Annotated in this window: 54 protein-coding genes; 32 read left to right on the plus strand and 22 right to left on the minus strand. The window is 73.4% G+C overall.

All coding sequences use genetic code 11. The annotated features are described in order from the left end of the window. Positions 1-39 precede the first annotated feature (39 nt). On the minus strand, positions 40-771 hold the full coding sequence (locus tag ACWDCZ_RS22795; RefSeq protein ID WP_449816827.1) for an alpha/beta hydrolase: 732 nt from the start codon (positions 769-771) through the stop codon (positions 40-42). Between the two features lie 360 nt (positions 772-1,131). On the opposite strand from ACWDCZ_RS22795, the gene ACWDCZ_RS22800 reads away from it, so the two are divergent. From ACWDCZ_RS22800 to ACWDCZ_RS22810, 3 genes are all read left to right on the plus strand, one after another. After that, positions 1,132-1,740 carry a peptidase inhibitor family I36 protein gene (locus ACWDCZ_RS22800; RefSeq protein WP_380781373.1) on the plus strand — a complete coding sequence of 203 codons (609 nt, stop codon included), beginning with the start codon at positions 1,132-1,134 and terminating at the stop codon, positions 1,738-1,740. A gap of 126 nt (positions 1,741-1,866) precedes the next feature. Then, a complete protein-coding gene (locus tag ACWDCZ_RS22805) occupies positions 1,867-2,253 on the plus strand; it encodes a nuclear transport factor 2 family protein (protein ID WP_449816828.1) in 387 nt (128 codons plus the stop codon). A 17-nt stretch (positions 2,254-2,270) separates the two neighbouring features. After that, positions 2,271-2,711 (plus strand): GNAT family N-acetyltransferase, encoded by a 441-nt coding sequence (locus ACWDCZ_RS22810; RefSeq protein WP_449816829.1) that lies wholly within the window; start codon positions 2,271-2,273, stop codon positions 2,709-2,711. A 246-nt stretch (positions 2,712-2,957) separates the two neighbouring features. Here the strand turns inward: ACWDCZ_RS22810 and ACWDCZ_RS22815 are convergent, their stop codons facing one another. The 6 genes from ACWDCZ_RS22815 to ACWDCZ_RS22840 form a co-directional block, all read right to left on the minus strand. Next, complete coding sequence (locus ACWDCZ_RS22815) at positions 2,958-3,212, minus strand: hypothetical protein (RefSeq protein WP_049650890.1); 255 nt, start codon at positions 3,210-3,212, stop codon at positions 2,958-2,960. A gap of 188 nt (positions 3,213-3,400) precedes the next feature. After that, positions 3,401-4,510 carry a hypothetical protein gene (locus ACWDCZ_RS22820; protein WP_449816830.1) on the minus strand — a complete coding sequence of 370 codons (1,110 nt, stop codon included), beginning with the start codon at positions 4,508-4,510 and terminating at the stop codon, positions 3,401-3,403. Positions 4,511-4,734: 224 nt separating this feature from the next. Further along, on the minus strand, positions 4,735-5,223 hold the full coding sequence (locus tag ACWDCZ_RS22825) for a hypothetical protein (protein WP_049650892.1): 489 nt from the start codon (positions 5,221-5,223) through the stop codon (positions 4,735-4,737). 271 nt (positions 5,224-5,494) lie between these two features. Beyond that, entirely contained in the window at positions 5,495-5,929 is a 435-nt protein-coding gene (locus ACWDCZ_RS22830) for a hypothetical protein (RefSeq protein WP_449816831.1), read from the minus strand. A 162-nt stretch (positions 5,930-6,091) separates the two neighbouring features. Further along, complete coding sequence (locus tag ACWDCZ_RS22835) at positions 6,092-6,769, minus strand: GNAT family N-acetyltransferase (RefSeq protein ID WP_049650894.1); 678 nt, start codon at positions 6,767-6,769, stop codon at positions 6,092-6,094. A gap of 154 nt (positions 6,770-6,923) precedes the next feature. Then, positions 6,924-7,424: a peptidylprolyl isomerase gene (locus ACWDCZ_RS22840; protein WP_049650895.1), complete on the minus strand. Its 501-nt coding sequence runs from the start codon at positions 7,422-7,424 to the stop codon at positions 6,924-6,926. A 438-nt stretch (positions 7,425-7,862) separates the two neighbouring features. On the opposite strand from ACWDCZ_RS22840, the gene ACWDCZ_RS22845 reads away from it, so the two are divergent. Continuing rightward, entirely contained in the window at positions 7,863-8,069 is a 207-nt protein-coding gene (locus ACWDCZ_RS22845; RefSeq protein WP_049650901.1) for a cold-shock protein, read from the plus strand. Positions 8,070-8,102: 33 nt separating this feature from the next. Here ACWDCZ_RS22845 and ACWDCZ_RS22850 read toward each other — a convergent pair whose 3' ends face one another. Beyond that, positions 8,103-9,209, minus strand: a complete 1,107-nt coding sequence (locus ACWDCZ_RS22850) for an RCC1 domain-containing protein (RefSeq protein WP_449816832.1) — start codon at positions 9,207-9,209, stop codon at positions 8,103-8,105. Positions 9,210-9,502: 293 nt separating this feature from the next. Between ACWDCZ_RS22850 and ACWDCZ_RS22855 the strand changes: the two genes are divergently transcribed. Continuing rightward, a complete protein-coding gene (locus tag ACWDCZ_RS22855) occupies positions 9,503-11,146 on the plus strand; it encodes a hypothetical protein (RefSeq protein ID WP_449816833.1) in 1,644 nt (547 codons plus the stop codon). An 88-nt stretch (positions 11,147-11,234) separates the two neighbouring features. On the opposite strand, the gene ACWDCZ_RS22860 is transcribed toward ACWDCZ_RS22855, so the two are convergent. Next, a complete protein-coding gene (locus ACWDCZ_RS22860) occupies positions 11,235-11,447 on the minus strand; it encodes a hypothetical protein (RefSeq protein ID WP_380779898.1) in 213 nt (70 codons plus the stop codon). 86 nt (positions 11,448-11,533) lie between these two features. Then, complete coding sequence (locus ACWDCZ_RS22865) at positions 11,534-11,788, minus strand: acyl carrier protein (RefSeq protein ID WP_049661285.1); 255 nt, start codon at positions 11,786-11,788, stop codon at positions 11,534-11,536. 124 nt (positions 11,789-11,912) lie between these two features. Here ACWDCZ_RS22865 and ACWDCZ_RS22870 point away from each other — a divergent pair, with 124 nt between their 5' ends. Beyond that, entirely contained in the window at positions 11,913-12,257 is a 345-nt protein-coding gene (locus ACWDCZ_RS22870) for a hypothetical protein (protein WP_449816834.1), read from the plus strand. Then, on the plus strand, positions 12,254-13,006 hold the full coding sequence (locus ACWDCZ_RS22875) for an SDR family NAD(P)-dependent oxidoreductase (protein ID WP_387820891.1): 753 nt from the start codon (positions 12,254-12,256) through the stop codon (positions 13,004-13,006). Before ACWDCZ_RS22870 ends, ACWDCZ_RS22875 begins: the two co-directional genes overlap by 4 nt. 59 nt (positions 13,007-13,065) lie before the next feature. On the opposite strand, the gene ACWDCZ_RS22880 is transcribed toward ACWDCZ_RS22875, so the two are convergent. Then, a complete protein-coding gene (locus tag ACWDCZ_RS22880; RefSeq protein WP_449816835.1) occupies positions 13,066-13,695 on the minus strand; it encodes a putative glycolipid-binding domain-containing protein in 630 nt (209 codons plus the stop codon). 162 nt (positions 13,696-13,857) lie between these two features. Between ACWDCZ_RS22880 and ACWDCZ_RS22885 the strand changes: the two genes are divergently transcribed. The 10 genes from ACWDCZ_RS22885 to ACWDCZ_RS22930 all read left to right on the plus strand — a co-directional run bounded on the left by ACWDCZ_RS22885 (position 13,858) and on the right by ACWDCZ_RS22930 (position 25,378). Then, entirely contained in the window at positions 13,858-15,345 is a 1,488-nt protein-coding gene (locus ACWDCZ_RS22885; protein WP_449816836.1) for an ATP-grasp domain-containing protein, read from the plus strand. After that, entirely contained in the window at positions 15,342-15,914 is a 573-nt protein-coding gene (locus ACWDCZ_RS22890) for a GNAT family N-acetyltransferase (RefSeq protein ID WP_158077667.1), read from the plus strand. The genes ACWDCZ_RS22885 and ACWDCZ_RS22890 overlap by 4 nt, the downstream gene beginning before the upstream one ends. A gap of 162 nt (positions 15,915-16,076) precedes the next feature. Continuing rightward, positions 16,077-17,336, plus strand: a complete 1,260-nt coding sequence (locus ACWDCZ_RS22895; RefSeq protein ID WP_449816837.1) for a cytochrome P450 family protein — start codon at positions 16,077-16,079, stop codon at positions 17,334-17,336. A 529-nt stretch (positions 17,337-17,865) separates the two neighbouring features. Beyond that, entirely contained in the window at positions 17,866-18,819 is a 954-nt protein-coding gene (locus ACWDCZ_RS22900; protein ID WP_388048893.1) for a DUF4331 family protein, read from the plus strand. Positions 18,820-18,893: 74 nt separating this feature from the next. Next, the gene (locus ACWDCZ_RS22905; RefSeq protein ID WP_049653676.1) at positions 18,894-19,571 is read left to right on the plus strand and encodes an HAD family hydrolase; all 678 of its coding nucleotides are present in this window, start codon (positions 18,894-18,896) and stop codon (positions 19,569-19,571) included. A 191-nt stretch (positions 19,572-19,762) separates the two neighbouring features. Next, on the plus strand, positions 19,763-20,128 hold the full coding sequence (locus ACWDCZ_RS22910; protein ID WP_049653674.1) for a hypothetical protein: 366 nt from the start codon (positions 19,763-19,765) through the stop codon (positions 20,126-20,128). A gap of 219 nt (positions 20,129-20,347) precedes the next feature. Next, positions 20,348-21,448: a substrate-binding domain-containing protein gene (locus ACWDCZ_RS22915; RefSeq protein WP_049653672.1), complete on the plus strand. Its 1,101-nt coding sequence runs from the start codon at positions 20,348-20,350 to the stop codon at positions 21,446-21,448. A 107-nt stretch (positions 21,449-21,555) separates the two neighbouring features. Beyond that, a complete protein-coding gene (locus ACWDCZ_RS22920; protein WP_049653670.1) occupies positions 21,556-22,365 on the plus strand; it encodes an ATP-binding cassette domain-containing protein in 810 nt (269 codons plus the stop codon). Further along, the gene (locus ACWDCZ_RS22925; RefSeq protein WP_449816838.1) at positions 22,362-23,612 is read left to right on the plus strand and encodes a sugar ABC transporter permease; all 1,251 of its coding nucleotides are present in this window, start codon (positions 22,362-22,364) and stop codon (positions 23,610-23,612) included. The genes ACWDCZ_RS22920 and ACWDCZ_RS22925 overlap by 4 nt, the downstream gene beginning before the upstream one ends. Positions 23,613-24,118: 506 nt before the next feature. Beyond that, a complete protein-coding gene (locus tag ACWDCZ_RS22930; protein ID WP_449816839.1) occupies positions 24,119-25,378 on the plus strand; it encodes an RICIN domain-containing protein in 1,260 nt (419 codons plus the stop codon). A gap of 171 nt (positions 25,379-25,549) precedes the next feature. Here the strand turns inward: ACWDCZ_RS22930 and ACWDCZ_RS22935 are convergent, their stop codons facing one another. Further along, positions 25,550-26,101, minus strand: a complete 552-nt coding sequence (locus ACWDCZ_RS22935; RefSeq protein ID WP_449816840.1) for a hypothetical protein — start codon at positions 26,099-26,101, stop codon at positions 25,550-25,552. A gap of 14 nt (positions 26,102-26,115) precedes the next feature. Then, positions 26,116-26,550 (minus strand): ATP-binding protein, encoded by a 435-nt coding sequence (locus tag ACWDCZ_RS22940; protein WP_079271803.1) that lies wholly within the window; start codon positions 26,548-26,550, stop codon positions 26,116-26,118. A gap of 343 nt (positions 26,551-26,893) precedes the next feature. Here ACWDCZ_RS22940 and ACWDCZ_RS22945 point away from each other — a divergent pair, with 343 nt between their 5' ends. Then, on the plus strand, positions 26,894-28,348 hold the full coding sequence (locus tag ACWDCZ_RS22945) for a helix-turn-helix transcriptional regulator (RefSeq protein ID WP_234348460.1): 1,455 nt from the start codon (positions 26,894-26,896) through the stop codon (positions 28,346-28,348). Between the two features lie 17 nt (positions 28,349-28,365). Beyond that, a complete protein-coding gene (locus tag ACWDCZ_RS22950; RefSeq protein ID WP_449816841.1) occupies positions 28,366-28,707 on the plus strand; it encodes an ASCH domain-containing protein in 342 nt (113 codons plus the stop codon). Positions 28,708-28,966: 259 nt separating this feature from the next. On the opposite strand, the gene ACWDCZ_RS22955 is transcribed toward ACWDCZ_RS22950, so the two are convergent. The 3 genes from ACWDCZ_RS22955 to ACWDCZ_RS22965 all read right to left on the minus strand — a co-directional run bounded on the left by ACWDCZ_RS22955 (position 28,967) and on the right by ACWDCZ_RS22965 (position 31,605). Next, positions 28,967-30,199, minus strand: coding sequence for a helix-turn-helix domain-containing protein (locus ACWDCZ_RS22955; RefSeq protein WP_449816842.1), 1,233 nt, complete (start codon positions 30,197-30,199; stop codon positions 28,967-28,969). Between the two features lie 184 nt (positions 30,200-30,383). Then, positions 30,384-30,917, minus strand: a complete 534-nt coding sequence (locus ACWDCZ_RS22960; RefSeq protein ID WP_074001131.1) for an NUDIX hydrolase — start codon at positions 30,915-30,917, stop codon at positions 30,384-30,386. A gap of 28 nt (positions 30,918-30,945) precedes the next feature. Next, positions 30,946-31,605 (minus strand): HAD family hydrolase, encoded by a 660-nt coding sequence (locus tag ACWDCZ_RS22965; protein ID WP_449816856.1) that lies wholly within the window; start codon positions 31,603-31,605, stop codon positions 30,946-30,948. 117 nt (positions 31,606-31,722) lie between these two features. Here ACWDCZ_RS22965 and ACWDCZ_RS22970 point away from each other — a divergent pair, with 117 nt between their 5' ends. From ACWDCZ_RS22970 to ACWDCZ_RS22990, 5 genes are all read left to right on the plus strand, one after another. Beyond that, on the plus strand, positions 31,723-32,253 hold the full coding sequence (locus ACWDCZ_RS22970) for a GNAT family N-acetyltransferase (RefSeq protein WP_449816843.1): 531 nt from the start codon (positions 31,723-31,725) through the stop codon (positions 32,251-32,253). Positions 32,254-32,446: 193 nt separating this feature from the next. Continuing rightward, positions 32,447-33,010 (plus strand): class IV adenylate cyclase, encoded by a 564-nt coding sequence (gene cyaB, locus ACWDCZ_RS22975; protein WP_449816844.1) that lies wholly within the window; start codon positions 32,447-32,449, stop codon positions 33,008-33,010. Between the two features lie 66 nt (positions 33,011-33,076). After that, on the plus strand, positions 33,077-33,544 hold the full coding sequence (locus tag ACWDCZ_RS22980; protein ID WP_049653651.1) for an NUDIX hydrolase: 468 nt from the start codon (positions 33,077-33,079) through the stop codon (positions 33,542-33,544). A gap of 47 nt (positions 33,545-33,591) precedes the next feature. Then, positions 33,592-33,933 (plus strand): ASCH domain-containing protein, encoded by a 342-nt coding sequence (locus ACWDCZ_RS22985; RefSeq protein ID WP_449816845.1) that lies wholly within the window; start codon positions 33,592-33,594, stop codon positions 33,931-33,933. 239 nt (positions 33,934-34,172) lie between these two features. Beyond that, a complete protein-coding gene (locus ACWDCZ_RS22990; protein ID WP_449816846.1) occupies positions 34,173-34,286 on the plus strand; it encodes a DUF397 domain-containing protein in 114 nt (37 codons plus the stop codon). 185 nt (positions 34,287-34,471) lie between these two features. On the opposite strand, the gene ACWDCZ_RS22995 is transcribed toward ACWDCZ_RS22990, so the two are convergent. Beyond that, positions 34,472-35,176, minus strand: a complete 705-nt coding sequence (locus ACWDCZ_RS22995) for a response regulator transcription factor (RefSeq protein WP_449816847.1) — start codon at positions 35,174-35,176, stop codon at positions 34,472-34,474. Further along, a complete protein-coding gene (locus ACWDCZ_RS23000; RefSeq protein ID WP_449816848.1) occupies positions 35,173-36,339 on the minus strand; it encodes a histidine kinase in 1,167 nt (388 codons plus the stop codon). The genes ACWDCZ_RS22995 and ACWDCZ_RS23000 overlap by 4 nt, the downstream gene beginning before the upstream one ends. A 150-nt stretch (positions 36,340-36,489) precedes the next feature. Here ACWDCZ_RS23000 and ACWDCZ_RS23005 point away from each other — a divergent pair, with 150 nt between their 5' ends. From ACWDCZ_RS23005 to dacB, 4 genes are all read left to right on the plus strand, one after another. Beyond that, on the plus strand, positions 36,490-37,230 hold the full coding sequence (locus ACWDCZ_RS23005) for an ABC transporter ATP-binding protein (RefSeq protein ID WP_181970363.1): 741 nt from the start codon (positions 36,490-36,492) through the stop codon (positions 37,228-37,230). Further along, complete coding sequence (locus tag ACWDCZ_RS23010; protein WP_375874271.1) at positions 37,227-38,567, plus strand: FtsX-like permease family protein; 1,341 nt, start codon at positions 37,227-37,229, stop codon at positions 38,565-38,567. Before ACWDCZ_RS23005 ends, ACWDCZ_RS23010 begins: the two co-directional genes overlap by 4 nt. 103 nt (positions 38,568-38,670) lie before the next feature. Next, positions 38,671-39,438: a DUF4097 family beta strand repeat-containing protein gene (locus tag ACWDCZ_RS23015; protein WP_449816849.1), complete on the plus strand. Its 768-nt coding sequence runs from the start codon at positions 38,671-38,673 to the stop codon at positions 39,436-39,438. A 77-nt stretch (positions 39,439-39,515) separates the two neighbouring features. Further along, positions 39,516-41,162, plus strand: a complete 1,647-nt coding sequence (gene dacB / locus ACWDCZ_RS23020; RefSeq protein WP_449816850.1) for a D-alanyl-D-alanine carboxypeptidase/D-alanyl-D-alanine endopeptidase — start codon at positions 39,516-39,518, stop codon at positions 41,160-41,162. Between the two features lie 290 nt (positions 41,163-41,452). Here the strand turns inward: dacB and ACWDCZ_RS23025 are convergent, their stop codons facing one another. Then, the gene (locus ACWDCZ_RS23025; RefSeq protein ID WP_074006322.1) at positions 41,453-41,980 is read right to left on the minus strand and encodes a ferredoxin; all 528 of its coding nucleotides are present in this window, start codon (positions 41,978-41,980) and stop codon (positions 41,453-41,455) included. 206 nt (positions 41,981-42,186) lie between these two features. Between ACWDCZ_RS23025 and ACWDCZ_RS23030 the strand changes: the two genes are divergently transcribed. After that, a complete protein-coding gene (locus ACWDCZ_RS23030; protein WP_375874268.1) occupies positions 42,187-42,585 on the plus strand; it encodes a hypothetical protein in 399 nt (132 codons plus the stop codon). A gap of 112 nt (positions 42,586-42,697) precedes the next feature. Here ACWDCZ_RS23030 and ACWDCZ_RS23035 read toward each other — a convergent pair whose 3' ends face one another. Further along, entirely contained in the window at positions 42,698-43,360 is a 663-nt protein-coding gene (locus tag ACWDCZ_RS23035; protein ID WP_449816851.1) for a response regulator, read from the minus strand. After that, positions 43,357-44,700, minus strand: coding sequence for a sensor histidine kinase (locus ACWDCZ_RS23040; protein ID WP_449816852.1), 1,344 nt, complete (start codon positions 44,698-44,700; stop codon positions 43,357-43,359). The genes ACWDCZ_RS23035 and ACWDCZ_RS23040 overlap by 4 nt, the downstream gene beginning before the upstream one ends. Positions 44,701-45,074: 374 nt before the next feature. On the opposite strand from ACWDCZ_RS23040, the gene ACWDCZ_RS23045 reads away from it, so the two are divergent. From ACWDCZ_RS23045 to ACWDCZ_RS23055, 3 genes are all read left to right on the plus strand, one after another. Next, positions 45,075-46,574, plus strand: coding sequence for an alpha/beta hydrolase family protein (locus ACWDCZ_RS23045; RefSeq protein WP_449816853.1), 1,500 nt, complete (start codon positions 45,075-45,077; stop codon positions 46,572-46,574). Positions 46,575-46,728: 154 nt separating this feature from the next. Further along, entirely contained in the window at positions 46,729-47,640 is a 912-nt protein-coding gene (locus tag ACWDCZ_RS23050) for a hypothetical protein (RefSeq protein ID WP_449816854.1), read from the plus strand. 348 nt (positions 47,641-47,988) lie between these two features. Continuing rightward, on the plus strand, positions 47,989-48,366 hold the full coding sequence (locus tag ACWDCZ_RS23055; RefSeq protein ID WP_049660939.1) for a nuclear transport factor 2 family protein: 378 nt from the start codon (positions 47,989-47,991) through the stop codon (positions 48,364-48,366). 31 nt (positions 48,367-48,397) lie between these two features. On the opposite strand, the gene ACWDCZ_RS23060 is transcribed toward ACWDCZ_RS23055, so the two are convergent. Beyond that, complete coding sequence (locus ACWDCZ_RS23060; RefSeq protein WP_449816855.1) at positions 48,398-48,670, minus strand: hypothetical protein; 273 nt, start codon at positions 48,668-48,670, stop codon at positions 48,398-48,400. Between the last annotated feature and the right edge of the window lie 169 nt (positions 48,671-48,839).

The following is a 48,839-nucleotide window of genomic DNA, read 5'->3' on the forward strand; positions in this document are numbered from 1 at the left end:
GGCGCCCGGCCGGCACGCCGGGCGCCGCGACCGCACACCTCACGCCGGCGAGGTGGCCGTCCGGGCGAGGTGCCGGGTGAGGAAGCGGGCCGCGCTGTCGGCCTCGGACCTGGGGAAGTCGAAGTGCTTGCCCGCGTTGGCGTGCAGTGTCTTCTCCGTCGAGGCGAAGGCGTCGAAGAGTGCGAGGGCGGCCTCGCGTGGGATGCGCTCGTCGTCCCACTGCATGGCGAACTCGACCGGGACGGTGATCCGCCGCGCCTTCTCGACCAGGGCGTCGGGCCACATCAGCCCGAAGACCCCGGCCGTGATCCTGGGCTCGGCCGCCACCAGCGGCACGCCGAGCGCGGTGCCCATGGCGATGCCGAAGTAGCCCACCGGCCCGTCGGCGCCGATCTCCGGCAGCTCCTGGAGGGCGTCCAGCGCCGCCTGCCACTCGGGTACGGCGAGCTCGGCCAGGCGGGCGTTGTAGCGGACGACGACCGGGCCCTCCGGCTCGCCCGCCGCCTGCGCCGCGCGCAGTTCGGCGATGTCCGCCTCGTCCTGCGCGCTGCGCGGCCGGCCGCCGTGACCGGGTGCGTCGAGGACGGCGACGTGGAAGCCGCAGCCGGCCGCCAGGAGCCGCGCCCGGCCCGCCATGGAGGGGTGCTTCTTGTGGGCGCCGCCGCCGTGGCCCATCAGGACCAGGGGTGCGCGACCGCTGCCGGTGGCAGGGGAGGCGGGTGACCAGAGCACGCCGGGGACGCCGCCCACGGTGAAGTCGCGTTCGGTCATGCCGTCCGCCGTGGACTCTGCGGTGAAGTGAAGGGGCTGGGAAGTAGGCATCGGTGTGGCCTTTCGGGAGTTGCCTGCTCATCGCGGCGCTCCCGGCGACACCCTGCGTCAGTCGCCGGCCGTGAACCCCAAGGGGAGCACCCATATCGGTACTGCGGTCATGGGTCTCACCTCCTCGGGCGGTGTCACGGTCGACTGCAAGCTACAAGCCCGGGCCTCGTCCCGTCCAACCCTTTTTCCCGGCCACGTGATCACGGCTCCACGCGTCCCGGTGCCAAGCGGCCGTACGCATTCCTACAAGACCGCCGCTTCCGCGCCCGGACAGGATGGGCTTCCGAAGGACCCCTACAAGGAGGTTTCATGCTGAAACGCCTGAAAGCGGGAACCATGAAGAAGCGTCTGCTCGCGGTGCCCTTCGCCGTCGCGGCCGCCCTGGCGGTGTGCGTCGCCCCGGCCGCGTCCGCCGCCACCGGCGCGGGCGGCACGGGCGCCGGCCAGGCGGGCTTCTCGGCGCAGGCCCGGGACCTGGGGCTGAGCGGTGCCCAGGCCAGGAGCCTGCAGGACCGGGTCGACGACTACCTCGCCAAGACCCCCGGGGCGAGCCAGGTGGCCGTCAACAAGATCGCCCTGCCCGGCGGCGAACTGCTGCTCCCCCTGCCCGGGGAGGAGCGGGCCCGCGACCTCGCCGCCAAGGGCGACTCCCCCGCCCTGTCCTCGGGCTGCCCGTACACCTACGTGTGCGCGTACAGCGGCACGAACTTCACGGGCGAGGAACTGCGCCTGTTCACCTGCAACTACCCGGTCCGCATCTACTGGACCGGGACCGGATCGTGGATCAACAACCAGCGGTCCACGCTGTACGCCAGGTTCTACGGCGCCGACGGCAACGTCGGCTGGACCTCGCCCGGCGGCTACAGCGAGGACCGCGCGGCCCCCTGGGGCTGGGTCTACTGGCTCAGCCCCTGCTAGAACGGCCGCGCCGGAGTGGGAAGTCGGCCAGGCCGACTTCCCACTCGCTACCACACCGGCGACCGGAGCACGCCGATTACTGTGCAATTCGAGTGCCGACGGCGATCGGATCGCTACGTTCCACTCATGGATTTCAACAGCATTGCGAACTCGTTCGTCGGGCACTACTACACGACCTTCGACGGCGGCATCGCCACTCGCAACAACCTGGCGAGCCTCTACCGCCCCGAGTCGATGCTCACCTGGGAGGGCAAGCAGGTCCAGGGGCAGGCGGGCATCATCGAGACGATCAGCAGGCCCGAACTCGCCGTCGTCAAGCACAGCGTCACCTCCTCCGACGCCCAGCCCGCCCCGGGCGGCGGCGTCCTGGTCACGGTGACCGGCAACCTCGCCATCGACAACGCCTTCGACAAGCCGATGCTCTTCACCGAGACCTTCAACCTGCAGCCGATCCCCGGCCAGCCGGGCGGCTTCTTCGTCTACAACCAGGTCTTCCGCCTCGTCTTCGCCTGATACGGCGGCCCGCTCCGGTGCTGCGACTGCGTGAACTGGCCGACGGCGACGCCGAGTCGGTTCGCCGCATCCATGCCGACGGGTCCGCCACGGATGTGTGGTTCGGCGCGATGACCGGCGTCCAGGCCCTCGCCTACGTCCGCGAGGCCGCCACGGACCCCGGGCTCCTCGTTCGCGGCATCGAGGTGGGCGGGGACCTGCTCGGCGTCGTCCGGCTCCGGCTCGACCCCGGCCGCGGCACCGGCCGGCTCAGCTACGTCGTGCGCGAGGACGCCCGGGGCCGCGGCCACGCCACCGCCGCCGTACGGCAGTTCCTCACCGGCGACGGGCTGCCCGCCCGGGTGCTCGCCGTCCACCGGGAGGCCAACCCCGCCTCCGGCCGGGTCCTCGCCAAGGCCGGATTCACCCCCACCTGCACGAGCGCCGGCCTCGTCCACCACGAACGCGCGCGCCGCTGAACGGCGCTCTGGAGTAGGAAGTCGGCCGGGCCGACTTCCTACTCCTCCCCCGCCCCGCCGGGACGGCGGCGTCGGCCCCGACCCGCCTCCGGCCTTGGCCACCAGGGGGATCGGAGCGCGGAGCAGCGGGCGGGACGCCGTGGCAGCGCCTCGTCGCGGGACCGGAGCGGGACGGAACCGGATGACGGACCCTCGCGCTCACCGGCGCGAGGGTCCGTCCGGGCCAGGGGCCTACGCGGTCGCCGGTCAGTCGGCCAGGGAGCCCCGGTACTCGACGGGACCCTCGCCCGGGAACTGGGCCGTGCCCCGGAAGCTGTTGCCGTCGTCGAAGAAGGTGACGTTGCCCGCCCCCGCGTCGGGGCTGGTCCAGGTGACCGTGGTCCCCGTCGAGGGAGTGCCGTCACCGACGGCCTGCCCACGGTTGGCGATATTGAGGGTGAGGGGCTCGTCCGCCTGCCAGCCCCCGCCGCCCGTGTAGATCTCCGTGTTGTACGTGGCCATGCTCGTCTCCTTCCCGGTCGCCGCACCGGCCGGTCGGCCGGTCGCGGCAACGGCTGTCGGAAAGGGCGCCCCCATGACGCCCGCCCGTTCAACGCCCGTGGTGGGGAAAGGACACCGGCCGGCCTCCCGATCCGGACCCGGTGCGGCCCGCGTCATCCGGGTTCGGAACGTGACGGCCCGGACGGCGGTCAGAAGAGGCCCGCGCGCATGTGCCGGTCGAGGTTCTCCAGGATCTCCCGCAGCCACGGGCTGCGGACGGCAGGCAGCCGGGCCAGGGTGTGCCGGAACACGCCCGCGTCGGCCCGGAAGGGGTAACGGGCGCGCGGAGCGGGCGGGTCGTCGCGCAGGACGCCGTCGGGCATGCCGCCCGACGCGGGGACGGGCAGGTGCGGCTCGGGGAAGGCCAGCCACCGCCACACCCCGACCGGCAGCGGCACCGGGTACGCGTGGGAGGCCTGAGCGGGCGGGGCCCAGACTTCTCCCGTCCGGGGGTGGGTCGGCACGAGGAGGATGTCGGCCCCGCTGGCGGGGGCGGGCAGTCCCGGTCCGGCCAGGACGGCGCGGCGCGGCGACGGGCCCGCCGGCAGCAGGGCGTCGAGGGCGCGTTGGAACACCTCCGCGGCCGGGCCGTGCGGGACGGTCACCGGACGGCGTTCCGAGGCCGCCAGCAGGTGGGCGAGGGCCCGGCCTGCCGCGGCCTCCCACTGCGGGCTCCACGACCAGAAGTGGCCCGACCCCAGCCGCGGGCCGCCCCACGTGGCGATCGGCTCGAACGGGGGCGTGCCCTTCCCCTCCGCCACCGCCTCCGTCCAGGACAGCGGCGCGACGGGCTCTCCGTCGACGGGGAGGCGACGCACGGCGTCCGGCGCGAGCCACACCGCCTGCCAGAGCGAGCAGTCGTCGACCCGGCTCGCCACCGGCCGACCGCAGGCCGCACAGGCCGTGTTGGGGCCGTCGGCACCGTCGAGGCCGCAGCAGGAGCCGCCGCGCCCCTCCGGGATCAGCAGGGTGTTGCGCGCGTCCCCCGGGGCGATGACGACCGCGCCGGGCGGGCCGTCGGACAGGGCGGGGACCGGCGCGTGGATGCCGCGGGCGGCCGCCTCGTCGGGACGGACCTCCTCCCACCGCCGCCAAGGCGGCCCCCAGGGCTCCGGGTCCACGGCGAACGTGCCGGGTTCCATCAGCACGGGGAGTTGGAGCCCGTTTCCGTACTTCTGGTGGGCGTGGACGGGCAGGGCGACTCGGAACAGTGCGGTGGTCAGCTCGGCCCCGCACCCCGCGCACACAAAAACGAACAACTCTCCTCCGTCTGGGAAACGGAGGCATCCTCGCAGCTCAGGGGCGGCCGACCAAGCGGGTTTCCGGACCGGCCCCGTTCGTCACCGGGAGCGGCCCGGCCGCTCCGGGTGCCGAACGGCCCGGGCTGTCCGGGCCGTTCGGCATCGAGCCACGGGGCACCGTTCATCCGGCACGTGCGCAAGGCGGTCGGGTCCTGAGCCGCCCGGCGGTGCCCGGGACCGGGTCAGGCCTTCCAGGCGCCCCAGTAGACATTGGCGTTGTCGCCGGCGCCGGTGTCGTGGGTGGTGCGGAAGAAGCCCCGGGTGGTGCCGTCGTCGTCGTAGCCGTTGCTGCCGACGTAGGGGTTGTTCCAGTGCAGCCTGACGGCCGCGCCGTTGCGCCAGCCCTCCTCGCAGTTGGACGCCTGGAACGTCACCGAGCCCTCGGTGCCGGTCATGAAGCCGTTGCTCTCCGACTGGAAGACGGCGTCCCCGGTGTTGCCCAGCGACTGCGGCGGCTCCTGGCCCTGGGTCCAGATGCCGTGGGACAGCGAGTAGTCGGTCCGGTTGAGCGTGCAGCCGGTGCCGTTGTGCAGGTGGACCGTGGTGCTGCGGGCGGCCGAGAGGGCGGCCTGGGCGGGGGCCGGGGCGGCCTGGGCGGTGCCGGTGGCGATGGTGCCGAGCCCGATGGCGGTCACCGCGGCCAGCGCGGCGGTACGTGCGGAGATACGCATGGTCTCCCTCGATTCCGTGGGTCGTGGGTGGGGTGCGCGGGCTGTGTTCCGCGCCGTGGTGAACGATCCGGCCGGCCGGTCAACGAACGGTGGACGACGCGGTGAACGCCGTGACATGTGCGGTTCATCGTTTGTCGACGCGCATGGTGTTCGCGCACCCGGGATGCCGCGCGCCCGCCTTGCCGCAGCACGCGGGGCGGGGCGGCCCGGCCCGGCCCGGTAGTTGACGACGGCGCTCGCGTGCGGCCAGGAACTCGCAGCGGTCGTCGGCTCAGGAGGGCACGGCGTCGCCCCGTTCGTGGGCCTCGGCCAGTTCCCAGGTCCGTAGGAAGGGCCACCGCGCGAGGAGTTCGGCGAGCCGGGCCCCCGCCTGCCAGGTGGCCACCGCCCCGGCGGCCTCGGCGAGGTCGCCGGTGCTGCCGGTGGCCAGGTGGACTCCGCCCGCCCAGCAGCTGACGTCGAAGCCGCGCTCCCTCGCCGTCATCCCGACCCGTGTCAACCGGTCCCCGGTGGTCACCCGCGCCGCCGTCCGGCACCGGCCCGGCTCGGCGGCCGGCTCGCCCCCGAGCCGGAGCCCCGCCCGATCGGCGTGTGCCCGAAGGGCGTTCAGCAGCGACCCGGCCCGCGCCATGTCGGGGTAGTGGGCCGCGTAGGGGCGCAGGGCGTCGCCCTCGTCCGCTGCCGGGACGGGGGTCTGTTCGGGCATGCGGTCGAGTCTGCCAGGCCTCGGCGCCGCTTTCCGGTGCTCACGGACGAGTGAACGGACAGCCGCGGGTGATCGTGCGGTTCGGCGGCAGCGTGTACGTCCCCTGACCGCGCCGCCCCGGGGATGACGCGCAGTGGGAAGTCGGCCGGGCCGGCTTCCCACTCACGCGGGGTCTGAAATGCCCTCGCCGCGGTCGCCCGGCAGGCCGAACAGCGGCAGGCAGGGCGCCAGTCCGTCGACGGTGACGGGGACCTCGCGCCGCGCCTGCCAGCGCTCCCGGGTGAGCCTCAGCCGCCGCTCCGTCACGCCGCGCCCGCGGACCAGGTGGCGGTCGACGCCGTCGGGTTCGTAGCCGTGCTTGCGCGACACGGCGTACGAGGAGGGGTTGTCCTCGAAGGCGCCCGACACCGCCTCCGTCGCGCCCAGGCCCGCGAAGGCCAGGTGCAGGACGGCGGCGCGCATCTCGGTGCCGATGCCCTGCCGCTGGTGCCGCGCGCCGAGCCAGGAGCCGGTGGAGGCCTGCCGCAGGACGGCGAAGTCGCGGGCGGCGACGGTCTGCAGGCCGACGACCCGGCCGTTCTCGAAGACGGCCAGGTTCAGCGCCCAGTCGTCCGGGGACCAGTTGCCCCGGCGCAGCCAGTGGTGCTGGACCACCGAGCGGGCGCGCTGGGCCGGGGGGAGGTCGGTCCACGGGACGATGAAGGGCATCCGGTCCGGTTCGTGGACGCCTTGGGCGGCGAGGTCGGCCAGGGCGGCGAGTTCGTCGTCGGCGGGCAGGCGCAGTTCGAGGCGAGGGGTGCGCAGGCGCAGGCCCAGCAGCGGCCAGTGGTCGGTCAGCATGCGCCATTGTCGGGGGCGGTGGCGGCCGCGGTCATCCGGATTTCCGCGTTCCGACCTCCGGGCTCTCCCGGCCCTGCCCCGGCGCGCCGCGCGCAGTGGGAAGTCGGCCGGGCCGACTTCCCACTCCCGACCGCTCCCCGCCCGCTCGTCCGCCCTACTCGACGACCTCGGCCTTCACCAGGACCACGTCCTCCTTGGGGACGTCCTGGTGGCCGGCCCTGGAGCCCGTGGCGACGGCCCTGATGGCGTCCACGACCTCCTGGCCCTCGACCACCTCGCCGAAGACGGCGTAGCCCCAGCCCTGGGGGTTCTTGCCGCTGTGGTTGAGGAAGTCGTTGTCGGCGACGTTGATGAAGAACTGGGCGGTGGCCGAGTGCGGGTCCCCCGTGCGGGCCATCGCCACCGAGTACTTGACGTTCTTCAGGCCGTTGTCGGCCTCGTTCTCGATGGGCGCGCGGGTCTCCTTCCGCTTCAGTCCGGGCTCCATCCCGCCGCCCTGGACCATGAAGTTGTCGATGACCCGGTGGAAGACCGTCCCGTCGTAGAAGCCGTCCGTGACGTACCGGAGGAAGTTCTCCACCGTCGCCGGGGCCTTCTCCGCGTCGAGGCGCAGGACGATGTCGCCGTGGTTGGTACTCAGTTTGACCTTCGACATGATGACCTCACTGTCTGCATGGTGGCGGCTACGAGAACGCTCACCGCGCATTGTGGCAGGAGGGGCGGCCGGGGCTGCTGAGGTTCCCGTCGTGGCGCCGGGACGCGGGAAGTCGGCCGGGCCGACTTCCCGCTCCGGGCACTTGCGGGAGAACGACCCCCGCCCGCACTGTGAGTGGGCGATCGACTACGTCCCGTCAGGAAGTGTGCGATGTCCCCTCTCTCCCTTGTCCGCGGCCGCGTGACGGCCGTGGTGTGCGTGCCGCTCCTCGCCCTCGCGGCCCTGATCGCGCTCTGCGCCCCGGCACAGGCAGCCCCGGCACAGGCGACCCCGACGCGGGCGACCCCGACGCAGGCGACCCCCGCGCAGGCGACCCCCGCGCAGGCGAGCGCGAACCGGGCGGCGTCCGGCCCGGTGGCGGCGGAGGGCCGCCGGGCCCTGGTCAACTTCGGCACCGTGAAGTGGTTCAACGCCGAGAAGGGGTTCGGCTTCATCACGCCGGACATCCCCGGCCCGGACGTCTTCGTCCACTACTCGAGCATCATCGGGGGCGGGTTCCGGACCCTGACGGAGGGCGAGCGGGTGGAGTTCCAGATCGAACAGGGACCCAAGGGGCCGCAGGCCGTGAACGTCATCCCGCTCTGAGCGCACAACCCGCCACGCCGCCCGCCCGGGGCCTCAGTTGGCGAGGCTGAAGTCGCCGCCCACCGGTGCGGCGATCTTGTCGATGCCGGTGAGCGCGGTGAGGGTGGGCACCGGGGTGCAGCTGTCGGTGGTGGTGCCGTCGCCGAGCTGGCCGGAGCCGTTGCTGCCCCAGGAGTGCACGGTGCTGGTGCCGGACAGCGCCACGGTGTGCTCCCGGCCGGCGGCCACCAGGCGGACGTCCGTCAGGCCGGGGACGGTGACGGGCAGGACGCGGAAGACGGTGGTGCCGTCGCCGAGTTGGCCGGCGGTGTTCTGGCCCCAGGCCTTGAGGCGGCTGTCGTCGTCGACCACGGCCATGCTGTGGTTGCAGCCGGCCGCGATCTGCGAGACGCCGCCCGACCAGGTCGGCCGGGTGGCGACCGGGGTGAAGCGGTTGATGGTGGTGTTGTCGCCGAGCTGGCCGGTGGCGTTGTAGCCCCAGGCCTTCACCGAGGCGCCGGCGCCCGGCTTGCCGACCAGGACGAGGTTGTGGCCGGCCCCGGCGGCGATCCGGCTCACGCCGGTCAGGCCGCTGACCGGTGCCGGGAGGCCGCGGCTCGACGAAGTCCCGTCGCCCAGCTGGCCGTTGCCGTTGTATCCCCAGGCCCACACGGTGCCGTCCTCGCGCAGCGCCAGGCTGTGGTGGAGGCCGGCGGCGATGGCGACGACCTTGTGCAGGCCCTCGACCCGGACCGGGACGCCGCTGTCGGAGTTCGTCCCGTTGCCGAGCTGGCCGTGGGTGTTCTGCCCCCAGGCCACCACGGTGCCGTCGGCGAGCAGGGCGAGGCTGTGCGCGCCGCCGGCCGCGATGTCGGTGGCGTCGGAGACGTCGACCACCTGGCCGGGGGCGTTGTGGCTGAACACGGTGCCGTCGCCGAGCTGGCCCGAGCCGTTGACGCCCCAGGACTGCACCGTACGGTCCGTCAGCAGGGCCAGCCCGTACCCGAGGCTCGCACCGGCGCCGCCGGCGGCGATCTTCACCACCTCGGCGCTGGTGAGCCCGAGGACGGTGGTGGCCGTGGTGCGGAGGTCGGCCCAGGTGCCGTCCCCGAGCTGGCCGGAGCGGTTGTTGCCCCAGGACTTCAGGCGCTTCTCTGCCATGCGACGATGCCTCTTAACTGATGTGACAATAAGTCAAATCGTCGACACGTCAGGACGGTTGACGAGTCCGCGATCATGGCCCGACGCTACCCACGCGCCCGCCGCCCGCACCGGAAGCCGCCACGCGGCCACCCGAACGGGTGATGGACCCCCGCAGCCGGGCACCGGCCGCGACCCCGCACGCATTCCACACACCCCTGCCGTTGTGTATACGGCCCGTCACCCCTAGTGTCGGCGGTCTCCGCGCGCGGGGCAGCGCGCGGAGACCGTCACGCCTTGAGGAGGGCAAGCCCGTGGCCGACACCTTCGTGCCCATGGAGCCGACCGCGTACGTCACGCGACGGAACCTGGCCGGCGCCAAGGAACTCCCCGACGCCCCGGCCGACTTCGAGAACGCCCAGCGCGGCCTGCTCGCCGCCCCGCCCTACCGGGCCCTGCCGTCCCTGGACGGCGAGGAGGCGGTCTGGCACTTCCACGCCTTCGACTTCCACACCTCCGACACCCCCGCCGACGCCGGCTCCCCGGTGGCGGCGGCGCTGCGCCGCCAGGGCCGGCTCGCCGTCCCCTCGGGCCTGTTCCGGGTCGCCGACGGCCTCTACCAGGTGCGCGGCTTCGACCTCGCCAACCTGACCGTCGTCACCGGCCCCCGCGCCCTGCTGGTGATCGACCCGCTCGGCTCGTACGAGACGGCCCGCGCCGCTCTGGCCCTGTACCGCTCCACCACCGGGGACACCCGTCCGGTGCGGGCCGTGGTCCACACCCAGAGCGGGGTGGACCACTTCGGCGGCGTGCGCGGGCTGTTCACCGGATCCCGCGCCGGCCTGCCCGCCGGACCGCCCGCCGACCTCGCGGTGTACGCGCCCGACGGGTTCCTCGCCGACGCGGTGCTGCGCCAGGTCACCGAGGGCGCCCGGCAGGCCCGCCTGGTCGACTACGCCTACGGCACCCGGCTCGGCATCGGCCCGCTCGCCCTGGCCGGCTCCGACCTCGGCCGCACCGTCTCCACCGGCCGGCCGGACTTCCTCGCCCCCACCGACACCGTCGGCGGCCCGCTGTCCGCCCCGACGCCCCGGGCCCACTGGCCCGCCTGGACCGGGATCCCCTGGCAGGAGGGCCTGTACGCGGTCGAGGCCGCCGGGGTGCGGATGGTCCTGCGGCCCGCGGGCGGGCACGCCTCCCCCGCCGAACTGAACCTCTACCTGCCCGCGCACCGCGCCGTGTACCTGGCCGGCGCCGGACTGCTCGGCGCCCCCGGCCCGGCCCGCGCCGAACTGCTGGACGCCACCGCCGCCGCCTTCGGCACCCCGGCCGAGGTCGGACTCGGCGCGTACGGGCACCCGGTGTGGGGCGCCCCGTACGTGTCCGCGTGGCTGGCCGCCCACCGCGCCGCCGCCGGCGCCCTGCCCGACGCGGGCGCCGTCGCCCCGCTGCTCGCCGCCCCCGGCCATCTGGACACCCCCTCCCGCACCGTGCGCGAGGTGTGGGCGCGCCTGACCTGCACCGCCCTGGGCGCCGCCCGGCCGGCCGTCACCGCCCGGGCACAGCTCGCGGCCGCGGACGGCGCGCACCGGGACGGCACGGAACGGTACGGCTCCGAACAGGACGGCGCGCGGCGGGCGGTGGACGCGGCGCAGCGCGCGTACGACGGCGGGGGCGGCGGGGGCGCGGTGCCGGACTACGCGCGGGCGGTGCTGCTGCTGGACCCGGTGGTCGGCGCCTGCGCGATCCCGTCGGCCGTCCCGGCGCCGGTGGAGCGGCGGGCGCGGGCGCTGCAGTCGGCGGCGCTCACCCAGCTCGGCTACCTCGCCGCGCACGGGCGGCTGCGCAACGCGCTGCTGACGGCGGCCCGTGACGTCCTCGGCCCCGGCACGGTGGCGCCCCGCTTCGCGGCGACGGTCCACGACCTGGCGGTGTGCGCGGACCCGCTCGCGATCTGAGGCACGCGCGCGGGGCCGGACGCGCCCGTCCGCCCGCCCTCCGGTGTTCGGGCCGGAGGGCGGGCGGACGGACGGGGGTGGCGCGAGGTCAGTCCAGGGCCAGGAAGCTGCCGACGTTCTCGTCCGGCCGGAACTCGCCCGGCCCCAGGGGGTTGAGGATTCTCGTCTGACAGTTGCCGTCGGGGAAGAGCAGGATGGTGCCGCCGGTCCGGTTGGCGATGGCGGTGTCGGCGCCGAGGCCGGGGTAGCACTGGCCGCCCTGCGGGTCCCGGACCTGCTGGAAGTTGCTGCCGTTCTCCATGATCACGACGCCGGGCCGCCGCCGAGGCGGCCGAGTCGTACGGGCCGGCACCCGGACGGCCGGGCCGGCTCCCAGCTCCGGATCGTTCAGGAGCCGGACGCCACCTGGGCGTTGACGTCCTTGAGGAACTCGGCGACGGGACGCCCGAGCAGCTCCGCGCTGTCGACGGAGACGCCGTAACGGTTCTCCACGTCGGCGAGGACGCCCAGCACGCCGAGCGAGTCGACGCCGAGGTCGAGGAACATGCGGCCCGGTTCGGCGAGTTCCTCGGCGGTGACCTGGACGCCGGCGCGGGTCCTGACCAGGGTGGCGAGTTCCTCGTAGGTGATCTCGGCGGCCATCGGGCCCTCCTCGGGGTGCGTGGGGCGGCAGGGCCGGAGGGTGGCGGATCGCTCAACGGGAGGCCCTGTGGGCGCAGTTGTACGTGGTCGAAAGGCGTCCGGTCCAGCTCGTTCACTCGTACGCGTGAGGCCTTCACGGGGATGGTCGGAACGGCCCGCCCCGGCCCGCCCCCGCGGCCCCGACCGCGCCGCCGGGCACCTCCTCGCCCCGCTGACCGGGCCGCTGGAGCACCGGCCGGACGCGGACGTGCGGGAGGTCGTCGCCGAGGCGGTGGACGTCTTCCCGCACGCCTACGGCACCCGAGCCCCGGGGCCGGGGCACCCGGGCGGCGGGCGCGTCCGCCCGTGCCGCGCCGCCTGGACGACGGGGCGCCGCGCGGCCGGGCGTGGTTCGCTGGAGGGGCGGGCGCCGAGCGCGCGCCCGCCCCCGCTGCGAAGCACCTCGTTCTCCGAAGGGCCGTGGTCATGATCTCCTCCTCCCTCGCGGGCAGGGTCGCGCTGGTGACCGGCGCGACGAGCGGCATCGGCGCGGCCACCGCGACCGCGCTGGCCGAGCAGGGCGCGCACGTGCTGGTCGCGGGCCGGGACGCGGCGCGCGGCGAGGCGGTGGTGGCCGCGATCCGGGCGGGCGGCGGCAGGGCCGACTTCGTCGCCGCCGAGCTGCGCGACGTCGCCGCGGTGCGGCGCCTCGCCCGTACGGCCACCGCGCTGGGCGGCGGCCGGGTGGACATCCTGGTCAACAACGCCGGCGTCTACCCGTTCGGGCCGACCGAGGAGACGACCGAGGAGGAGTTCGACGCCGTCTACGCGCTCAACGTGCGGGCGCCCTACTTCCTGGTGGCCGAGCTGGCCCCGGCGATGGCCGCGCGCGGCGCCGGGGCGATCGTCAACATCAGCACCCAGGCCGCCTCGCACGGCGCGCCGGGCATGTCCCTGTACGGCTCCAGCAAGGCGGCGGTCAACCTGCTGACCCGCACCTGGGCGGCCGAGTACGGGCCGCGCGGCGTGCGGGTCAACGCCGTCGGCGCGGGGCCCACCCGTACCGAGGGCACGGCGGTCATGGGCGAGGGCCTCAGCGACATGGCGGCCGAGGCGCCGGCGGGCCGGCCCGCCGAGGCCGAGGAGATCGCCGCCGCGGTCGTCTTCCTGGCCGGCGACGCGGCGGGCTTCGTCCACGGCGCCCTCCTGCCGGTGGACGGCGGGCGCACCGCGGTCTGAACACCCCCCGGCCTCAGGCCCGCGCCGGGCCTGAGGCCCCGGGTCCTGGCCCTGGCCCGTCAGGCGATGCGGTGGGCCAGGCCCGGGTACTCGGCGACCAGGCCGTCCGCGTCCAGCAGCAGGTCCGCCCGGTAGTCGCCGGAGGCGTAGCGGACGGTGGCGCGGCCGTCCTCGTGGCGGCGCAGGTGGGTGTAGGTCTGGCGGGAGGGCACGACGACCAGCTCGGGCACGCGGATCCAGGCCATCAGGAAGTGGTGCTCGCCGGGGCCCAGGTGGAGGGCGTGGCGCAGCACGGGCGGGGTGTTGGTGAGCGGGGACAGGCCGAGGTCGCAGTCGAGGGCGCCGTCGAGGTCGGGCCGGGGGGTGCCGTCGACGGTCCAGTGGCCGGTGGTCTCGTCGCGGCGCAGGTCGAGGGTGCGGGTGGTGTCGGGGGTGCGGGCGGTGACGTGCATGCGGCGGGTGGTGAAGCCGTCGCCGGTGTCGAGCCGGTAGTCGAGCCAGTACGGGGCGGGCTCGGCGGCGGCGGCGCGGCCGTGGGCGGTCAGGGAGGTGGGGCCGAGGTCGATCCAGGAGGTCTCCAGGCCGGCGGTCTCGGTGACCCGCCAGGTGGGTGCGGCGGTGCGGGTGGCGGCGTGTTCGGCGGGGCGTTCGGCGGGGCGGTTCGGGTCGGGGGCGGTGCTGCTGTTCATTCGTGCACGGTACTGCCGGGTGCCGACAGCGGGCCCGACGGGCCGTCAACACGGGGGGCTCCTTCGTTCGGGTGAGGGTGGGGGCGGGGCGTGCCTCGTGCGGGGCGGGGCGGGGCGTGCGGTGGCGGCGAGCGCCGTCCCGGGCTCTCCATAATCGCGTGGGTGATCACATCCTGTGACGAAGCGGTGGCCCGGCTGCGGGCCCTGCCCGGACTGTCGTGCTGTGCCCGGCCCCTGAACGTGCTGCCGCTGCTGCGCACCGGCTGCCTGTCCGCGGTGGTGAGCGTGGAGGGCCCGGACACGGGCTGGGCGGGCGAGTTCGGGGCCTCCTTCCACGCGCTGGAACCGGAGCGGGGGGTGCGCGACCACACCCCGGCGGGGGCCGGGGTCCACACGGTGCTCCGCGCGCTCGCCGGCACCCTGGACGAGGACGGGGGCGCGGACGGGGGCGCGGGCGCGGCGGGTGGCGGCTGGCGGGGCCGGGAGCTGGCGCTGCTGCCCTACTCGGCGATGAAACCCGAGTGGCGCACGGCACTCGGCGCGCTCGGCACCCGCCTGCTGGAGCCGCCCTCGCTCGTGGCCCTGCCGATGCTGAGCGACAAGCGGGCGCAGCGCGCGTGGCTGCGGTCGGTGGGGGCCGCGACCCCGGCGGACGCGGTGGTCCCGGCGCTCGACCACCGGGAGCTGCGCCGCCGCTTCGGCTCCCCCTACGTGGTGCAGACGCCGGTGGGCTCCAGCGGCAAGGGCACCCACCTGGTCGTCGACGAGGCGGACCTGCAGCCGATCCGCCAAGTCGGCGGCGGGCCCTGGCTGGTGAGCGGCTACGTCGAGGGCGTCGCGCTCAACGTGCACGTGCTGGTGTCGGCGGACAGCACGGTGCGGGTGCTGCGCCCGTCCGTCCAGCTGACCCGTATCGAGGGTGTCGGCGCGCCCTTCGGCGCCTACTCCGGCTGCGACTTCGCGGCCCCCGCCCTGCTGGCGCCGCTCGCCCTGGCCCGGGCCGCCGCCGCGGCGCGGCGCGTCGGCGAGGCGCTGGCCGCGCTCGGCTACCGGGGCCTGTTCGGCGCCGACTTCGTCCTGGACGGCGAGCGCCCGCTGCTGCTGGAGCTCAACTGCCGTATGCAGGGCTCGACCTGGCTGCTGGGCGAGCTGGAGCTGGCGGAGCGCGCGCTGCCGTCCGCGCTGCGGCACGTGCTGGAGCTCTACGGCCACGCCACCGGCGGCGAGCCGCGTACGGACGCGGCGGGCGCCGTGCAGCTGGTGGTGCGGCACACCGGCGCCCCGGTGCGGGTGGCGGCGGCGCCCGCCGGCGGCCTGCACCGGCTCAAGGACGGGCGGCTGCGGTACTGCGGTGCCGGGTTCGGCCTGCTGGAGTGCGGGCCCGACGACTGCGTGCTGCTGCAACTCCCCTCCCCCGGCATGGTGTTGCACCCGGGTGTGCCGCTCGCCCGGATCGTCGCCCGGCATCCGCTGACCACCCCCGACGGCACCGCGCTCACCGCGCCGGGACGCAAGCTGCTGGACGCGCTGCGCGCGGGCTTCGTCCTCGAACCCCTCGAACCGTACGGCCTGCCCGGGCCTTCCGGCCCCGCCGCCGTCCCCTCCGCCTCCGCGGGTCCCTCCGCCTCCGCCCCGCGAGCGCCGTGGTGAACCCGCGCCCCGACCCGCGGTCCGACCCGCTGTACGTCCGCACCGCGGTGCCCGCCGACCTGCCCCGGCTGGCCGCCCTGCGCGCGGAGGCCGCCGCGTGGATCGCCCTGGAGCACGGCTCGGCCCAGTGGTCGGACCCGTACGACGCCCAGCGCGGCCTGGCGCTGATCGCCCTCGGCCTGACCGTGGTCGCCGCGCTGTCGCCGCACGGCGAGGCCGTCGCCACCCTCACGCTGCGCCCCACCGGCAGCCCCCGGCTGTGGACCGGCGAGGAACTCGCCCGCCCGGCCCGCTACGTGAGCTCCTTCACGGTGGACCGCCGGTACGCCGGGCACGGCATCGGCACCCGCCTGGGCGACTGGGCCTCCTGGCGCGCCGCGCGGGCGGGCGCCGCCCTGCTGCGGGCGAACGTGTGGAGCGACAACGCCGCCCTGCACGCCTACTACCGCGCACGGGGCTGGCGTTGGGTGCGCACCGCGGCCGGCAGCCGCAGCGGCGCCCTGTTCGAGCGCGCCGCGGACGCGGTGGCGCCGCCGCTGGTCCACGAGGCGGGCCGCCTGCGGGCGTGACCCCCCGACGTCCGGACGGCGCGGGCCCTCTCGACGGGGCCCGCGCCCCGGGCGCATCCTCGTGTCCCGGTGCGCGTCGGCGCGGCGTGCGGCCACGCGCCGACGCCGCACCCGGCCCGACGCCGAAGCCGCACCGTTGCCGCACCGAGTGGAGGAACTACCGTGGAACGTCTCGTACTTGACCCGACCGGCCGCGCCCGCGACACCGAGACCGCCGAGCTGTTCGCGAGCGGCCCGGCCGTGCCCGTCGACATCCTGGGCGTACGGGCCTGGTCGGTGTCCGACCCGGTGCTGCTGGAGGAACTGCTCACGGACCCCCGGGTCTCCAAGGACGGCCTGCTGCACTGGCCGGACTTCGACCGGGCGGTGCGGACCTGGCCGCTGGCGCTGTGGATCAGCGTGCGCAACATGTTCAACGCGCACGGCGCCGACCACCGGCGGCTGCGCCGGCTGGTGAGCAGCGCGTTCACGCCCCGCCGGGTCGCCACCATGACCGCCCGCGTCGAGGAGCTGACCGACGCCCTGCTGGACGACCTGGCCCGCACCGCGCCGGGCGAGGTGGTGGACCTGCGCGCGCGCCTGGCCTACCCGCTGCCGATCCGGGTCATCTCCCAGCTGCTGGGCCTGCCGGAGGAGGTGACGGACGGCTTCCGCGGCATCGTCGACAAGGTCTTCTCCACCGCCCTCACCCCCGAGGAGTCCGCCGCCAACGGGGCGGCGTTCCAGGCCCTGCTGGAGGAGCTGATCGCCGCCAAGCGCCGCGAGCCGGGCGAGGACATGACCTCGGCGCTGATCGCCGCCCGCGACGACGACGCCGACGGGGCTGACGGAGAGAGCGGCGGAGGCGGTCCGGCCGCGCTGAGCGAGGAGGAGCTGCGCGACACCCTGCTGCTGATCGTCTCGGCCGGCTACGAGACCACCGTCAACCTGATCGACAACGGCATCGCGGACCTGCTCACCCACCCCGACCAGCTCGCCCTGGTGCGCGCGGGCAAGGCCGACTGGGACGACGTGGTCGAGGAGGCGCTGCGCCGCGACGCGCCGCTCGCGCACCTGCCGCTGCGCTTCGCGGTGGAGGACATCACCCTGCCCGGCGGGGTGACGGTGCGCCGCGGCGAGGCGATCCTGCCCGCCTACGCGGCCGCCGGGCGCCACCCGGTGCGCTACGGGGACAGCGGCGCCGTCTTCGACGTCACCCGGCCGGTCAAGTCCCACCTCGCCTTCGGCCACGGCGTGCACTTCTGCCTGGGCGCGCCGCTGGCCCGCCTGGAGGGGCGCACCGCGCTCAGCCGGCTGTTCGAGCGCTTCCCCGACCTCGCGTTCGCCCCGGGCGCGCGGCTGGAGCCGGTCGACTCGCTGATCTCCAACGGGCACCGCGCGCTGCCGGTGTTGCTCGGCGAGCCGGCGCCGAAGGCCCCCTGAGGCTCCTCCCCGCCCCGGGCCGGTCAGTCGGTCAGTCGGTCAGCACGGTGTCAGCGCGCCCGGACAGCACGGCCGACGTGTGGGCCGTGGGCGACAGCGGGCCGGCCGTCCACTGGGGCGGGCAGGGCCGGACCCGCAGCACGGTGCCCGGCACCGCCGGCGGCGCGTTCTCCGGCTACGCCGTGGCCGGGGCCGGGGCCGGGAACGCCGTCTGGGCGGTGGGCCGGGTCCTCCTGGGCGGTGGCCCCCGCCCCGTTCGCCTTCACCCAACCGGGCGTGTTCACCACCGGCCCGGACGGCACCACCTGGCTCTTCGGCTACGGCGCCCCGGACGCCAGGACCGGGGCGGACCCCTTCACCGCGCGGCTGCCCGCGAGCTGACGCCCCGCACGCCGCCACCGGGCCGCGCCCGCGCCCGCGCCCGCCCGGGTGGCGCAGCGGGGCGGGCCGGGGGCGGGCGGGCGTGCTAGCAATGGCCGAGGGGGTCGGGGGGTGTCCCCGCGCAGCCCGCCCGACCCCGGAGGCCGTCTTGTCGCACCACCTCAGCGGACCGAACCTGCGCTCACCCGAGGGTGACGCGCGCCTGGACCTGACCGACCTGTTCGCCTTCGCCGCGCCGGAGCCGGGCCGGACGGTGCTGATCATGAACGTCAACCCGGTCGCGCCGTCCGACGGACAGGCCTTCCACCCGCAGGCGGTGTACCGGATCGACATCGACACCGACGGGGACCGGCGGGCCGACCTCGCGTACAGCTTCACCTTCTCCGAGCCGCGGGACGGGGCGCAGACCATGACGGTGCGGCGGGCCGCCGGCGAGGGGGCGCGCGGGCTGGAGGCGGTCGGCGAGGTGCTGGTGGCGGACGCGCCGGTGAGCTTCACGGGCACGCCCGCGGTGGTGGAGGCGGGGGCGCACCGGGTCAGCGCGGGGCTGCGCAGCGACCCGTTCTTCGCGGACCTGGACGGGATCGTGAAGGACTTCCAGTGGACGGGGGTGGACTGGGGCGCGGACAAGAACGTGTTCGGGATCGTGCTGGAGGCGCCGGACGCACAGTTCGGGCCGGCGCCGGAGATCGGGGTGTGGGCGCGGGTGAGCGTGCGCAAGGACGGGCACCTGGTGTCGGTGGACCGCGGTGCGCACCCGTCGCTGACGGCGTACTTCAACGAGGAGGACGCCAAGGAGGCGTACAACGCCGGGGATCCGGTGGACGACTGGGAGAACTACCGGGAGCCGTGGACGGCGAAGCTGCAGCACTTCGGCGGGTACACCACGGACGCGGCCGAGGCCCAGCTGCGGATCGTCCTGCCGGACATCCTGCGCTACGACCGCGCCCGCCCGGCCGGCTACCCGAACGGTCGCACGCTGAGCGACGACGTCACCTCGGCGCGGCTGACAATGCTCACCGACGGCAAGGTGCCCGGCGACCACATCGGCCCGCACACCGACCTGCTGCCCGCCTTCCCGTACCTGGGCCACCCGCACTGAGCCCGCCGGGCCCCCGGCGACCCCGCTGCGGACGCGCCCGCCGCCCCGCCGCGGGCGCCCCGTAGGGTGGCGGCATGTCCCTTCCCGTGGAGCTGGTGGTCTTCGACTGCGACGGTGTGCTGCTCGACAGTGAGCGGCTGGCCGTGCGGGTGGACGAGCGGGTGGTCGCGGAGGTGGGGTGGCCGCTGTCGCAGGAGGAGATCGTCGAGCGGTTCCTGGGCCGTTCGCACGCGTTCATGACCGCCGAGATCGAGGCGCACGCGAGCGTGCCGCTGGAGCCGGGCTGGGACAAGCGCTTCCAGCACCTGTACGACGAGGTGTTCGCCGCCGAACTCGCCCCCGTGGAGGGGGTGGTGGCGGCGCTGGCGGCCCTGGAGCGGGCCGGGGTGGCGGACTGCGTGGCGTCCTCCAGCAGCCATGCGCGGCTGCGCTCCACGCTCGGGCGGACCGGGCTGCTGCCGCGTTTCGCCGGGCGGGTCTTCAGCTCCGAGGACGTGGAGCGCGGCAAGCCCGCCCCGGACCTGTTCCTGCACGCGGCCGCCACGATGGGCGTCGAGCCGGCGGCGTGCCTGGTGGTCGAGGACAGCAAGTACGGGGTGGCGGCGGCGCGGGCGGCGGGGATGCGGTCGCTCGGCTTCCACGGCGGCCTGACGCCCGAGGCGTGGCTGGCGGGGCCCGGCACCCGGACCTTCGCGGACATGCGGGAGCTGCCGGCGCTGGTCGCCGGGGCGGCCTCGCTCCCGCTGCCGTAGCTCCGTGGCGGGCCCCGGTTCCTGCTCCGAGTCCGACTGCGGCTGCGGCTGCGGCTGCGGCTGCGGCTGCGGGGGCAAGGAGGCGCGCCCCTGTCAGATGTCAGGGACCGCCGCGGGCACCGGATTCCTAGGCTGACGGGCACCGGACGCAACGGTCGTCCGTCCTCGTACCAGCCAAGGGAGAACCACCCATGCGCAGGATCACCCGTACCGTCGCCGCCCTGGCCCTGGCCGCCGCCGCCCTGACCACCGTGGAGGCCGGCGGCGCCGGCGCCGCGGACGGGGCGTGGGCGGGCTGCCCGTCGGGCGCGGTCTGCGTCTACCCGCAGGACCAGGACCCGGCGGTCAGCCCCAGCGACGTCTACTGGAGCTACGGCGCGCACAACCTGAGCGGCCAGTACGGCATGCACTGGGTGCTCAACAACCAGACCGGCGGCGCGCACGCCCGCCTGTGCCGCGGTTCGGGCGGCGCCGACTGCGTCTACGACCTCTCCTCGCCGAAGGGCGTCTACTACGACCTGGGGCCGATCAACTCGATCACCCTCGACCGTCCCTGACGGTCACTCAGTTCCCATCAGGCAGTGCCCGCCGCGCGAGGGGAGCGGCGGGCACTGCCGCGTCGCGCGCCCCCGCCCCCCGAGGCGTGTTCACGAACATAACGAGTAGTGGTGGATTCCCGGCAGTCTGGTTTTACTTATTGACGTCATGTACGCGCCCAGGTTTAACTCCCCCCACCCCGCCGCGAAGCCGCGGCGACCCCCAGGGAGAGGTATCCGATGAACGCCGCACTGCGCCGCGCCCTCGTCTCCGCCGTGGGCCTCGTCCTGACCCTGTCCATGACCGCCGCCTGCGGCAAGGCCGCCGGCGCCAAGAGCGACTCCTCCTCCGCCGCCGGCGACCCGAACGCCATCGGCCTGCTGCTGCCCGAGAACGCCTCCTCCGTGCGCTACGAATCCTTCGACCGCCCGTACATCGAGGCCAAGGTCAAGGCCCTGTGCGCGCAGTGCAAGGTGCTGTACAACAACGCCGAGGGCAGCGCCGCCAAGCAGAAGCAGCAGTTCGACACCCTGCTCGCCCAGGGCGTCAAGGTGATCGTCCTGGACCCGTACAACGCCAAGTCCACCCAGGACTGGGTCCAGGAGGCCGCCGCCAAGGGCGTCAAGGTCATCGCCTACGACCGCCTGGCCGCCGGCCCGATCGCCGCGTACACCTCCTTCGACAACGAGAAGGTCGGCGAACTCCAGGGCCGGGCCCTGCTGGACGCGCTCGGCGCGCAGGCCGCCGACGCCGACATCGTCATGATCGACGGCGACGAGGCCGACCCGAACGCCGCGGACTTCAAGACCGGCGCGCACAAGGTCCTCGACGGCAAGGTCAAGAAGGTCGTCTACGAGCAGTCCGGGCAGTGGGACCCCGTCGTCGCCGGACAGAAGATCTCCGCCGCCGTCACCGAGTTCGGCAAGAACGGCTTCCAGGCCGTCTACTCCGCCAACGACGGCATGGCCGCCGCCATCATCACCCAGCTCAAGGGCGCCGGCATCAAGGTCCCCGTCGGCGGCCAGGACGCCTCCCTGGACGCCATCCAGCGCATCGTGGCCGGCGACCAGGCGTACACCATCTACAAGGCCTACCGCCCGCAGGCCGAGGCCGCCGCCGAACTGGCCGTCGCCCTGCTGCAGGGCAAGGACGTGAAGACCATCGCCACCGCGAGCGTCGACAGCGCCACCGCCAAGAACATCCCGACCAAACTGCTGGACGCCAAGATCGTCACCAAGGACACCATCGCCTCCACCGTCCTGGCCGACGGCACCTACAAGGCCTCCGACATCTGCACCGCCGACTACGCCGCCGCGTGCGCCGCCGCCGGGCTCAAGTAGCCCGGCCCCCGGCGGCCGGGACCAAAGCGGCCAGCCTCAAATAGCCCGCCCCGCACCAGCATCCTTCGACCAGGTCTTCAAGTAGCCCCTCCCCCAAGGTGGTTCCCGTGACAGGCGCACCCGTCCTGCAGCTGCGCTCGGTCTCCAAGCGCTTCGGTGCCGTCCAGGCCCTCACCGACGTCGACCTCGACGTCCACGCCGGCGAGGTGCTCGCCCTCGTCGGCGACAACGGCGCCGGCAAGTCCACCCTCGTCAAGACCATCGCCGGCGTCCACCCCGTGGACGAGGGCACCCTCACCTGGCAGGGCGAGCCGGTCCGCCTGGCCCGCCCCCAGGACGCCGCCGCCCTCGGCATCGCGACCGTCTACCAGGACCTCGCGCTCTGCGACAACCTCGACGTCATCGCCAACCTCTTCCTCGGCCGCGAGAAGCGCCGCCGCGCCCTGCTCGGCCCCGCCCTGCTCGACGAGGTCGCCATGGAGCAGCACGCCCGCCGCCTCCTGGACACCCTCGCCATCCGCATCCCCGACGTGCGCGCCCCGGTGGCCGCGCTGTCCGGCGGGCAGCGCCAGGTGGTGGCCATCGCCCGCGCCCTGGTCGGCGAGCCGGCCCTGGTGGTGCTGGACGAGCCCACCGCGGCCCTCGGCGTCGAGCAGACCGCCCAGGTCCTGGACCTGGTGGAGCGGCTGCGCGAGCGCGGCCTGGCGGTCGTGCTGGTCAGCCACAACATGGCCGACGTACGGGCGGTGGCCGACACCGTCGCCGTGCTGCGCCTGGGCCGCAACAACGGGGTCTTCCCGGTGGCCGGCACCACCCAGGAGCAGATCGTCGCCGCGATCACCGGCGCCACCGACAACGCCCACGCCCGCCGCCGGGCCCGCCGCACCGAGCAGGCCGAGGAGGCCGAGGCCGTATGAGCACCCCCGACGCACCCGCCACCCCCTCGCCCGCCGATCCGCGGCTGCACCCGCCCGCGCAGGGCTGGGCGGGACTCGCGCAGGCCGCCCGGCGCCGTCTGGGCTCCGGCGAGCTCGGCTCGCTGCCGGTCGTCGTCGGCCTGGTCGTCATCGCGATCGTCTTCCAGTCCGTCACCCACCACTTCCTGCAGGCCGACAACCTCACCAACATCACCCGCTTCATCGCCGGGCCCGGCCTGATCGCGGTCGGCGTCGTGTTCGTGCTGATCCTCGGCGAGATCGACCTCTCCCTCGGCTCGGTGGCCGGCGCGAGCGCCGCGATCGCGGCGGTGCTCGCCGTGCGCCAGGGCTGGAACGAGTGGCTCGCCATCGCCGCCGCCCTCGGCGCGGCCTGCGTCATGGGACTGCTGCACGGCCTGTTCTTCGCCCGCGTCGGGGTGCCCGCCTTCGTGGTCACCCTCGCCGGGATGCTGGCCTGGAGCGGCCTGCAGGAGTACGTGCTCGGCGACGCCGGCACCGTCAACAACCGCCACGACGGCGTCGTCGCGAGCCTGGACACCACCTTCCTCGGCGACGGCGACATCGCCTACGCCTGGGGCCTGGCACTCCTCGCCCCCGTCCTCTACCTGGCCGCCCGCCTGCACACCGCCCGCCGCCGCCGCGTCGCCGGCCTCACCGCCCCGCCGGCCTCCGACAGCGCGATCCGGGCCGGCGCCCTGGCCGTCCTCACCCTGGCCACCGCCTACGCCCTCAACCAGGACCGCGGCCTGCCGCTGTCCCTGGTCGTGCTGCTCGGCGCCGTCCTCGCCACCGACTTCGTGCTGCGCCGCACCCGCTACGGGCGGCAGGTCTTCGCGGTCGGCGGCGGCGTCGAGGCGGCCCGGCGCGCGGGCGTCAACGTCGCCCGGGTCCGGATCTCCGTGTTCGTCCTCTCCGCGTTCCTGGCCGGCCTCGGCGGCCTCTTCTACGCCTCCCAGCAGGGCTCCGCCGACAAGCAACTCGGCGGCGGCAACGTCCTGATGAGCGCGATCGCGGCGGCCGTCATCGGCGGCACCAGCTTGTTCGGCGGCCGCGGCAAGACCTGGTCGGCGCTACTGGGCATCCTGGTCATCCAGTCCATCACCACCGGGCTGGACATGGTCCACGCCGCCCAGGCCATCCAGTACATGATCACCGGCGCCGTGCTGCTGGCCGCCGTCGTCCTCGACTCCCTCACCCGCCGCACCCGCAGCAGCGGCCGGGGGTAGCGCCGGGCGTCCGGCGTCCCCTCGGCCCGGCACCCCGCCGCAGCGCGGGGTGCCGGGCCGTCGTGGTGCGCGGAGGGGAGGACATCGGCCAGGCCGGGGTGACCGGATATCCCTCCGGCCCGGTGCGCCGGCGCGCAGGCGGGGACGGCCCGACCCCGGATCGGAGGCAAGTGCACCTTCGGCGGGCGAATGTGCCACTGCGTCGGATCAGGGCTGGCCGCACAACCCCCCGGGCCGCCCCGGCGCCCGGCCGCCGCGTCCGTCCCGTGCTCCCGCGTCCCGCGCCGCACGACCGCGGTGGTGGCGGTCGGGCGCCGCCCGCGCGATCGGGGAACCGGCCATTCCGACCCGTCCCGGATCGGCGGCCCGTTGACCTGTTCTGGCATGGTCCCGTCAATAATCCCGCAGCTATGTTCGTTTGCGACCGGCACCACCACACCGACCACACCACCACCCGGGCTCCCGCCTGTCCTGACGCGGAGTCCGGACGCCAGGGGGGAACAACGATGCGTCACTCACGCTCATCCGGACGCCGGCGCGCGGGGCTGGTCGCCCTCGCCGCGGCCTCCGCGCTCGGCACCATGGCCGCCATGGCCCCGGCCGCGGCCGCCACCCCGGCACGGACGGCCGCCGCCGTGGCCGGGGACCCCGCGCTCGGCGACACCTGTACGGCCGCGGACCTCGGCAAGCGCTACCCGTTCATCAAGTCCCTCCAGGTCGTCCCGACGATCACCCACTTCAAGGGCTGGTACGTCACCGACGGCGCGACGGGCTCCCAGACGGTGACGGCCACCACCCAGTCGGTGGTGACGGTCTCGGTCGGCCTCGACGCCTCCATCACGGGCAACTTCGAGATCGCGACCCTCGCCAAGGTCGAGGCGAGCGCGAAGCTGAGCGTCAAACTGGAGTCCTCCACGACCAGCACCGAGTCGAAGTCGATCACCTGGAACTTCCAGAAGCCCGGCTACTACGCCCTGTACGAGGGAACGCGGAAGGTCACCGGCCAGTACGGCAGCCTGAACTGCAACCGCGTCGACACGGGCAACGGCACGTACGCCACCAAGTGGGTCGAGGGCCCCGGCGGGGGCAGCTACACCACCTTCACCACCCTGGAAGAGGGCGCGGTGCGCTGCGAGGACGCCGTACCGGCGAACAGCATCATGCGCCGGGCGCAGGACATCCTGGGCTGCACCGCCGCGCTCCGCACCGATGCGGCCACTTCGGCTGCTCCGGCCGCTCCGGCCAAGGCTTCGGGAGTCAAGCAGGACTGGCCCGGATTCCCCGGCACCACCGCGCCGCCCGGCTTCACCTGCGACACGGCCAACTACAAGATCGCCACACCCGACCGCGCGCTGTTCTGGTCCGCACCCGGCTTCCTGGACTGGGGCAGCAACAACATCCAGCTGCGGCCCGCCGCCCAGGGCTGGCCGCAGGGCCAAGACCAGTGGCAGCTGTGCAGCGGCCCGACGGCGAACGGCATCGCGGAGCAGATCCTGATCAACCGCTCGACCAACAAGTGCCTGGCCGTCCCGGAGGCGACCGCCGCCACCGAGGGCACCATCCTGCAGCAGGCCGACTGCAAGGTCGACGACCTGCAGCGGTTCTACTTCTACCGCGACGTCCCCGGCAGCGACAAGATCGGCGTCCAGAACAAGTACACCGGCCACATGGTCGGCCACGACCGCAACGCCGACGGCCAGCCCCTGCGCCAGTACAGCATGGGCAAGGCCGACGGCACCGGCACCTACGCCCTCGTCAAGGCCTGACCAGGGCCCGCACCACCATCCCCGCGGGTGCCGCCGACCACGGCGGCACCCGCCTTCAGCCTGCCCTCGCGCATTCCCTCTGCCGACTCCGCCCGGAGCTGCCCTTCGCGCGCTGCCCCCAGGCCTGCGGCAGCGGACGCGCTCGGCCGATCCGGCCGCCCTGCGCGGGAGTCAGGCGCGGGTGGCTTGGGTGCGGCAGTGCGCGAGGGCGTACTTGACACGGATCTCGGAGTGGGCGGTGGTGGTGAGGAGTTCGCCGGCGGCGACAAGGGTGGACCAGTAACGGACGGGATCGCCGGTACGGGGCATGGGCCGGGCGGCGGCGAGCGAGAGGTACGCGGTGGTCAGGTTGCCGGTGGTGAACCAGCGCGTCAGGCCGTGCTGGTGGCCGGCGCGGATGCCGCCCATGGCGTCGACGGCGGCCAGGAACAGGTCGACGACGGCGAGTTCGGTGTCGGTGAGCGACTTGGGGACGTCGAAGACCCCGAGGGCTTCGAGGAGTTCGCCGGTGTCCGTCTCGGAGTCCGGCCAGGGGTCGGCAAGGAGAGCGTCGTAGCACTCGTCCAGGCGGCGGCCGGTCTCCGCGAGCGGGATGTCGAGGGCGAGGCACACCGCGCGGGCGGAGGAGAGCGGCTTGCCGGTACGGCGGGCGAGGAGCGCATACGTCTCGGCGGGGGTCCGGCCACGGGAGAGGGCGTGCCGCGCCAGGGTCGTGAGGTTCATCAGTAGTCGGACTCTCAGGCGTTGACGAGGACGGGCGCGGGGATCGGGGCGACGAGCACCCACACGAACTTGCCGATCCCACCCGGCCGGGAGGAGCAACCCCAGCGCTCCGCGAGCTCGTTGACGAGGAACATCCCACGCCCGCGCTCGTCCGAGGGCGCGGCAACGCGGACGGACGGACGGCCGCTACCGGCATCGTGCACCTCCAGCCGCAGCCGGGAGTTGACGAGGGCGAAGCGAACCTCGATGTGGCAGTCGTCCGGCCCGTCGGAGTGCTGGACGGCATTGGCGAACAGCTCCCCGAGGAGCAGCTCGGCCGTGTCGGCGTAGCGGTCGCCGGACGGCAGCCCGGAGAGGTAGGCCCGGAGCAAGTACCGCGCCAGAGGCGTGGATTCGATGCGGGAGTCGAGGCACGCGACGAACGCGCGGGGCCGGCGGGCTTTGAGCATGGTGGACCTCGAAGGGAGCAGGGAGGGGACATGCGAGAAGGAGCGCGACATCACGCTGTGTACACCTAATGCAGCGCCACCCAGTAGCCTGGCGTTACAGCTTGATCGCAGGTAGTGAGAGATCGCCGCCCCGATCGGGCGAGGCCATCGCCCGGTTCCGGCAGGAAGAGACCCATCGCACGAGGTCATGGTTCGACCAACCAGCAGCAATGAGTCCGGACATGCATGACGCCGCACCGACGCACAGGAATCACCACGCAAGGAAATGTCTCCCATGACTGTCGCCGCAGCATCACAAGGTGGCCCGCACGCAGCCGTGTGCGGGCGCCGGATGAGAGAACGGATGATCGGTCAGGCCGGGAACCCCGAACAGGTGCCGTACGACTTGGTCGAGCTGATCGTCAAGGAGATCGAGGCGCACTGTGGGCACCGTCGCCTCAAGGCCTTCCGACTGGCAGTGGGCTGGACTGTCACCGAGGCGGTCCAGGAAGCTCACGACCTGGTCGACCGGGAACGCCTACGCAAGATCGGACTCACCGAACGGTCCTGGAAGGACTGGGAGGCCGGCAAGGCGCCGAGTCCTGAGTACCAGGACCTGCTCTGCCGCCTCTTCCAGACCAGTCCCGTCCAGCTGGGCTTGGCCGCCGACTACACACCCGTGGCATTCCGAGCCGACGGCCCGGAAGGTGCGACACTCCCAGAAGGAACCACCTCCACGCATGCGGGGGCGGAACTGGAGGAGGTGGCGGCCACGAAGCGTCGAACCGCGCTCATGCTGACGGGTCTTACGATCGCGGCCCCGACCTCAGCCGCCCAGGTTCTCGACCAGGCTGCTGCCGAAGCCATGGAGTTCACGCGTCAGGCTGAGGCCAGCTCACTGGGCGTCGGGTCACTCGACCACCTGGAGCTAGCGGTCACCGACTTCAACGACGCCTACTCCGTGATGCCGCCGCAACAGGTGTTCGCTGAAACGCTCGACTACCGCCGCAAGGTGGACGCCCTGTTGAAGGCGAAGCACACCCACGAGCAGGGCCGCGAACTCCTCGCCTACGCAGGATGGCTCTCCGAACTCCTTGCCTGGCTGGCCCATGACCTCGGTAGCCCTCGAGCAGGCCTCGCCTTCGCCAACGACGCCTTCGTACACGGCAGGCAGGCCGGCCACGGTGAGCTGTGCGGATGGGCCATGGACGCCGCCGCCTCCATCAACCTCTACGAGCACCGCCCTGATCGGGCACTGGCTGCCGCTCGTCAGGGCCTGACCCAGGCACCCGCCACGCACCCCCTCGCCGTCCGTCTCCACGCCCAGGCCGCCCGCGCCTCGGCCGCAGACGGCGATCCCGAGGGCTTCGTGTCCTCCCTGCGCGCCGCCCAAGACGCCCACCAGTTCCTGCCCGCCCGAATCCCCCGCCGTTTCGGCCTCGACCCACTGCCACTCGCCGACTATGCCCTCACGTCCTACCCGGCCACCGCCTGCATCCTGCTCGGCAAGGCCGAGGATGCCCGTCGCCATGCAGAACACGCGCTCTCCGTGTACGAGTCCGCCCCGGCGGCTTCCCGTTCGCCCAGCCGCGAGGCCATCGCCCGCATTGATCTGGCCCTCGCCCACGCCCAGCTCGGCGACCCCGACAACGCTGTAGCCCTCGGCAACCAGGCGCTGGATTCCGAGCGCGTCGTCGACTCCGTACGCGCCCGCGCCACCGACCTCACCGGCTACCTCGCCCGCCGATACCCCCGCCATGGTGCCGTCGGCGAACTGCATGAGCGCCTCGCCGTCTTTCCCCTCCCTTCCACGGCATAGAAGAGGAACACCATCCCGTGCCCGACCAGGAACGCGTCATCCGGATCCGCCGCCCCTACCTCGACCTGATCGCCGCCGGCACCAAGACCATCGAGGTACGCGTCGGCTACCCCAGCATGCGCAGGATCCGTCCGGGACAGACCCTCGTCTTCGAATCCGGCGACACCCACTGCCGCACCCACGTCACCGGCGTCACGGAGTACCCGAGCTTCGACGCCATGCTCGACACCGAGGACCCGGAGGCGATCGGCTCCGAGGGGATGAGCCGGGCCGAACTCCTCGCCGCCTGCCGCGAGATCTACCCACCCGAGAAGGAGCAGCTCGGCGTCCTCGCGATCCACCTCCGACTCACCCCGTAACCAGGAGCCAGCCTCACCCGCGCAGGAAGTCGACCCCGCCGACTTCCTGCGCGGGAGCCAGGAGCGAATTCGGCGACGTCTGAACTGAGGGCTTCCCCGGACAGCAGTACTTCCGGAGCATGCCGTAGCACCTGGTCGGCCGGCCAGATGCTCGACTGGGTCCTCCCAGCCGAGCATCCGACGTGACGGCGGATCGGCGGATCGGCAGACTGCCCGGCGCTCGGGAGTGCGGCCGTGGGTTTGGTACCGCCCGGCCGCCCTATCCGTCCAGGTGGAAGCGGTCGGACATGTGGCGCAGCTTCTCGCGGGTGGCCGAGCGCTCGGCGTAGACGATCCTGCGCAGGGTGGCACGGGCGATCGGGTGGTTGCGCACGAGCTGCGGGGCGGTCTTCTCCGCCGCCTCCAGGGCCTGGAGCGCCTTGTCGCGGTTGCCGTCCCACAGCCAGGCGCGGGCCAGGTCCATGTGGTGGTGGCCCCGCCGGGAGGCCGGGAGGGCGGCGACCTTCGCCGGGTCGGCACGCTCGTTGAGGATCAGGGCCCTGGCGTGGTCGCCCATCTCCAACTGGACCGACACCGCGTGGACTTGGACGTTGCCACTGGAGAAGGTCAGCGAGTGCCGGTCGAAGGGGGGCTCGGCCCGGCTTCCGTCCATCAACTCGGCTGCCGCGTACGCGTGCCGGATGCGGTCCTCCGCCTCCGTCCGCCGGCCGGCGCGGGCGGCGGACACGGCGGCGCGCAGGTGCATGGCGCCCCAAGCCCGTACGGCCAGGGGGTCGTTGGCGCGGTAGCGGTCCTCGACGAGGCGAAGCGCCTTGTCGGACAGTGCCAGGGCGTCGTCCCAGTCCGCCGTGGCCCACATGTCCCACACGCGCATCCAGTCCGCGACCGCCTCCATCACCGGGTCGCCGGACAGCCGGGCCGACCAGGCGGCCCGCTCGCAGGCCATGGCGATCAGCTCGGGGTGGCCGAGCGTGTGCGCGGCGGTGTGCGCGAACTTGCACTCGATCGCGTAGACCGCGAACGCCTCCTCGCGTTCGCGGCCGGTGGACACCTCGGCCAGCGCACGCGCTTCGCGCAGCATGTCCGGGAGCACCTTCAGGATGGCCACGTTGGCGGCCGCGTCCCGGAGCCGGTGCAGGCGCTCCGTCTCGCGCCAGAGTTCCGCCGACGGTCGGGGCGCGCCGTCGAAGACCGGCGTGAGGTCGTAGCGGCGAAGCTCCCGCAGGATGGCGGCGGCCGACACCTGCCACTGGTTCTCCGACGGCTTGCCCGCGACGAAGGGCCTCTCGATGAGGTCGTTGGGGTGGCAGTGCAGCGCCGCCGCGATCTGGTTGATGGTGCCGGCTCGGTCGAGCTCGATCGTGCCCTTCTCGACCTTCGACACCCAGCCCTGGGTCCTTCCGGTAGCGGCGGCCAGGTCGGCTTGGGTCATGCCCAACCTCAGCCGCGCCCGCCGCACCCGCTTGCCGATCGACTCCCGTTCCTCCAGCACAGCAGCCCTCCCGCGCTCGCGCCCGCCTGCCCGGTCCGTGAGGCCGCGGTACCACCGGGAAGCTACCTCGTTCCGACGGGCCGCGGGCCCCGAAGCCCGGCGGGATCCGCTGGACGGCTACGCCGACGTGCGCGGCCCGCCGCCATCTGGCTGTTGCTCTTCGCGAGATGCTGGCCCTGCCCTCCTAGGGACGCCGGGCGAGCACCTGGAGCAGGCCGGTGACCGCGACGCCTGCGACGATCTCCCGCCGGTCGATCATGCCCTGGATCCGGGAGATCGGGATCCACTCGATCCGGTCGGCCTCGTGGGTGTCCACCGGCGGTGCGACGTAGGTGGCACCGTGGGCGAGGAACACGTGGTGCTCGGCGTTGCTCATGCCGCCGATGGGCTGGACATAGGCGAGGGCCTCGACCTCGTCCACCTGCCAGCCGGTCTCCTCGAACACCTCGCGGACCGCTGCGGCCTCGAGGGATTCCCCGTCCTCGACGATGCCGCTGGGAATCTCCCAGCTCCAGGTGCCCGTCGCGAAGCGGTGCCGCCACATCATCAGCACCTCGTCCCGGTCGTTGACCACGACGACGGCCGCGACCGGCGCGAATCGCACCAGGTGGTGCTCGTACCGGGCCCTTCCGCGCGGCTCGACGTCGACCAGGTCGAGCCGCACCCACGCGCTGGTGTAGACGGGACGGCTGCCGTGGACGGTCCACTCACTGCTCACTCGCACCTCATGGTCTCGGTGGGGCGGCTCAGCTCGCCGCGGCGTTGAACTTGGCGATCAGGTCCGGGAGTTCCGCCAGCGAGTCGATCCGGAACGTCGACTGCCCGGCGGCCGGGTCGTGCTGCTGGATCCAGCCCCACGGGCCGCGCCGGATCAACGCCGTCCGCATCCCGGCCGCCCGGGCGGGGAGCACGTCGTTGTCGAGCCGGTCACCGACGTACAGGATCTCGTGCGGCTCGGCGGGTACCGCCTCGGCGACGCGGTCGAAGAAGGCGGGGTCCGGCTTGCTCGCGCCCCAGTCGTCGGAGGTGCCGATCAGGTCGACATCGTCCGTGAACAGCCGGCGGAGGATCGCCCCGGCCCGCACGGTCTGGTTTCCGGCGATCGCCAACCACAGGCCGTCCGAGCGCAGTTGAGCGAAGGCGCCCCGGACGTCCGGGTAGAGGTCCTCCTCACCGAAGGTCTCCGCCCGGCCGACGGCCACCCGCTTCTCGCGCTCCTCGGAGAGGTCGAAGCCGGGGGCGAAGACCTGGAACGTCTCCCGGTAGTCCCGGCCCTGCGCGATCACCGCGCCGAGCTGGGCCACGAACGTGTGCCTCGACACACCCAACCAGTCGGCCCAGGTACCGTACTCCCGGGTCTCGTCGACCAGGCACTCCCCAACGTCGAACACCACAGCCTTGATCATCACAACCGCAGCCTAATGCGACCAGAACACCCCCCGGGCATCCTCTCCCCCGATGACCTGCCACCCCTGCACACCACCGCACTCCCCGCGGGCCGGGCGCACCTGGAGGACCACCGCGTGACCGTCGAACTCCGCCACCACACAACCCTGGCCCCCGACGCCCGGCAGGATCTGCTGGACGTCTACGCCGACGTGCGCGCCCCGCTGCTGCACCTGCCGAACTACCGCGTCGACGTGTTCGCCGAACGCCTCGACCGGCACGCCACCGAACGGGGCTTCGTCCTCGCCCTCGGCTACGACGGCGAACTGCCGGTCGGCTACGCCTACGGCAACACCATCGCGTCCGGCGACCGGTACTGGAAGCGCATGACCGAGCCCCTCCCCCACGGATACACCGACACCCCGGCCCTGGCCATCAAGGAGATCGGCGTCCGCACCCCCTGGCGCGGCAGCGGAACCGCCCGCCGCATCCACGACGCACTGCTGGCCGGCCGCCCCGAAAGCCGTGTCACGCTGCTGGTGAACCCGCTCGCCGGAGACGGGAAAGTCCAACGTCTCTACGAGGCCTGGGGCTACCAGGCGTTCAACGCCCAACAGCCCTCGCCGGACTCGCCCCGGCTGACCGCGATGATCCGTCCGACCCACTGACCCTGCCAGGGGAACCGTCATCGGGGTCCCTGCCAGGGCCACCACGCAACTGCACACACGCCGCATCGCGCCGGACCATCGACCTATTGTCTCGGCCCCGCCTGCGCGAGGCGGCGGGGCCGGGGAGAGCATGGCGCAGCTACAACACCCCTGTTGCCGTACGAGGTTGGCCGAATCTGAAGGAGGAAACGGCATGGTGATCGAGGCGGAGCTCAAGGCGGTCGTACGCGACCCCGAGCGTGTCCTCGCACGGCTGGAGGAGCAGTACGGTGCCGGCCGGGCCGAGGTCTACCGCGACACCTACTACGACGCGCCGGACGGCAGTCTGACGGGCGCCGACCGTGAGCTCCGGGTCCGCACCGTGCACGGGCCCGACGACACCGTCACCCTGCTCACGTACAAGGGCGCCCGGGTGGACGAGGCGTCCGGGTCGAAGTGGGAGGCCGAGACGCGGGTGGAGGACGCCGAGGCGGTGCACGAGATCATCCGCGGCCTCGGCTTCACCCCGCGCATCCGGTTCGAGAAGCGGTGCCGCAACCACGCCTTCGAGCGCGACGGCCGACGGTGCCTCGCCACCCTCGTCCACGTCCCAGAACTCGACGCGACGTTCATCGAGGTCGAGACCGCTGCCGCAGCCGAGGACGGCCTCGCAGCGGCGCTCGACACCGTGCGGGCCGTGCTGGCCGATCTCGGGGTCGGTGACGACGACCTGACGACGGAGCTGTACACGGACGCGGTGGCCGTGGCTCGCACCTGACGGGTCGAGGACTGTGGGAGAAAGGGCATGACATGCGGACGGCCCCGACTGCGGAGGTGGCAGGCCATGCCCAGGCGTGACTACGAGGACGACCCGAACGCCCCCGAGGCGAACTCGCTGGTCCCGGCCGCGTCCGTGGTCGTGGTCGACGACGCGGGCCGCGTCCTGCTCCAGCGCCGCACCGACAACGGGATGTGGGCGCTGCCCGGCGGCCGGATGGACATCGGCGAGTCGATCGCCGGGTGCGGCATCCGCGAGACGCGCGAGGAGACCGGCATCGACGTCGAGATCACCGGGATCGTCGGCACCTACACCGACCCGGGCCACGTCCTCGCCTACGACGACGGCGAAGTCCGCCAGGAGTTCTCCGTCTGCCTCCTCGGACGCCCGGTCGGCGGGGAGCTGCGGGTGTCCGACGAGTCCCACGAGGTCGCGTGGTTCACCCCGGCCGAGACGGACAGGCTGGCGATGGTGCCGAGCATCCGCAAGCGGCTGACGGACTGGCGCTCCGGGGCGATCCCCGTGGTGCGCTGACCGCCCGCCCCCTCCTCACCCGGCATAGAAGCGGAGTACCTGCCCCCATGTCAGACCAGGAACGCGTGATCCGGATCCGCCGCCCCTACCTCGACCTGATCGCCGCCGGCACCAAGACCATCGAGGTACGCGTCGGCTACCCCAGCATGCGCAGGATCCATCCGGGGCAGATCCTCCTCTTCGAATCCGGCGACGCCCACTGCCGCACCCTCGTCACCGGCGTCGCGGAGTACCCGAGCTTCGACGCCATGCTCGACACCGAGGACCCGGAGGCGATCGGCTCCGAGGGAATGAGCCGGACCGAACTCCTCACCGCCTGCCGCGAGATCTACCCACCCGAGAAGGAGCAGCTCGGCGTCCTCGCGATCCATCTGCGACTCACCCCGTAACCAGGGGACGGCCAGCCTCGCCGCGCAGGAAGTCGACCCCGCCGACTTCCTGCGCGGGAGCCAGGAGCGAGCGGTGTGGGGCGGCCCGATCCGACAGCACGACGATCAGCTCCGGACGGAGTCTCTGTCCAAGGTGGCTTCGCTCGATGTGATCCGCGCTGCACCGACGCCAGCTGGCACAAGTCCGGGTACGGCAACAACGGGGCACCTGCGTCGAGGTGGCACCCGGATTCCCCGACGTGAGGCCCGTTCGCGATTCCAAGGACCCGAACGGACCGGCCCTGATCTTTGCCGCCAAGGCCTGGGAACCGTTCGTCACCACTCTCCCCAGTGACGAGTTCGGCGAGGCCTGAACCAAGGATCTCCCCGGTCGGCCGGATGCTCGGCTGGGTCCTCCCCGCCGAGCATCTGACGTGGTGGAGAGCACCTACTTCCCGATCAAGGCGACCATGCTCGGCGGCCGGGTCCGGCCACGGAGCGGATCAGCTGCACCGTTCTGCTGCACGCCGCCGCCGGTGGACGCTACGGCGTTGAAGTCCTAGTTGTATTCGAACCAGGTCAGGATGGCCTTCACCCGGCGGTTGTCCTCGCCGGAGGGCATGCCGAGTTTCAGGAAGACGTTCCCCACGTGTTTGGCCACGGCGGCGCCCGAGAGGAACAGTTCTGCCTCGATCTCCGCGTTGGAGCGGCCTTCGGCCATGAGGGCGAGCACCTCCTGTTCGCGGGCCGTGAGCCGGGCAAGCGGGCCCCGCGGCGGGTCGGCGCGGGTGACGTGGCGGACCACCTCGGGGTCGATCACCACTCCGCCGCCGGCGACCGTCTCGACGGCCCGCAGGAAGTCCGCCACTCTGCCCACCTTCTCCTTGAGCAGGTAGCCGACCGCCCCGTCGGCGCCCGGGCCGTTCAGGAGTTCGCGCACGTACGGGCCCGTGACGTAGGCGGAGAGGACCAGGACCGGCAGGTCCTTGTGCCGCGATCGAATGTCGATCGCGGCCCGGAGTCCGTCGTCGGTGTTCCCGGGCGGCATGCGGACATCCGTGATCACCAGGTCGGGGGCGGCTCCGGCGGCGGCGAGGCCGTCGACAGCGGCGACCAGTTCGTCGGCGTCCTCGCATTCGCGGATCACGTCGTGGGAACTGGAAACCAGGATCTCCCGGATTCCGGCGCGTATCAGCAGACTGTCGTCCGCCAGGATGATTCTCACAATCGATTTCCCATCGCTTTCCCTGTTGAATTCCGTCACCACGGGGGTTGGGCCGGGGCGGATGCCACGACCTCCGTTCCGCCGCCCGGCGGGCTGGTGATCTCGAGGTTCCCACCGACGCTCCGCATCCGCTCACGCAGCCCGGAGAGCCCGGATCCGGTGCTGATCCGCGCGCCGCCGGCGCCGTCGTCGCCCACCCGGACGCGGACGCCGCCCTTGGTGCACCGCATGTCGATCCGGGCGCTCCCGACGCCCGCGTGCTTGGCGATGTTCGTCAGGGCCTCGGAGACCGTGAAGTACACGGCCGCGGCGATCGGCGAGGAGAGCCAGGCGTCCGTACCGGTGCTGGTCAGTTCGACCCGCAACGGTGATCTGGCCACCAGTTCCCGGACGGCGGCGACGAGGCCGAGATCGCTCAGTTCGCTGGGGTGGATGTCGCGCACCGTCTCCCTCAGCCGTTCGAGCGCGCGCTCCGCCTGGGCCTGGGCCTGGCGGGCCAGTTGGACGATCCGTTCCTGCTCGGTGGCCGTCGCCGCGGCTTCCAGGATTCCCAGGCGCATGACGAGGGCGACGAGTTCCTGCTGGGCGCCGTCGTGCAGGTCGCGCTCGATGCGCCGGCGCTCGTTCTCGAAGGCCGCCGTCAGCGAGGCCCGGCTGGTGCGGAGTTCCTCCAGTTTCGCGAGCAGGTCGGGGTTCCGGCTCCCCGAGAAGGCCCGCAGGAGCAGGTCGCGGAGCAGGGAGACGCCGGTCAGCGCGCCCACGGTGACCGCACCGAGGGCGATTCCCGCGGGCACCGCCACGAGGGTTTCCCACAGGGCGGCCGGGGTGAACGGGCCGACTTCCGCGGCGATGCCGAAACCCCAGAGGACGGGGGAGAACACCAGCGCCAGGGCGCCGAGGAATCCGAAGAAGCCCACCGGCAGCGAGAGCGCGGACAGGAGCGCGGCGGTGACGAACACGGGCAGGTCGGTCCTCCACACCGACCGTGTCCGCAGCCGGCCGGCCACCCACCGCGGCCAGCTGCGGTCGGCGGGCCGCAGCGGCATCGTCCGGACTCCGCACCACTGCGCCCTGGAGCGGTCCAGTTCGGCCACCACCGGAACCGAGACCGGTGCGGCGAGAACGGAAATCAGGAGAATCGGAAAGGCGGCCGCTGCGACGAATTCGGTCAGCAGCCTCCGGGCAACACGGATCTGCGCCATGATCGACATTTTCGCACGGTTCGGGCCGGTCGGGCGGTAGATCCAAGTCTACCTCCGATAGCAGTGCAGGCTCCCGTGCACTCCACTGCCCGGCCCTGTTTTCCTTGATTCATGCCATTTCCCACTGCCGCTCCCGTGCCGTGCATTCGTTTGCGCGGCCTTCGGACGGAATTCCCCATTCCCGGCCGCCGGGGCGAGACGACGCGCGTCCTGCACGACATCGACCTGGAGATTCCCGAAGGCCGGCTGACCGCCGTCGTCGGCCCCTCCGGTTCGGGCAAGTCGACGCTCCTGCTCTGCACGGCCGGGCTGGAGCGGGCGACCGCGGGGTCCGTCGAGATCCTCGGGACGGACGTCCGCTCGCTCAGCCCCCGCAAGCAGGCCGCGTTCCGCAGCGAGAACATCGGCTTCGTCTTCCAGGAGTACAACCTCGTCAGCTCGCTGACGGTCGAGGACAACATCGCCCTGCCGGCGCGGCTCGCCGGCCGCCGGGTGCCCCGGGCGCGGGTCGAGGACGCCATGGCGCGGCTCGGCATCGCCAAGCACGCGCGGCGACGCCCCGACCGCCTCTCCGGTGGCGAGCGCCAGCGCGTCGCGGTGGCCCGGGTGGTGGCGAACCAGCCGCGGATCGTCTTCGCCGACGAGCCGACGGGTGCGCTCGACCTCAAGTCGGGTCATGTGGTGCTCGACTGGCTGCAGGCGCTTCCCGCGCAGGGGAGCACGGTGCTCATGGTCACCCACGACCCCCACGCGGCCGCGCGGGCCGATCAGGTCGTGGTGATGGGGTCCGGGCGGGTACACGCCGTCATCCCCGGTGGCGACTCCCGCGCGGTGGGCGACGCCGTCCTCTCGGCGCAGTCGGCGGACGAGGCGGGCGGGGAGGAGTCGTGATCCGGCTCGTGCTGTCGGACATCCGCCTGCAGGCGTCGATGTGGTGGTGGACGCTCCTGTGCGCCACGGTCGGCGCGGCGTGCTCGGCGGGCTCGGCCATCGCGATGTTCACCGCCGTCTCGGCGGCGCGGGCGGCGGGTGACGCACGGATGGTCTCCGCGTCGATCGCCCTCGGCGGCAACATCGTCTTCTTCACCGTGCTCGCCGCCGTGGGCGTCGTCGCCTCCGCGGTCGGCCTGACGCTGACGACACAGCGGCGCGAGCACGCCCTGTGGGTGATCCTCGGGATTCCGCGCCACCGGGTCAGGTTCGTCCTGCGGACGCAGACGGTGGTGCTGGGCGCGGTGGCCGGCGCGCTGGCCGCACCGCTCGCCCTGCTGGTCGCTGGTGTCGCCCTCGCGCAGTGGAAGGGGACGGGTCTCGAACTGCACGGGGCCTCGGCCGGGTTCCGGTTCTGGTACGTCGGCGTGAGCGTGCTGTTCGGACTGGTTCCGTGCCTGCTCGGCGGCTGGGGCGTCACCCGGCGGGCCGCCAGGACGCCGGAGATGCGCGCCTTCCGGGACTTCTCCGACCCCCCGGCGCGGCCGGGCGTCGCCCGCGCTGCCCTCGCCCTGTGCCTGCTCGCCGGCGTGGTCGGGATGTGGATCCCCGGCCTGGGCCTCGAACTCGAGGGCGGGCTCGCCCAGCGGACGGCCTTCGCGTTCGCCGGGAACCTCTTCCTCCTCTGCCTGCTGCTGCTCATGGGGCCGTGGGTGCTCACCCCGCTGATGAGGCTCTGGACGGCGCTGGTGCCCTCGCGCGGCGTCGCCTGGCACCTGGCCGTGCAGTCGTGCCGGGCCCGCGCGACGAGGAGCGTCACCACGGTGCTGCCCTTCGCGCTCTCCCTGTCGTTCGTCGGCCTCTTCCTGGTGATGGGGAAGGTCATGCCCGGAGGCAACGCCGGGCTGGACAACATCCTGGTCGTGCTGGGCTGGGTCTTCGTCGTGTCCTGGGTCGGGGGCCTCGCCGTGATCGCCCTCGTCGGGCGGGAGCGCGCCCGCGACTGCGCCGTCGTGACGGTGGCCGGTGCGCGGCCGGGCGTGGTCACCCGGTCGATGGTCTACGAGGGGGCGATCTACGCGGGGACGGCGATCGTCTTCGGCGCGCTGTTCGTCGCCGTGTCGAGCCTCACCACCGCCCTCGGAGCCCGGACCGACGCCGTCCGGGTCCTGGCGGGCCTCCCCTGGGCCACGCTCGGGGCGCTCGCCGCCGCGACGCTGGTCACCACCTGCCTCGCGCTGGTCCTGCAGGCGGCCCGGGTGTCGCGCACGGTCGCGGTCCGGGCGCTGCGCTCGTGAACCGGGGCGCGGCGTTCGCGAACCGGGCACTGCGCTCGTGAACCGGGGCGCGGGAACCCGCACCACCTTGCCCGTTCATGCTCGTTGACGAAGGAAGAACCCGATGGAACCGACCACCCGCACGCTTCTCGCCCTCGGCGGAGCCGCCCTCCTCGGCCTCGCCGCCACGGCCTGCACCACGGACGGCGCCTCGGCCGACGCGACCGTGGAATCGAAGTCCTTCGACTTCGCCGGCGGCAGCCTGACCGTCGACTCCGGTTCCGCCGACCTCGCGCTGGTGGCCGCCGACATCGAGGACGTTCAGGTGGAACGACGGGTCAGCGGCACGAAGGTCGGCGGGAAGGTGGGGTCCGGCTGGCAGCTCGAAGGGGGCACGCTCACACTCTCGCTGGACTGCACGGGGATCTCGGTGGGCTGCGGCGCGAAGTACACCGTGAAGGTGCCGCGCGCCGTCGCCGTCACCGCCGAGAGCGGCAAGGGGCGCATCGAGGCCACCGGCTTCACCGCGGACTTCTCGGCCCGGACCGCCGGCGGCGACGTCCGGCTGTCGGACCTCCACGGAGCCAAGCTGGCCCTGCAAGGCGGCGACGGAAGCATCAAGGGCGACGGGATCTCCGCCCGGTCCGTCAGCGTCACCTCGCGCAACGGCACCGTCGACCTGCGCCTGGCCGCCGTGCCCGACCTGGTCGACGTGCAGAGCAGGGACGGCGACGTCGAGCTGGGCCTGCCGGACTCGACGTACGCGGTCCGCACGGCCGCGAAGAAGGGCGACGTCACCGTGAACGTCGCGCGGGACGACGCGAGCGGCCGTTCCGTGGCCGTCCGGACCCGCAACGGCAGCATCGCCATCGGCAAGGGCGGGAAGCCCTGACCGCCGCGCGGCAACCGGGCCGGAACCCTTCGATCGAGCGCGAAAGCCGAACAGGAAAGTCGAACAGGAAAGAACGAATGCCAAGCAACTCCCTCTCCGGAATCAAGGCCCCTCGGGTACGGCGGCGTACCGCCCTGGCGCTCGCCGCTTCGATGACGGCCGCCGTGGCGATGACGGCGTGCTCCCACGACTCCACGGACGACTCGGCCTCTCCCGCACCGGGTGCCGCACGGGTGAGCGCCGACCTGCAGAAGCTCATGAGCACCGCGCCGTGGTCGTCGGGCCAGTGGGGCCTGCAGGTCGCCGATCTGCAGACCGGGAAGGTCGTCCAGTCCAAGGGCGCCGATTCCCGGTTCATGACCGGTTCGACGGCCAAGACCTTCGCGGTCGGTGCCGCGCTCGACGTCCTGGGTGACGACCATCGCTTCCGTACGCCCGTGGTGCACTCGGGTACGGTCTCCGCGGACGGGCGGCTCTCCGGCGACCTCATCCTGGTCGGGAACGGCGACCTGGCACTCGGCGGGCGGACCACCGCGTCAGGCGGACTGGACGTCCCCGACTTCGACCACTACGACGCCAACGCCGTCCCCGGCATGGCGACCATCACCGCAGAGGACCCGCTGGCGGGCGTCAACGAGCTGGCCCGACAGGTCGCGGCCAGCGGAGTCCGCCACGTCGACGGCGACGTGGTGATCGACAACCGACTCTGGGATCCGGTGTCGATCGGCGGGTTGCCGGTCACCCCGACCGTCGTCAACGACAACCTGATCGACGTGCTCATCACGCCGGGCGCACCCGGTGAGCCGGCCAAGGTCGACTGGCGCCCGAAGACGGCCGCCTTCGGCGTCGACGCGCAGGTGACGACCACACCCGCCGGAAGCAAGCCGGCGGTGACGACCGAAAGCGTGAGCCCCGGTCACATCCGGGTCCGGGGTTCCGTGCCCGCGGACGCGAAGGCCCCCTTCGTGACGACCTACCAGGTCCCCGACCCGGCGGCGTTCGCCCGCTCCGTCCTCATCGAGGCACTCGCCAGGAACGGCGTCAGCGTGTCCGCCCCCTCGCTGGGAGCGAACCCCGACAGCAGGCTCCCCCCGTCGGCGGAAGTGAACTCGCTGCCCGTATCGGCGACCTACACCTCTCCGCCCTTCAAGGAGTACGCGAAGCTGATCAACAAGGTCAGCCACAACCTCGGGGCGAACCTGCTGCCGCCGCTGATGGCGGCACACAACGGGCAACGAACCTATGCGGACGGCATGAAGACCGAGAAGGAGTTCCTCGCCCGCTCAGGAGTGGACCCGAACTCGGTGAGCCTCGTCGACGCCCAGGGCCTCCCCGGCGACAGGGCGACGCCGACCGCCCAGGTGGCGCTGCTGCGGCACCTGGCACGACAGGACGACTTCGACGTCTTCTACGACTCCATGCCGAACATGGGCGTCGACGGCTCGCTCGCCGACGTCATCGACCGCACCGACCCCGCCGCAGGACACATCCGCGCGAAGACCGGCACCCTGGTCAGCCCCTACCAGGGCAAGCTGGCCCTCGGCACGAAGGCGCTCGCAGGCTACATCGATGCGAAGGACGGCCACCGCTACGCCTTCGCGATCTACGTGAACAACATCCCGGTGCCCAGCGACTCCGTGAGCGATGCCATCGACCTCGCACTCAAGGCCAACAAGCAACTGGGAGCGATGGCCGCCACCATCTACACGTCGCCCAAGGCGTGAAGGCCATCCTGACCTGGTTCGAAGACGACCGGGACTCCAACGCCGTTGCGTCTACCGGCGGCGGCATGACGCAGGTCCGTCTTCCATGACCTTGCCATCGGTTGTCGATCTTCGCGAGATGCCGGACCTGTCGGTCCAGGGCCACCGGGCGAGCGCCTGGGGCAGGCCGGTGACCGCGACGCCTGCGACGATCTCCCGACGGTCGGTCATGCCCTGGGTCCGGGAGGCCGGGATCCGTACGGCGAGGCGACGGCCTGGTCCCGGCGAGCCCACGCGCTCGCTGCGTGACGCTACAGCTCGGGCAACCGGTCAACGGGGGCGGGGGATCGCCGCTCTTCCAGCCAGTAGAGGTAGATCCGCAGGTCAGTTGCCAGGCCACCGGCGATGTAGAGCTCAAAGTCGCGGACGGCAGCGGCTACGCCCTGGCCTGCCCGGACATCGCTCTCCTCCCATGTGCTCCGTTGATCGGAGAGGTACTGCACGACCTGGCCGCGGTCACGCCACCACTCCCGGACCGTTTGCGGTGTCCATCGCGAGTCGCCATCGCAGCCGTACCCGAGGAACGGGTCGTTGTCTGCCGCCTCGACCAGCAGGGCCGTGTCCGCAGGCGTTCTGGGCTGGCGGTAGACGTACTCGCTGAGGTATCTGCCTCCGTAGAGAACGTGAGCGGGTGCCGAAAGCCGTCCCGTCCAGCAGGTATCGGTCTCCCCGCCGTAGAAGGGCCCGGGAACGTTGAGCCACAGTCGGTCTTCCCAACGGCCTCGGAAGGCGTCACGGTCCTTGCCGAGGATGGCCATCGGGTCGAAGTAGAGCGTCATCAGCCGAGACTAGGGCATCCGTTCGAGCTCGACGACGGGAGGGCGACTTCCCGGTCCCCCGGGCTCGCCTCGGCCGCGGTCGGCGCTGTGTCGGGACGAGAGACCGGGCGCACGAAAACCGGCTGCCCTCGAACCGGCGTCTGCTCCATGATCCCGGGGCGGGAGTCCGAGCTGCCGTCTCAGCCCTTCAACGACCAGGAGCCCGTATGTCGGTCGAGCTCGACATCCCGGAATTCCCCCATGAGGAGCCTCCCGGCGAGATCACCTGCCGGCAGAAGCCCTGGAACGGTGTCCTCGTCAGGGTGGACCGGATCCCCTTCAAGGCCGGAGACAAGCTCACCTTCGACGTCACGGTCTGCAGCGACTTCCAAGGGCAGACCCCGGCCGCGGCAGTCCAGGGCGTCGTGAACATCGCCGCTGACACCGCCACGGTCGACTACGCCATCCCATGGGACGGCGTCCTCAACGCCGTCACCGAAGGTTCCATCATGGTCTTCTACACCCTCACTCCCGCCGACGGCAGCAAGCCAACGACCTCTGAGGGCGCCATAGTCCGGTACTCCCGCCGGCAGCCCGGCGGCGCCGTCTGCGGCCCGGACAGCTGAACGACCTCCAGCCGGCACGCCGGTGGGCGTTCCACAGCCAGGGCGTTGGCCTCGGCCGCGCGGGAAGTCGACTGGGCCGACTTCCCGCGCGGGGTGGGTACCGGGGGGCGGGTCATGTCGGGTGGATGAGGCGGGTTTCGTAGGCGAGGACCACGGCTTGGATGCGGTCGCGGAGTTCGAGCTTGTGGAGGATGCGGCCCAGGTGGGACTTCACGGTGGCCTCCGCGAGGTGCAGGGTGGCGGCGATCTCGGTGTTGGACAGGCCGCGGCCGACCTGGACGAGTACCTCGCGTTCGCGGGTGCTGAGCCGGTTCAGTCGCTCGTCGTGGTCGGGGTCGCGGCCGTCGGGGATGTGCGGGCGGAGGTTGTCCAGGAGGCGGCGGGTGATCCGCGGGGAGAGTACGGCGTCGCCCGCGGCGACGTTGCGGATCGCGGTGAGGAGTTCCTCGGGGCGGGCGTTCTTCAGCAGGAAGCCGGAGGCTCCGGCGTTGAGTCCGGCGAAGGCGTACTCGTCCAGGTCGAAGGTGGTGAGGATGAGCACTCTGCTCTGCGGGCAGGCCGCGATGAGCTGCCCGGTCGCCTCGATGCCGTCGGTTCCGGGCATCCGGACGTCCATGAGGACGACGTCGGGGCGCAGTTCGCGGGCGAGGCGTACGGCCTGGGCGCCGTCGGCGGCTTCGCCGACCGGTGCCATGTCGGGCTGGGCTTCCAGGACGGTGCCGAAGGCCATCCGGAGGAGTGCTTCGTCGTCGGCGATCAGGATGCGGATCGTCATGCGGGCGGCGCTCCGGCGCTGTCGAGGTGGAGGCGGGTGTGGACCCGCCAGCCGCCGTCGGGAAGCGGTCCGGCGTGCAGTGTGCCCCCGTAGGCGGCCGAGCGTTCGCGCATGCCGGGGATGCCGTGGCCGGGCGGTACGACGACGGAAGCGGCAGCGGCGGCGGTGGCGGGCTGGGGCGGGTGGGGGCCGGTGTCGGTGACGTCCACGGTGACGGCCGCGGCCGCGCAGTGGATCCGGACCGTCGCGCGGGTGCCGGCGGGTGCGTGCTTGAGGGTGTTGGTCAAGGCTTCCTGTACCAGGCGGTAGACGGTGAGTTGGGCGGTGGCGGGGATGTGGGCGTGGCCGCCGTGGACGTCGAGGCCGGTGGGCAGCCCGGCGGCGCCCATCTGGTCGGTGAGGGCGGCCAGTTGGGCGATGCCGGGCAGCGGGTGGCGCCGCGCGTCCGGTTCGTCGGTGCGCAGGACGCCCAGCGAGCGGCGCATGTCGGTCAGGGCCTGCCGGCCGGTCTCGGAGATCTGGAGCATCGCGGTGGTGGCCTTGTCGGGCGACCGGTGCTGGGCGTAGACGGCGGCGTCGGTGAGCGCGACCATGACGGACAGGTTGTGGGTGACGATGTCGTGCATCTCCCGGGTGATGCGCGTCCGTTCCTCGGCGACGGCCAGTCGCGCCTGCTGTTCCTGTTCGTGTTCCAGGCGTGCGGCCCGCTCCTCCAGGGCGGCGAGGTAGGCGCGCGTGGTGCGCACGTTCACGCCGAGGACGGCGGCGGCGACGGCCAGCGCGGTGACCGCGACGAAGGGGGCCAGGAACGCGCCGTCCGTCGACCAGCGCAGGCAGGCCAGCAGGGCCCCGGCCTCCACGGCGGCGCCGGCGACGAGGGTGCCGCGCCGGCTCGAGGCCGCTGCCACCGTGTAGAGGGCCACCAACAGGGCGACGTCGGCGGGCAGTTGGACGCCCGTCAGCCACTGGACGAGGGCCGCGGCCGCCACGGCGGCGAACACCGTGCGCGGGGCCCGGCGCCGCCACAGCAGGGGCAGGGTGAGGGCGGCGGTGAGGGCCGCGGCCACCGGCAGCTCGTGCGGTGCGCGGGTGGTCGCGACGTTGAGGAGCAGGAGCGTCGCCAGCAGGGCGTCCCACGCGGTGGGCGGCAGCCGGGAGCGCCAGCGCGCGGCGGCTCTCAGCGGTCGCGCGGCTCGTGCGGCTCGTGCGGCTCGTGCGCAGGCGAGGTCGGCGTAGCCGGTCAGCCGTGCGGCTGTCCTCGCCCACCGGGCCCGCACGCGGACGCGCACCGGCGCCTGGTTCCGGTGGGCGTGGCCGGGTTCGGCGGCCGCCTCGGTCATCGCACGTCCCTGTCGATTCGGCGTCAAGGCGGCCCCGGGTCCGGCACGTCCGGCACGTCGGGCACGTCCGGCACGTCCGGCACGTCCGGCACGTCCGGCACGTCGGGCACGGGGACCGTACGCCTGCGCGGCCCCGGGTGCGTGCCGCCGCCCCGGCACGTACCGCGGCCCTGTCACGGTAGGCCGCCGGCCCCGCGCGGCGCATGATCCCACCGTCTGATCGCACCGCGCCGGCATACGACCGCAGGAGGAGTCCCGCCACCTCCCGTGGTCGCAGCGCGCCCGCCGCTCCGGCCTGCCCGGCTGCCACCGCGGTCGTACCCGGACCGCCGCGGACCGCGCCCCCGGTGGCACGCGGCGGCGACCGGTGGCCGATGCGGCGGCGCGCGCCCGGCGCCGAGCATGGCCAGGTGACCGAGATCATCCCGGGACTGCCCATGTCCCCCCTGGAAATCCTCGCCCTGCTGGCCGCCCTCGCGCTGGTGACGGCACGCTGGCTGCCCCCCGCCGCCCGCCCGCGCGCCACGATCGCGGCGGGGGCGGTCCTCGTGCCGTGCGCGATCGCGCTGGGCGTGGCGGGCATCCGCTGGCAGCTCCTGCCGGTCCTGGCCGGAGCCGCCCTCGCCTCGCCGTTCGCCCTCGCTCCCCTGCTGCGACCGCTGCGCCGCCGTACCGGACGGCCGGCGTGGCGGGCCCGCTGGTGGCTGGCGCTGCCGGGGTCGGCGGCCTGCGTCGGCCTGATCGCCACGGGCCCGGTGGCCGCTTGGGCCTTTCCCGTACCGGTGTTCCCCGAGCCGTCGGGCGGCTTCGCGGTCGGCACCCGCGTGGTGCAGTGGACCGACCCGCACCGCCCCGAGACCTTCACCGCCGACCCGAACGACCTGCGCACCGTCGTGGTCCAACTCTGGTACCCCGCTGGGAAGATCCCCGCGGGCGCGCAGCGGGCCCAGTACCTCGGACGCACCGCGCAGGAGGCGCGCACCGTCTCCGGGGCCCTCGCCCGGGGCGTCGGCCTGCCGGGCTTCCTGGTCGACGGTGTCCCGCGCGCCCGCAGCCGTTCGGTCTTCGACGCCCCGGTGGCCGGCGGCGGCGAGCGGTTCCCGGTCGTGCTGTTCTCCCCCGGGTCGGGCGGGGTGCGCACCCAGAACACCGCGTGGGCGGAGGAACTGGCCAGCCACGGCTACGTGGTGGCCGCCCTCGACCACCCGTACGACTCCGCCGCCGTCGTCCTCGCCGACGGCCGGACGATCGGCACCGAGACCGCCTCCAGCGGCGACCGGGACAAGGACGACGAGCTGGCGGCCGGCTGGACGGCCGTCCGGGCCGGCGACCTCGGCTTCGTCCTCACCCAGCTGGAGGCGCTGGAGCGCGGCGGGATCGCCGACCCGCTGACCGGACGCCTGGACACCGGCCGGGTCGCGGTGACCGGCCACTCCATGGGCGGTGCCGCCGCCCTGCAGGCGGCCCGGCAGGACCGCCGCTTCGCCGCCGTCGTCGACCTGGACGGCTACCCCCACGGCCCCACCGCGCCCGCCCTCGACCGGCCGACGCTCGCGCTCACCCAGGCCATCACCCCGGACAGCGACCCGCGCTACCTGCCCCGCCTCACCGAGGCGCTCGACTCCAGCACCGCGCCGAGCTACCGGCTCACCGTCCCCGGCGCCGCCCACCTCACCTTCATGGACGGCCCCCTGTACCTGCCGCCGGTGCCCTCGCTCGTCGGCACCCTGGGCCGCACCGGGGGCCCGCGCACCGTCGCCGCGGCCACCCTCGCCTTCCTGGACGCCGTCCTGCGGGACAAGCCCGGCGACCCGGCCGGCGCCCTGCGCTCCTACGGCGACCTCACCGTCCACCGCCCGGGCACCCCCGGCTGACGCCGGGTGACGGAGCGCCCCCATCAGGGCAGTTGTCGCGAACGCCCGTTCTGTGCGTGACCGTTGTGGTACGTTCCGTAATCCAACCGAAAACAGGCGACCCCGGCGGTGCTGGTAACACCCCGGGGTCCGGCAACAGGAGCTGACACTCCCGATGCGCGTCCATCGTAGCGCCCCCGTGCGCAACTTCACCGTGCTGCCCAACGCCGTACTCCAGTACCGACGGCTCTCCTACACCGCCCGGGGCCTGCTCGCGGACCTCCTCTCCCGGCCCGACGGCTGGCGCGAGGACGGCCGGCACATGGCCGACACCAGCCCCCAGGGGCGCGGCGCGGTCCGCAGGGCCCTGAAGGAGCTGGCCGACGCCGGGTACTACCGGGTCGAGAAGATCCGCCTGCCCGACGGCACGATCATCACCGAGACCCACGTCTACGACGTCCCTCGGGCCGCAGCGCCGAGTACCACCCGCCCGGTCCCCGGTGGAGCGAGCACCGGCCGCGCTGACACCCTTTCAAAGGACCGGCACCAAGAACCCACCCTCCCCGCCGAATCGCCCTCCGAACCGCCCGACGGGCAAGCGGACGGGCGGACGGGCGGGCAGTCCGACGAGCAGCTCCGCGAGGCGGTCGCCACGCTGTTCCGGGTGATCCGCCCCGAGCCGCGACTGCGCCTGGGCGAGGCCGAAGCCCGCGCACTCGCGCCCCTGGTCGCCCGGTGGCTGGAACGCGGCAGCACCGCCGCCGACCTCGCCCAGGCCCTGCTGCCGGGCCTGCCCGCCCCGATGCACTCGGCGGTCGCCGTCCTCCGTCACCGCCTGGAGCACAAGCTGCCGCCCGCCCCAAGCACCGTACGGACCGGGGCACTTCGGTACGCCGAGTGCGCGGCGTGCCACGACCCGGTGCCCGAACCCGGCATCTGCGGCCCCTGCGCGGGCCTCGCCCCCCGCCCCGTCGCGGTCGGCGGCGGCGAGGCGGCCATCCGCCCCGGCGCGGCCCGTGCCAGGGCGGCGCTGCGGGCCGCCCGGGCGGCCGGCCCGCACCCGGGCGGCCTTGCCACCTGCCGCTGAGCCCGGAGGCGTGTGCCGCTCCGCCCCTTGCCGGAACCCCTCTGCGAACACCCTGGAGGCCATGTACCGCTCCCCACCGGGGATTTGCGCGGGCGGGGAGCCCGGTGGCGCGGTTCCGGCGGGCGTGCGGCGCATGCGGTCCCATCACGGGACGGACCGCCGAGTCCTCCGCGGAAAGCCGGTTGGTCACCCACTGGCTCCAGCGCCACCCCGGTTTTCGAAACCGGGGCGGCGGCGTGCGGATCAAGGGCGGAAGCCCGGGGCGGCACGGGGTACCGCGTGGGTGCTGCCGTCCTGGTACTCGCCCTCTTCCTGATCCGTACGCGCAGCGGCTGGTATTACTGGGGTATGCAGGAAGAGACGGCACGCTCCGCGATCGACACGTTCATCTCCGCGTTCAACGCCTCGGACGACACCTATGTGACGGCCCTGCTCTCCCAGGCCCTGACCTCCGACGTGGTCTTCTGGGGGCCGTTGGGCCGCAGCGAGGGAATCGCGGCGGTCGAGCAGTTCGTGCTGGACATCCGGCGCCACCCGGCGGGAACCGGCACGATGACGCGCTGCTCGGCGGTGGACATGCCCGGCGAGTGGGCCCGGTACCAGTGGGTCTTCACCACGCCGGACGGAGGCCCCCGCCTGGCGGGAACGGACGTCGTCCACCTGCGGCGGAGCCTCATCGACCAGGTCATCGTCTTCGCCGGGGAGATCGAGCCGTCCGCCTCCTGACGAACCGTGCGGGCAGCGCCGCGGGCGGGCGTCAGCGCGGGGAGCCGTAGCGGAGGTCCACGAGGGCGCCGGTCAGGCCGCCGAGCATGAGGGCGGGGACGACCGCCGACCAGGGGTCTCCGGTCAGCGCTCCGGAGAGCATCACCAGGGCGATGACGGCCGCTGCGACGGCGCGGGCCGGACGTGACCGTGGCAGCAGCGCTACGGGCGCACCGGCGCGGTGCCGTCGGGCCAGTCTGACGGCGAGCAGGACCAGTGCGGCCACCAGGAGCGGCGGCACCATCGCGTGCGTGGAGATCCCCATGGCCTTCGCCCTTCTGGACGGCTGGGTGCGAACATACACCCCCGACTCCCCTGCCCACCGCCCCCGGTGACAGCGAACGGCCCGGCGCCGGGCCGGGGGGGGAGGGGTCGGCGGGCCGTGGTCGGCGTGGGCCCCGGGGTGGGCCGCGGGGCGGGGGGGCGGGGCGGCT

Source organism: Kitasatospora sp. NPDC001225 (assembly GCF_053597855.1).

What these genes read in the sequence shown, in the direction of transcription:
- ACWDCZ_RS22880 (WP_449816835.1), bottom strand. Translation starts at nt 13,695, where the DNA reads ATGAACAGCAGCACCGCCCCCGACCCGAACCGCCCCGCCGAACGCCCC.
- ACWDCZ_RS23060 (WP_449816855.1), bottom strand. Translation starts at nt 48,670, where the DNA reads ATGGGGATCTCCACGCACGCGATGGTGCCGCCGCTCCTGGTGGCCGCA.
- ACWDCZ_RS22850 (WP_449816832.1), bottom strand. Translation starts at nt 9,209, where the DNA reads ATGGCAGAGAAGCGCCTGAAGTCCTGGGGCAACAACCGCTCCGGCCAG.
- ACWDCZ_RS22965 (WP_449816856.1), bottom strand. Translation starts at nt 31,605, where the DNA reads ATGATCAAGGCTGTGGTGTTCGACGTTGGGGAGTGCCTGGTCGACGAG.
- ACWDCZ_RS23030 (WP_375874268.1), top strand. Translation starts at nt 42,187, where the DNA reads ATGTCGGTCGAGCTCGACATCCCGGAATTCCCCCATGAGGAGCCTCCC.
- ACWDCZ_RS22985 (WP_449816845.1), top strand. Translation starts at nt 33,592, where the DNA reads ATGTCAGACCAGGAACGCGTGATCCGGATCCGCCGCCCCTACCTCGAC.
- ACWDCZ_RS22840 (WP_049650895.1), bottom strand. Translation starts at nt 7,424, where the DNA reads ATGTCGAAGGTCAAACTGAGTACCAACCACGGCGACATCGTCCTGCGC.
- ACWDCZ_RS22910 (WP_049653674.1), top strand. Translation starts at nt 19,763, where the DNA reads ATGCGCAGGATCACCCGTACCGTCGCCGCCCTGGCCCTGGCCGCCGCC.
- ACWDCZ_RS23015 (WP_449816849.1), top strand. Translation starts at nt 38,671, where the DNA reads ATGGAACCGACCACCCGCACGCTTCTCGCCCTCGGCGGAGCCGCCCTC.
- ACWDCZ_RS22915 (WP_049653672.1), top strand. Translation starts at nt 20,348, where the DNA reads ATGAACGCCGCACTGCGCCGCGCCCTCGTCTCCGCCGTGGGCCTCGTC.
- ACWDCZ_RS23035 (WP_449816851.1), bottom strand. Translation starts at nt 43,360, where the DNA reads ATGACGATCCGCATCCTGATCGCCGACGACGAAGCACTCCTCCGGATG.
- ACWDCZ_RS22905 (WP_049653676.1), top strand. Translation starts at nt 18,894, where the DNA reads ATGTCCCTTCCCGTGGAGCTGGTGGTCTTCGACTGCGACGGTGTGCTG.
- ACWDCZ_RS22860 (WP_380779898.1), bottom strand. Translation starts at nt 11,447, where the DNA reads ATGGAGAACGGCAGCAACTTCCAGCAGGTCCGGGACCCGCAGGGCGGC.
- dacB (WP_449816850.1), top strand. Translation starts at nt 39,516, where the DNA reads ATGCCAAGCAACTCCCTCTCCGGAATCAAGGCCCCTCGGGTACGGCGG.
- ACWDCZ_RS22875 (WP_387820891.1), top strand. Translation starts at nt 12,254, where the DNA reads ATGATCTCCTCCTCCCTCGCGGGCAGGGTCGCGCTGGTGACCGGCGCG.
- ACWDCZ_RS23045 (WP_449816853.1), top strand. Translation starts at nt 45,075, where the DNA reads ATGCGGCGGCGCGCGCCCGGCGCCGAGCATGGCCAGGTGACCGAGATC.
- ACWDCZ_RS22945 (WP_234348460.1), top strand. Translation starts at nt 26,894, where the DNA reads ATGATCGGTCAGGCCGGGAACCCCGAACAGGTGCCGTACGACTTGGTC.
- ACWDCZ_RS22815 (WP_049650890.1), bottom strand. Translation starts at nt 3,212, where the DNA reads ATGGCCACGTACAACACGGAGATCTACACGGGCGGCGGGGGCTGGCAG.
- ACWDCZ_RS23025 (WP_074006322.1), bottom strand. Translation starts at nt 41,980, where the DNA reads ATGACGCTCTACTTCGACCCGATGGCCATCCTCGGCAAGGACCGTGAC.
- ACWDCZ_RS22940 (WP_079271803.1), bottom strand. Translation starts at nt 26,550, where the DNA reads ATGCTCAAAGCCCGCCGGCCCCGCGCGTTCGTCGCGTGCCTCGACTCC.
- ACWDCZ_RS22865 (WP_049661285.1), bottom strand. Translation starts at nt 11,788, where the DNA reads ATGGCCGCCGAGATCACCTACGAGGAACTCGCCACCCTGGTCAGGACC.
- ACWDCZ_RS22825 (WP_049650892.1), bottom strand. Translation starts at nt 5,223, where the DNA reads ATGCGTATCTCCGCACGTACCGCCGCGCTGGCCGCGGTGACCGCCATC.
- ACWDCZ_RS23000 (WP_449816848.1), bottom strand. Translation starts at nt 36,339, where the DNA reads ATGGCGCAGATCCGTGTTGCCCGGAGGCTGCTGACCGAATTCGTCGCA.
- ACWDCZ_RS23050 (WP_449816854.1), top strand. Translation starts at nt 46,729, where the DNA reads ATGCGCGTCCATCGTAGCGCCCCCGTGCGCAACTTCACCGTGCTGCCC.
- cyaB (WP_449816844.1), top strand. Translation starts at nt 32,447, where the DNA reads ATGGTGATCGAGGCGGAGCTCAAGGCGGTCGTACGCGACCCCGAGCGT.
- ACWDCZ_RS23055 (WP_049660939.1), top strand. Translation starts at nt 47,989, where the DNA reads ATGCAGGAAGAGACGGCACGCTCCGCGATCGACACGTTCATCTCCGCG.
- ACWDCZ_RS22800 (WP_380781373.1), top strand. Translation starts at nt 1,132, where the DNA reads ATGCTGAAACGCCTGAAAGCGGGAACCATGAAGAAGCGTCTGCTCGCG.
- ACWDCZ_RS23040 (WP_449816852.1), bottom strand. Translation starts at nt 44,700, where the DNA reads ATGACCGAGGCGGCCGCCGAACCCGGCCACGCCCACCGGAACCAGGCG.
- ACWDCZ_RS22925 (WP_449816838.1), top strand. Translation starts at nt 22,362, where the DNA reads ATGAGCACCCCCGACGCACCCGCCACCCCCTCGCCCGCCGATCCGCGG.
- ACWDCZ_RS22935 (WP_449816840.1), bottom strand. Translation starts at nt 26,101, where the DNA reads ATGAACCTCACGACCCTGGCGCGGCACGCCCTCTCCCGTGGCCGGACC.
- ACWDCZ_RS22980 (WP_049653651.1), top strand. Translation starts at nt 33,077, where the DNA reads ATGCCCAGGCGTGACTACGAGGACGACCCGAACGCCCCCGAGGCGAAC.
- ACWDCZ_RS22835 (WP_049650894.1), bottom strand. Translation starts at nt 6,769, where the DNA reads ATGCTGACCGACCACTGGCCGCTGCTGGGCCTGCGCCTGCGCACCCCT.
- ACWDCZ_RS22930 (WP_449816839.1), top strand. Translation starts at nt 24,119, where the DNA reads ATGCGTCACTCACGCTCATCCGGACGCCGGCGCGCGGGGCTGGTCGCC.
- ACWDCZ_RS22830 (WP_449816831.1), bottom strand. Translation starts at nt 5,929, where the DNA reads ATGCCCGAACAGACCCCCGTCCCGGCAGCGGACGAGGGCGACGCCCTG.
- ACWDCZ_RS22805 (WP_449816828.1), top strand. Translation starts at nt 1,867, where the DNA reads ATGGATTTCAACAGCATTGCGAACTCGTTCGTCGGGCACTACTACACG.
- ACWDCZ_RS22795 (WP_449816827.1), bottom strand. Translation starts at nt 771, where the DNA reads ATGACCGAACGCGACTTCACCGTGGGCGGCGTCCCCGGCGTGCTCTGG.